Origin of the sequence: Blautia sp. Marseille-P3087 (assembly GCF_900120195.1) — a bacterium.
In the GTDB taxonomy this organism is placed as follows: domain Bacteria; phylum Bacillota; class Clostridia; order Lachnospirales; family Lachnospiraceae; genus Blautia_A.
Genome location: NZ_LT635539.1, coordinates 1,142,590 through 1,200,260 on the forward strand (window position 1 = coordinate 1,142,590; position 57,671 = coordinate 1,200,260).

The 57,671-nt window shown below is 44.2% G+C and carries 42 protein-coding genes and 1 pseudogene (2 of these 43 only partly in view); 7 read left to right on the forward strand and 36 right to left on the reverse strand.

What is annotated here, in order from left to right; translation table 11 throughout:
- From BQ7344_RS05585 to BQ7344_RS05625, 9 genes are all read right to left on the reverse strand, one after another.
- Positions 1-1,080 carry the 5' portion of a sulfatase-like hydrolase/transferase gene (locus BQ7344_RS05585; RefSeq protein WP_072521769.1) on the reverse strand. Its footprint begins 948 nt before the window's first position, so only the first 1,080 of its 2,028 coding nucleotides appear in the window; it begins with the start codon at positions 1,078-1,080; its stop codon lies beyond the left edge, outside the window.
- Positions 1,081-1,095: 15 nt separating this feature from the next.
- Positions 1,096-3,750 carry a valine--tRNA ligase gene (locus BQ7344_RS05590; RefSeq protein WP_072521770.1) on the reverse strand — a complete coding sequence of 885 codons (2,655 nt, stop codon included), beginning with the start codon at positions 3,748-3,750 and terminating at the stop codon, positions 1,096-1,098.
- 118 nt (positions 3,751-3,868) lie between these two features.
- Positions 3,869-7,720 (reverse strand): FtsX-like permease family protein, encoded by a 3,852-nt coding sequence (locus BQ7344_RS05595; protein ID WP_072521771.1) that lies wholly within the window; start codon positions 7,718-7,720, stop codon positions 3,869-3,871.
- Positions 7,714-8,430 carry an ABC transporter ATP-binding protein gene (locus BQ7344_RS05600; protein ID WP_181985337.1) on the reverse strand — a complete coding sequence of 239 codons (717 nt, stop codon included), beginning with the start codon at positions 8,428-8,430 and terminating at the stop codon, positions 7,714-7,716. The genes BQ7344_RS05595 and BQ7344_RS05600 overlap by 7 nt, the downstream gene beginning before the upstream one ends.
- A 163-nt stretch (positions 8,431-8,593) precedes the next feature.
- The gene (locus BQ7344_RS05605; RefSeq protein ID WP_072521772.1) at positions 8,594-8,788 is read right to left on the reverse strand and encodes a small, acid-soluble spore protein, alpha/beta type; all 195 of its coding nucleotides are present in this window, start codon (positions 8,786-8,788) and stop codon (positions 8,594-8,596) included.
- A 67-nt stretch (positions 8,789-8,855) separates the two neighbouring features.
- Entirely contained in the window at positions 8,856-9,041 is a 186-nt protein-coding gene (locus BQ7344_RS05610; RefSeq protein ID WP_072521773.1) for a PspC domain-containing protein, read from the reverse strand.
- A 47-nt stretch (positions 9,042-9,088) separates the two neighbouring features.
- Positions 9,089-9,955: a DUF4097 family beta strand repeat-containing protein gene (locus tag BQ7344_RS05615; protein WP_072521774.1), complete on the reverse strand. Its 867-nt coding sequence runs from the start codon at positions 9,953-9,955 to the stop codon at positions 9,089-9,091.
- Positions 9,952-10,647, reverse strand: a complete 696-nt coding sequence (locus BQ7344_RS05620) for a DUF1700 domain-containing protein (RefSeq protein WP_083585493.1) — start codon at positions 10,645-10,647, stop codon at positions 9,952-9,954. The genes BQ7344_RS05615 and BQ7344_RS05620 overlap by 4 nt, the downstream gene beginning before the upstream one ends.
- Positions 10,644-10,967: a PadR family transcriptional regulator gene (locus BQ7344_RS05625; protein ID WP_072521776.1), complete on the reverse strand. Its 324-nt coding sequence runs from the start codon at positions 10,965-10,967 to the stop codon at positions 10,644-10,646. The genes BQ7344_RS05620 and BQ7344_RS05625 overlap by 4 nt, the downstream gene beginning before the upstream one ends.
- A 192-nt stretch (positions 10,968-11,159) precedes the next feature.
- Between BQ7344_RS05625 and BQ7344_RS05630 the strand changes: the two genes are divergently transcribed.
- Entirely contained in the window at positions 11,160-12,569 is a 1,410-nt protein-coding gene (locus BQ7344_RS05630) for an RsmF rRNA methyltransferase first C-terminal domain-containing protein (RefSeq protein WP_072521777.1), read from the forward strand.
- A 243-nt stretch (positions 12,570-12,812) separates the two neighbouring features.
- Here BQ7344_RS05630 and addA read toward each other — a convergent pair whose 3' ends face one another.
- Complete coding sequence (gene addA / locus BQ7344_RS05635; protein ID WP_072521778.1) at positions 12,813-16,538, reverse strand: helicase-exonuclease AddAB subunit AddA; 3,726 nt, start codon at positions 16,536-16,538, stop codon at positions 12,813-12,815.
- On the reverse strand, positions 16,529-19,867 hold the full coding sequence (locus BQ7344_RS05640) for a PD-(D/E)XK nuclease family protein (RefSeq protein WP_072521779.1): 3,339 nt from the start codon (positions 19,865-19,867) through the stop codon (positions 16,529-16,531). Before BQ7344_RS05640 ends, addA begins: the two co-directional genes overlap by 10 nt.
- Before the next feature lie 136 nt (positions 19,868-20,003).
- Here BQ7344_RS05640 and BQ7344_RS05645 point away from each other — a divergent pair, with 136 nt between their 5' ends.
- Positions 20,004-20,444: a hypothetical protein gene (locus tag BQ7344_RS05645; protein ID WP_072521780.1), complete on the forward strand. Its 441-nt coding sequence runs from the start codon at positions 20,004-20,006 to the stop codon at positions 20,442-20,444.
- Here BQ7344_RS05645 and BQ7344_RS05650 read toward each other — a convergent pair.
- The 12 genes and pseudogenes from BQ7344_RS05650 to BQ7344_RS16460 form a co-directional block, all read right to left on the reverse strand.
- Positions 20,441-22,555, reverse strand: coding sequence for an NAD(+) synthase (locus tag BQ7344_RS05650; protein ID WP_143143539.1), 2,115 nt, complete (start codon positions 22,553-22,555; stop codon positions 20,441-20,443). The genes BQ7344_RS05645 and BQ7344_RS05650 overlap by 4 nt on opposite strands.
- Positions 22,556-22,567: 12 nt before the next feature.
- Complete coding sequence (gene hslO, locus BQ7344_RS05655; RefSeq protein WP_072521781.1) at positions 22,568-23,446, reverse strand: Hsp33 family molecular chaperone HslO; 879 nt, start codon at positions 23,444-23,446, stop codon at positions 22,568-22,570.
- Between the two features lie 18 nt (positions 23,447-23,464).
- On the reverse strand, positions 23,465-24,223 hold the full coding sequence (locus BQ7344_RS05660) for a class I SAM-dependent DNA methyltransferase (RefSeq protein WP_072521782.1): 759 nt from the start codon (positions 24,221-24,223) through the stop codon (positions 23,465-23,467).
- 71 nt (positions 24,224-24,294) lie between these two features.
- The gene (locus tag BQ7344_RS05665) at positions 24,295-25,386 is read right to left on the reverse strand and encodes a hypothetical protein (protein WP_072521783.1); all 1,092 of its coding nucleotides are present in this window, start codon (positions 25,384-25,386) and stop codon (positions 24,295-24,297) included.
- Positions 25,387-25,494: 108 nt separating this feature from the next.
- Entirely contained in the window at positions 25,495-27,558 is a 2,064-nt protein-coding gene (locus BQ7344_RS05670; protein WP_072521784.1) for a HelD family protein, read from the reverse strand.
- Between the two features lie 784 nt (positions 27,559-28,342).
- Positions 28,343-30,193, reverse strand: a complete 1,851-nt coding sequence (locus tag BQ7344_RS05680) for an ABC transporter ATP-binding protein (protein ID WP_072521786.1) — start codon at positions 30,191-30,193, stop codon at positions 28,343-28,345.
- Positions 30,190-32,340 (reverse strand): ABC transporter ATP-binding protein, encoded by a 2,151-nt coding sequence (locus tag BQ7344_RS05685; RefSeq protein WP_330392815.1) that lies wholly within the window; start codon positions 32,338-32,340, stop codon positions 30,190-30,192. Before BQ7344_RS05685 ends, BQ7344_RS05680 begins: the two co-directional genes overlap by 4 nt.
- Positions 32,341-32,376: 36 nt before the next feature.
- On the reverse strand, positions 32,377-32,853 hold the full coding sequence (locus tag BQ7344_RS05690) for a MarR family winged helix-turn-helix transcriptional regulator (protein WP_083585494.1): 477 nt from the start codon (positions 32,851-32,853) through the stop codon (positions 32,377-32,379).
- Positions 32,854-33,484: 631 nt separating this feature from the next.
- Positions 33,485-33,658, reverse strand: coding sequence for a DUF4250 domain-containing protein (locus BQ7344_RS05695; RefSeq protein ID WP_072521788.1), 174 nt, complete (start codon positions 33,656-33,658; stop codon positions 33,485-33,487).
- A 52-nt stretch (positions 33,659-33,710) separates the two neighbouring features.
- On the reverse strand, positions 33,711-36,293 hold the full coding sequence (gene clpB / locus BQ7344_RS05700; RefSeq protein ID WP_072521789.1) for an ATP-dependent chaperone ClpB: 2,583 nt from the start codon (positions 36,291-36,293) through the stop codon (positions 33,711-33,713).
- A gap of 218 nt (positions 36,294-36,511) precedes the next feature.
- Positions 36,512-36,658, reverse strand: a complete 147-nt coding sequence (locus tag BQ7344_RS15960; RefSeq protein ID WP_143143540.1) for a mobility-associated LCxxNW protein — start codon at positions 36,656-36,658, stop codon at positions 36,512-36,514.
- 12 nt (positions 36,659-36,670) lie between these two features.
- Positions 36,671-37,540: pseudogene (locus tag BQ7344_RS16460) on the reverse strand (ISL3 family transposase).
- A gap of 81 nt (positions 37,541-37,621) precedes the next feature.
- Here BQ7344_RS16460 and BQ7344_RS16465 point away from each other — a divergent pair.
- Entirely contained in the window at positions 37,622-37,768 is a 147-nt protein-coding gene (locus BQ7344_RS16465; RefSeq protein ID WP_235816048.1) for a hypothetical protein, read from the forward strand.
- Between the two features lie 42 nt (positions 37,769-37,810).
- Here the strand turns inward: BQ7344_RS16465 and BQ7344_RS05715 are convergent, their stop codons facing one another.
- The 5 genes from BQ7344_RS05715 to BQ7344_RS05735 all read right to left on the reverse strand — a co-directional run bounded on the left by BQ7344_RS05715 (position 37,811) and on the right by BQ7344_RS05735 (position 44,790).
- The gene (locus tag BQ7344_RS05715; RefSeq protein WP_235816049.1) at positions 37,811-38,257 is read right to left on the reverse strand and encodes a hypothetical protein; all 447 of its coding nucleotides are present in this window, start codon (positions 38,255-38,257) and stop codon (positions 37,811-37,813) included.
- 213 nt (positions 38,258-38,470) lie between these two features.
- Positions 38,471-40,444, reverse strand: coding sequence for a bifunctional metallophosphatase/5'-nucleotidase (locus BQ7344_RS05720; protein ID WP_072521792.1), 1,974 nt, complete (start codon positions 40,442-40,444; stop codon positions 38,471-38,473).
- Between the two features lie 37 nt (positions 40,445-40,481).
- Positions 40,482-40,895 (reverse strand): EamA family transporter, encoded by a 414-nt coding sequence (locus tag BQ7344_RS05725; protein ID WP_005427490.1) that lies wholly within the window; start codon positions 40,893-40,895, stop codon positions 40,482-40,484.
- 59 nt (positions 40,896-40,954) lie between these two features.
- Complete coding sequence (locus BQ7344_RS05730) at positions 40,955-42,169, reverse strand: AI-2E family transporter (RefSeq protein ID WP_235816050.1); 1,215 nt, start codon at positions 42,167-42,169, stop codon at positions 40,955-40,957.
- Entirely contained in the window at positions 42,169-44,790 is a 2,622-nt protein-coding gene (locus tag BQ7344_RS05735) for a cation-translocating P-type ATPase (protein WP_072521793.1), read from the reverse strand. Before BQ7344_RS05735 ends, BQ7344_RS05730 begins: the two co-directional genes overlap by 1 nt.
- Positions 44,791-45,123: 333 nt before the next feature.
- Between BQ7344_RS05735 and BQ7344_RS05740 the strand changes: the two genes are divergently transcribed.
- On the forward strand, positions 45,124-45,855 hold the full coding sequence (locus BQ7344_RS05740) for a DUF5714 domain-containing protein (RefSeq protein WP_015542421.1): 732 nt from the start codon (positions 45,124-45,126) through the stop codon (positions 45,853-45,855).
- A gap of 33 nt (positions 45,856-45,888) precedes the next feature.
- Here BQ7344_RS05740 and BQ7344_RS05745 read toward each other — a convergent pair whose 3' ends face one another.
- From BQ7344_RS05745 to BQ7344_RS05780, 8 genes are all read right to left on the reverse strand, one after another.
- On the reverse strand, positions 45,889-47,088 hold the full coding sequence (locus BQ7344_RS05745) for a DVU_1553 family AMP-dependent CoA ligase (protein WP_235816051.1): 1,200 nt from the start codon (positions 47,086-47,088) through the stop codon (positions 45,889-45,891).
- A complete protein-coding gene (trsS, locus tag BQ7344_RS05750) occupies positions 47,085-48,410 on the reverse strand; it encodes a radical SAM (seleno)protein TrsS (protein ID WP_072521795.1) in 1,326 nt (441 codons plus the stop codon). The genes BQ7344_RS05745 and trsS overlap by 4 nt, the downstream gene beginning before the upstream one ends.
- Entirely contained in the window at positions 48,407-48,841 is a 435-nt protein-coding gene (locus BQ7344_RS05755; RefSeq protein ID WP_072521796.1) for a DVU_1555 family C-GCAxxG-C-C protein, read from the reverse strand. Before BQ7344_RS05755 ends, trsS begins: the two co-directional genes overlap by 4 nt.
- A gap of 3 nt (positions 48,842-48,844) precedes the next feature.
- The gene (locus BQ7344_RS05760; protein ID WP_072521797.1) at positions 48,845-49,378 is read right to left on the reverse strand and encodes a class I SAM-dependent methyltransferase; all 534 of its coding nucleotides are present in this window, start codon (positions 49,376-49,378) and stop codon (positions 48,845-48,847) included.
- Entirely contained in the window at positions 49,379-49,600 is a 222-nt protein-coding gene (locus tag BQ7344_RS05765) for a DVU_1557 family redox protein (RefSeq protein ID WP_005427475.1), read from the reverse strand. It abuts the gene before it with no gap.
- A complete protein-coding gene (locus BQ7344_RS05770) occupies positions 49,600-51,894 on the reverse strand; it encodes a pyridine nucleotide-disulfide oxidoreductase/dicluster-binding protein (RefSeq protein ID WP_072521798.1) in 2,295 nt (764 codons plus the stop codon). The genes BQ7344_RS05765 and BQ7344_RS05770 overlap by 1 nt, the downstream gene beginning before the upstream one ends.
- Positions 51,895-51,995: 101 nt before the next feature.
- Complete coding sequence (locus BQ7344_RS05775) at positions 51,996-54,758, reverse strand: molybdopterin-dependent aldehyde oxidoreductase (RefSeq protein ID WP_072521799.1); 2,763 nt, start codon at positions 54,756-54,758, stop codon at positions 51,996-51,998.
- A 36-nt stretch (positions 54,759-54,794) separates the two neighbouring features.
- Positions 54,795-55,055 (reverse strand): hypothetical protein, encoded by a 261-nt coding sequence (locus tag BQ7344_RS05780; RefSeq protein ID WP_015542417.1) that lies wholly within the window; start codon positions 55,053-55,055, stop codon positions 54,795-54,797.
- A 209-nt stretch (positions 55,056-55,264) separates the two neighbouring features.
- Between BQ7344_RS05780 and BQ7344_RS05785 the strand changes: the two genes are divergently transcribed.
- The 3 genes from BQ7344_RS05785 to BQ7344_RS05795 form a co-directional block, all read left to right on the forward strand.
- Positions 55,265-56,194 (forward strand): NTP transferase domain-containing protein, encoded by a 930-nt coding sequence (locus BQ7344_RS05785; protein ID WP_015542416.1) that lies wholly within the window; start codon positions 55,265-55,267, stop codon positions 56,192-56,194.
- Complete coding sequence (locus BQ7344_RS05790) at positions 56,187-57,260, forward strand: histidine phosphatase family protein (RefSeq protein ID WP_072521800.1); 1,074 nt, start codon at positions 56,187-56,189, stop codon at positions 57,258-57,260. Before BQ7344_RS05785 ends, BQ7344_RS05790 begins: the two co-directional genes overlap by 8 nt.
- Positions 57,261-57,325: 65 nt before the next feature.
- On the forward strand, positions 57,326-57,671 hold the beginning of the coding sequence (locus tag BQ7344_RS05795; RefSeq protein ID WP_072521801.1) for an XdhC family protein. 680 nt of this gene lie beyond the right edge of the window; the window shows 346 of its 1,026 coding nt (coding positions 1-346); it begins with the start codon at positions 57,326-57,328; its stop codon lies beyond the right edge, outside the window.

The window sequence follows — 57,671 nt, forward strand, 5'->3', positions numbered from 1 at the left end:
CGAAGTAAAAGTATCAAATCCAAGATTTGGGAAAATACTCCTTCTTCCATAGAAATTGGCTTCATTGTTATGTACCGCATGTGTGGTATAACCCAGGTTTTTCAGTACATAAGGTGCACTTTCGCAAGTCGTTTCTTTCAGAATACTCTTATACGGATACTCACCCGGTCCGAAATAATGCAGACTCATACCGGTGATTGATTCAAACTCAGTATTTGCAGTACCGGCACCTACGGACGGAACTTTATAATAACCGGAGGTATACTCCTTCATGAGTTTCCGGAAATTCGGAATCGGATCTTCCGAAACCTTCAGATAATTGACCAGTGTCGGATCAAAGAAAGATTCCAGCTGCAGGAAAATGATGTTCGGCTTACTGCTCTCGCTTGTCGCCGGAAGATTGTCTTCCGTCTTCTCAATTCTCTGGATTTCCTTTTCGGAATAATCCCTCGGACAGCTGATTCCTGTATCAAAGATCGTAACTGCCAGACAATATGGATATCCGTAATCCTCATAGGCAAATGCAATATTACCAAAGTAATTGGAAAGTACTCTCTTATCCAGAGCAAGCTGTGTAATTCCTGCAAATGCCGCCACAGCGACAACTACCATTAAAAGATCATAGCGAAATTTCACTCTGCGTTTATACTTCGGACCCCTGACAAGAAGCGCCAGAAGAATAATGACAAACAGCCCCAGCACGATCAATGCAATTATCACGCCCCATGCAGGCAGATACTTGTTTAAGATTGCCATACCATCTGTCAGAAGATGCAGATCGGGACCGGTAAACGGTGTAACCCTGTTTGCAAGGATTATGCCGTTTATGATTCCGAGAAGCAGCCAGAATATTGCGATCAGCACTCGCCAGAATGTCCTCCGGCGGAACAGATACGCGATCAGGCTGGTGACAAAGATCAGTCCCGCATTATATGCAAATACCAGCGGTTTTCCTGTCATATAATTCCATGCCTCTATGAAAGAATGGCGGCTGATCGCTTCGATCAGGAAGTAACCGGCGGCACTGCCAAGTACATGAAGCAGCAAAGAAATCTTATTGCACACTTTATACAATCTCATCCAAATGCTCCTTTATTATTTATCCATCTGTTTAAGCTGTGTATTTACTTTTTCCATCATTTCTTCATATTTCTGAAGTTTTTCTTTTTCCGCGTTTACTTTTGCTTCCGGAGCTTTATTGACAAAGTTCGGATTGCTCAGCATTCCCTGGCATCTTGCGATTTCTTTTGCGAGACGATCCTGCTCTTTTTTAAGGCGTTCCATCTCTTTTTCGCGGTCTACCAGATCCTCAAGTGGCATATAAACTACTGCATCGGATACAACAACAGATACTGCATCCTCGCCGATGCCTTCTTTATCTTCCTGTACAAGGATCTCTTTTGCAAATGCAAGGTTTACAAAGGATTTCTTGCATGCTTCATATCTTGCACATGTCTCTGCATCTTTGCCTACAATATGGAGGCTGGTCTTGCGGTTCATCGGTACGTTCATTTCAGTACGTGTATTACGGATACCGCGGACAGCTTCCTTGAAGCTCTCAACTGCTTTTTCTGCTTCCAGGAATACCCATGCTTCCTTATATACCGGCCAGTCGGAAATCATGATGGATTCTTCTTCCGGAAGAAGTGTACAGTAGATTTCTTCTGTGATAAACGGCATATACGGATGAAGAAGTTTCAGACCTTCAGTCAGGGCTGTTCTTAAAGTCCAAAGTGCATCGTTTGCTGCCTTCGGATCTTCGTCTGCTTTCCAGAGACGGACCTTCGCCATCTCAATGTACCAGTCACAAAGCTCATCCCACAGGAAGTCATAAACTTTCTGTACAGCGATTCCGAGCTCGTATTTGTCCATATTGTCTGTAACATCACGAATTACGGTGTTCAACTTGGAAAGGATCCATTTGTCTTCGAAGCAGAGATCATTCAGATCTGCCGGTTCTGTCACGGTCTTGCCTTCCAGATTCATCATAATGAATCGTGATGCATTCCAGATCTTGTTTGCAAAGTTACGGCTGGACTCTACACGCTCCCAGTAGAAACGCATGTCATTTCCAGGTGCATTACCTGTGATCAGAGTCAGACGCAGTGCATCCGCACCGTATTTATCAATAACTTCCAGAGGATCGATACCATTTCCGAGAGATTTACTCATCTTACGTCCCTGTGAGTCACGTACAAGTCCGTGGATCAGTACATGATGGAACGGAACTTCTCCTGTCTGCTCAAGTGCTGAAAATACCATACGGATAACCCAGAAGAAGATGATATCATAACCTGTCACAAGGACATCTGTCGGATAAAAGTACTCCAGTTCCGGTGTCTTCTCCGGCCATCCCAGTGTAGAGAACGGCCACAGCGCGGAACTGAACCATGTATCCAGAGTATCCTCGTCCTGATGCAGATGTGTGCATCCGCATTTCGGGCATTTCTCCGGCATTTCTTTTGCAACTACAACTTCACCGCACTCATCGCAGTAATAAGCCGGGATTCTGTGTCCCCACCAGAGCTGACGGGAAATACACCAGTCACGGATATTTTCAAGCCAGTGCAGATAAGTCTTGCCAAAGCTTGGCGGAACAAATTCCAGTTCGCCCGGTTTCAGCGCATCCATAGCTGCCTGTGCCATCTTGTCCATACGTACAAACCACTGCGGTTTGATCATAGGTTCTACAGTTGTACCACAACGGTCATGTGTACCGACGCTGTGATTATGCGGAACTACTTTCACAAGAAGACCCAGTGCATCCAGATCTGCGACCATGGCTTTACGTGCCTCATAACGGTCCATACCTGCGTATTTACCGCCGAGAGAATTGATAGTAGCATCATCATTCATGATGTTGATTTCTTCAAGATTGTGGCGTTTGCCTACTTCGAAGTCATTCGGGTCATGTGCCGGTGTGATCTTAACGCAGCCCGTTCCGAATTCTTTATCTACATATTCGTCAGCGATCACCGGGATCTCACGGTCAGTAAGAGGCAGTTTCAGCATCTTGCCGATCAGATCTTTATATCTCTCATCTTCCGGGTTTACTGCAACTGCAGTATCTCCGAGAAGTGTCTCCGGACGGGTAGTTGCGATCTCTACGAAACGTCCTTCTTCTCCTGCGATCGGATAATTGATGTGCCAGAAAAATCCATCCTGATCCTCATGCTCAACTTCTGCGTCAGAAATAGAAGTCTGGCATACCGGACACCAGTTGATGATTCTGGAGCCTTTGTAGATATATCCTTTTTCGTATAAACGAATGAATACTTCCTGTACAGCCCTGGAGCAGCCTTCATCCATTGTAAAACGTTCTCTTTCCCAGTCAGCAGATGCGCCGAGCTTCTTGAGCTGATTGATGATTTTTCCGCCGTACTCTTCTTTCCATGCCCATGCATGTTTCAGGAATTCCTCACGTCCGATATCGTGTTTGTCAATTCCTTCTTTTTTGAGTTTGTCAATAACCTTAACCTCTGTTGCGATTGCAGCGTGGTCGGTTCCCGGCTGCCACAGAGCTTCATACCCCTGCATTCTCTTGAAACGGATCAGGATATCCTGCATGGTCTCATCAAGTGCATGTCCCATATGAAGCTGTCCGGTTACGTTCGGCGGCGGCATAACAATGGTAAACGGTTTTTTATCTGGATTTACTTTTGCGTGGAAGTATCCGTTGTCCATCCATTTCTGATAGAGGCGGTCTTCCAGACCCTTCGGGTCATATGTCTTTGCAAGTTCTTTGCTCATAATGTCCTCCTGATTAAAAAAAGCATCTCCCATCTACTGTAATTGCATTTTTTCGCCTTGTCAAGACGGATTGCATATTTTTCACAGATTATGGGGTTCCCTGTAGTTATCTGTATACTTATTCCACAGATTTCAGTGATTCGACCATGTCGATCTTTTTCAGTTTGTTATGCATAAAGATGTTTACGATCACAGAGAAAATACAGGTGATCACGGCACAGTACAAAAAGCTGACCGGGCGGATATTTCGTCCGAACATGACGGCATCCACCTCAATCGTCACAATGATATAACGGTGCAGCAGAATACCAAATCCCGATCCTGCAAGGATTCCTGCAATCGTAAGAAGAATGTTTTCCCGCAGAACGTACTGCGACACTTCCATATCAAAGAAACCCAGGACTTTCAGTGTCGCAAGTTCTCTCTGTCTCTCGGTAATATTAATATTGTTCAGATTATAAAGAACAACAAATGCCAGCATTCCGGCAGACACGATCAGTACTACGATTACGCTCCCCAGCGTACTGAGCATGCGGTCTACCATCTCTACTGTGCTGGATGTGTAACTGATGCTTAAGACAGCCGGTGATTCCATGATCTTCTGTCCGATTTCTTCAAGCTGATCTTTGTATTTGTCCTTTACCTTAAATACAATGTCACTGTAATCCGGTTTCTCGCCAAAGTTTTCTTCATATACCTGTGGAGACATGTATACATAATGTCCGGCATAGTTTTCGGTGATCACGGAAATCTTTACTTTGTATTCTTTGTCGTCTTTTTTCAATGTCAGCTCATCTCCGGCTTTTAAGTCGAGAAGTGTCGCTGTTTTTTCACTGACTGCCGCACCTTCTTCCGGTAACTCATAAGACTGCTTCGTGACACGGTTCTGTAAAGTAACATCTTTTTTGAATTTTTCCAGATCTTCCGGTACATAAACATACACACTTAAATTTGATTTTCCGTTCGGCGCTGTAAGCTTGGTAAGCTGGATATTTGTATAATGATCCAGATCTTCATTCTGCTCCAGAGAACTTTGCAGTTCCTTTTTCTCTGCATCGGTCGCATCATCGTCCGATATGATCATCGCATCATAACGTTGGAGGTCTGTATACTGAAGCTTTACAATATCAGAAATTGAATCCCGGATTCCGTAACCGACCAGCATCAGTGCCATACTTCCTGCAATTCCGAAAACTGTCATAAACATACGTTTCTTGTAGCGGAACAGGTTTCGAAGAGAGGATTTCCATGTAAAATTCAGGTGTTTCCACAGGAACGGCATCCGCTCCAGAAGGATTCTCCTGCCTTCTTTTGGTGCCGGCGGACGCATCAGGGATGCCGGTGTCTCTGCCAGCGCACGATAGCATGAAAATACAGTTGCCCCGACAGTACAGATCAGTGCTGCCACCGAAGCAGTCAGTGCATACTTAAGTTCGTAATGGATCTGCAGTGTTTTATCTACATTGTGGTACATCATTCCATATCCTTTGATAATGATAAACGGCAATATCTTTTCACCGATCAGGATACCGACAATACTGCCTCCTGCCGTCGCCAGAAATGCATAACTTAAATACTTCGAGGCAATATGAATCTTGCTGTAGCCCAGTGCCTTCATCGTTCCGATCTGTGTTCTCTGTTCTTCGACCATTCGCGTCATGGTCGTAAGACTGATCAGCGCAGCGACCAGGAAAAAGATCACAGGAAAAACCTCACCAATATTTTTGATTCGATCTGCATTATCTCCATAATCTGAATACTCCGGAAGTCCGTTACGGTCTGTGATGATCCACTCCGGTTTTTCCAGATCGTTCAGTTCATTCTTTGCATCGTCTATTTTTTGCTGGCCGTCTTTGATTTCATCCTGAGCTTCCTTTTGGCCGTCTTCATAATCTTTCTTGCCGTCTTCCAGCTCTTTACGGGCATCTTTTAATTTCTGCTCGGAATCTTTTAATTTTTCCTCATTTTCCCTGATTTCTTTTTCGCCGTCGGTCAGTTTCTTCTCATTTGCGGCAATCTCTGCCTCGCCTGAATTAAGCTCTGCTTCATTTGCAGCAATCTCTGCATCTGCGGAATCAAGTTTTGTACGATTTGCATCCAGTTCACTTTGTCCGCTCTGAAGCTTCTTAAGACTTGCATCCAGCTGCTTCTTGCTGGCTGCAAGCGTCTTTTCGTTTGTATCAAGTTCTTTTTGTGCCGAAATTAGCTTTGCTTCCTGCGCATTAAGCGTTGTACGGCCGCTGTCGATCTGTGTCTGATTTTCATTCAGTGTCGCGAGTGTTCCTGCAAGTTCGGTTTTTTTCGCCTGAAGAGTCGTAAGTCCACTGTTTGCTGATGCCAGATTATTTTCAAGCTCTGTTTTCTGTGCATCTGCCTGCTGACATGCATTAAGTGTCGCCTGTGCGGTTCCAACTGCTGTATTTGCATCCCCAAGTGCTGCCTGCGCTTCTGAAAGATTCTGCGCAAGCGCATCAAGCTGCGCCTTCGCTTCTTCATCTCCGGCATCTGCTTTTTGCTTTGCTTCATCATAAGCCGCCTGTGCTGCATTTACCTCATCCTGTGCCTGACTGACTGCACTCTGTGCTGCCTCCACTGCCTGCTGTGCCCCCGCAAGTCCGGCCGCAGCCTGCTCCAGCTGACTGATTCCTGCCTCAAGCTGCGGAATCTGCGCATTAAGCTGTGCAATCTGTGTATCTACTGTGGTCTGTCCGGCTTTTACCTGTGCAATACCCGCAGTAAGTTCCTGCTGCTTCTTATCTAAATCAGCTTTTGCATCTGCAATCTTCTGTTTGCCTGCCTCGAACTCCTTTTTGGCTGCATCAAATTTCGCTTTGCCTTCGTCATATTGTTGCTTTCCGGCATTATACTGGCTCCATCCATCATCCAACTGCTTCTGCGCAGCTTCCAACTGTGTTCTTCCGTCCGCCGCCTGTTCTTTCGCAGATGCGATCTGACTTCTGCCGTCACGGATCTGCGTTTTTGCATTCGCGAGCTGTTTCTTACCGTCTTCCAGCTCTTTACGGGCATCTTCAAGCTGCTTTTTGCCGTCATTATATTTCTTCTCGCCGTCTTTTAACTCTTTTTCGCCATCGTCCAGTTTCTTCTTGGCATCGGCAAGCTTTTCGTCGGCTTCTTTCTTACCGTCTTCCAGTTCTTTTTCTGCATCAGATATCTTGTCCTGTGCCTCTGACATAACTTTATCATAGCGTATCTGACAGCGCCCTTCTTCAATTCCCTCGACTTTTTTCTGAACCTTATCAATCAGATTTTCGTATGCATCGGTATAGCTGGTGACCTTTTCCACCTCATTTGTGCGCACATAAATCTGCGTAAAAAACTCAGAATCAAACTCTTCCGGAAGCACATACGCAAAGCCATTTACCTCGCCGGATCCCACCGTGGTATTGCCTCTGTTGAACGAAATATAAAGAGGGCTCTTTCCGATACCTGTAACCGTGTACTCTTCCGTCTTCAGAAGCTTCGAATCTCCCTCCTGCCGGATTACGAGCTTGCTGCCCACTTCATATCCCTGCGATTCTGCAAACGTGGAATCCAGAAAACACTCGCCGCTTTTTTCCGGAAGACTGCCTTCTGTCAAAGTGAGTTGATTGACTTCTTTATTTAAGGATTCCACATGAAGGACTTTCAGTGAATCATTTTCTCCACAGATCACATCTGTAGAATATGCACCTTCCACACTTCCGACTCCCGAAAGTTCCTGCACCGCTTTCACATCATCCTCCGTCAGTCCCATTGTACCGATAATCTTGAGATCCATAAGTTTTGATATGTTATAATAGGCATCACCCGACATTCTCATGTCCGGAGACGCCGCCTGAATTCCGGAGAAAAAAGCAACACCGAGTGCAACAATACAGAAAATTGAAATAAAACGTGCCCGGCTCTTGCGCACTTCCATCCAGAATTCTTTATGCAGTGCTTTTTTTCTATGTTTTCTTTTTCCTACCATTCGATTTCCTCCACCGGTGTAGGATGCTCATTCATTTCCATTGAAGAAACCGTTCCGTTCTTAATATGGATCACACGGTCTGCCATCGGCGTCAGCGCCGAATTGTGTGTGATAACGATCACGGTCATTCCCTTCTGGCGGCACATATCCTGCAAAAGTTTCAGTATTGCCTTACCAGTCTGATAATCAAGTGCACCGGTCGGCTCATCACAGAGCAGAAGCTTCGGATTCTTGGCCAGTGCACGTGCAATGGACACACGCTGCTGCTCTCCACCAGAAAGCTGTGCCGGAAAATTTCCCATACGGTCTTCAAGTCCTACTTCTTTTAATACTTTGCCTGCGTCCAGCGGATTCTTACAGATCTGCATGGCAAGTTCAACATTTTCAAGTGCAGTAAGGTTCGGCACCAGATTATAAAACTGAAATACAAATCCGATGTCATCCCGGCGGTAGGCAGTCAGCTGGCGGCTGTTATAATCTGTGATATTTTTACCGTCCACCAGCACCGTTCCCTTCGTTGCAGTGTCCATGCCTCCAAGGATATTGAGAACCGTCGTTTTGCCCGCGCCACTCGGTCCGACGATAACCACAAATTCTCCTTTTGATATTTCGAAGCCGATCTCATCGACTGCCTTGATCTTGACTTCTCCCATTTTATATATTTTTGATACCTTATCAAGTTTTACATATGCGTTCTGCATATCTGCCATATTTTTCTCCTGTTTTCGTTGTTATGTATAATAAGTTTCTACCTGCGGATGACTCCGAAGTATCTTACTTTTATTATAACAAAAAAACACCACTCGGAACAACATCCGAACAGTGTTTTTTCTGTGTTACTGTTCACTCCGTTCACAGCAACTTTTCTGTGTCCTAATTTTCATTTTCTTTACGTTTGCCTGCCACAAGGCCACCGATCCTCCCGGTTTCTTTTGCCGAAAGACTTTTCCATCCACCTTCCAGTACTTTATCCAGCACTCCAAGCTCCTGCGCAATCTCATATTTCAGCTTTTCTTCTTCCGGAAGTTCATTCTTAAGATAGGCTTCCACTTCTTTTTCTTTATTCATGTCCTGATTACTCCTTTTATTCATTTCTCAGAGTATAGACATTTTTTCAGAAAAATATACACCTTTATCAGCTCTTCGGAATAATGATCGCAGCAATGATGTACGCCCAGATTCCCGCACCGCCGAAGCAGGTCAGGAGCACCCATGCAAGACGCACCAGTGTCGGATCTATATCGAAGTATTCTGCAATACCACCGCAGACACCACAGAGCATGTAATTAACAGATGATTTGTAAAGTCGTTTATTCCTCATAGTAAAATCCTTCTTTCTGAAAAAGTTTGATTTCGTTGTTCTTATCATTACTCAAAATCCACAGTGATATTTCCGACACCACAGTCGAAAGTCATCTTTCCGGATGATCCCGGATTGCTGATTTTTTTCTCATGCCCGAGGCCGCTAAAAGAACTGTCACCGATATCTATCGCGCCTGCCGCACAGGAGATTTCATAATCATAATCCTTCTCTTTTCCATCAATACCCAGATCGATGTTTCCGATTCCGCAATCTGCTTCCAGATTCTGTACTTTCAGATTTTCAAGATCAATATTTCCTGTGCCAACAGTGAGCTCTGCTTTCACTGCTGTAATCGTACTGTCATTTGTAAATTCTCCGGCAGCTACAGATACCTCCAGTTTTTTTGCATAAAAATTATCATCCAGATTTACGGTACCGGCTACCACATCTACAGACGCCTCCTCAAATTCCGTTTTCTTCGGATAACTGACCGTAATTTCTCTGTCCTGCACCCTGCCGATGCTTTCCAGAACCAGCGTATCTCCTTCCTGTCCGACACGTACTTTCTCTCTATGTTTCCCTGAAACTTCAACTTTTATCTCATTTCCATTGTATTCTTTAAGATAAAGTTCTCCTGTTCTGATAGAAAGATCGAGTTTTGATACTCCATCTACCAGATAGATTTCTCCGTTTGTTCCGGCTGCCTCTTTACTGTCCGATTCATCAATCTCATCCCAGTCCTGATTCCAGTCATCTTCATCCCCAAAACTTACATATTTTGCAGTCTGCCGGACAGCACTGCCTAATCCGTCTTTGGATAAGTTCAATCCCGTGATCGTTGCGCCCATTGAAACACCACCTATCGTCAGACCAATTCCCACTACACCGACAGCCGCTGCTATGACCAGTACCACTTTTGAAAATTTTCTCATGCCCGGTCACCTCCCTTTTTGCCCCTGTTTAATATATTGCCGCAAAAATCCGTGAACCTGCGAAGAATTGCCGGAAGTGCACGGCTCGACGCCCATACAAAAAATACAAGTCCAACCAGGCCAAGAGAAAGCAAAATCAGGCCAATGCCGATTCCAAGAGCACCAAATGCCGGTGCCGCTGTCACACATGCTCCAATACCGGCGCCAATTGCAATCACTGCGATTACAAAGAGTGCGATAACAACTGCCCCTGCGCCAAGTACAAGGATAAGCGGAAGTAAGATCAGTGCCACAATAAATCCGATGATCCCACCGGCTACACCCTTGATCAATGGTGAAATAAATACCAGAAGGATCAGTACAAGTATCACACCTGCCTTACCGCCCCTGCGCTCTGCATGATAGCCTTTCTCTGCACGACTCTGTGGCATCTGCCGTTCATCATCTACACGCTCATCCTGATATCCGCTTTCTGTAAATTCTCCGTAATTCTGCGAACTGTTCTTTAAGTCTTCTTTGATAATTGCCGCAACTTTACCCGGGCTTCCAAGCTCCCGGATCACCTCTGCTTCCTGATCTTCTCCGGCATCATCAAAATAACTCTCATAATAATCAAGAGCCTCCTGTCTTTCCTCCTCTGAGATATCAGAAAGCAGTTTCTTTAACTGTTCCATAAACTGCGCTCTGTTCATAATTCTATGCCTCCCTCAAACAGCTTCGAAATCTTTGTCGAATAGGCTTTCCATTCGACTCTGTAGAGATTCAGCTGTGCCATGCCTTTCTCTGTGATCTTATAATATCTGCGGTTCCTGCCTGCATAAGCCTGATCATATGTCTCCAGGCATTCATCCTTCTGCAGTCTCCTCAGCACCGGATACAGCGTTGATTCGGATACATCCAGCACACTCCGTACATCCTGGGTGATCTTGTAACCGTAGGTTCCGTCTTTCTCCTTCGATACTACAGCTAAAACGATCGCATCCAGAAGTGCCGCACCTGTGTTAAATACCATGCTCTCACTTCCTTTTTATATTTCCTGTAATATTGTAAATTAATATAATATTATTTTGTTAGCAATACTATATGTCATATAATATAGTTTTGTCAATAGTATTTTCTATTTTCCTCAACTATTTTATAATTTCATTATATTTAGTTCCTGTGGCCGAATCCTCAGGATATTTTACTGAACGAGGAGAATTACATGTCTGACTATAACATTACCGACCTTCTTTCCCCTGCATTTCTGGAACGTATGCAAAATATGCTGGGTGACGAATACGAAGATTTTATAAAAAGCTATGAAGCGCCACGCACCTACGGGCTGCGTGTCAATACCGCAAAGATAAGCTGCGAAGAATTTGAAAAGATTGTACCGTTTCCGGTCACGCCAATCCCGTGGATCCCGAACGGATATTTTTATCCTGAAGATGTCCGTCCTTCTTTCTGTCCGCTGTATCAGGCAGGACTTTATTATCTGCAGGAGCCAAGTGCCATGACACCGGCCTCCTGCCTGCCGGTCACTCCGGGAGAAAACGTCCTCGACCTCTGCGCGGCGCCGGGCGGCAAGGCAACTGCACTGGGAGCCATGTTAAACGGCAGTGGACTTCTTGTCGCTAACGATATCAGTTCTTCCCGGACGCGTGCACTGCTTCGAAATGTAGAACTCTTTGGTATCACTAATGCGTTCGTGACCAACGAAACACCTGCACATCTGAAAGATCGTTTTCCGGAATTTTTCCATAAAATTCTGCTGGATGCGCCGTGTTCCGGTGAAGGTATGTTCCGCAAGGAAGAAGCCCTTGCCCGTGACTGGACACCGGAAAAATCCGACGAGCTTTCTGTTCTGCAAAAAGAACTGATCCTGCAGGCTGCGGATATGCTGCGTCCCGGCGGACAGCTTCTTTATTCCACCTGTACCTTCGCTCCAAATGAAGATGAAGAAGTCATTTCTTATCTTCTCGAAAACCGCCCGGATATGGAGCTTCTGGAACTTCCGACTTACGAAGGCTTCGCTCCCGGAATTCCGGCATGGGGAAACGGCAATTCTGCACTTTCCCGCTGTGTTCACCTTTTCCCGCACAAAATGCAGGGGGAGGGACATTTTATGGCATTATTCCGCAAAGAAGGCCGTACTGATCTGATTGGACAGTTTTCTTATGTAAAACCTGATCCGGACACCCGTAAATGGCTGGAACTCTTCTTTAAGGAGATCGGGCTTAGAACATTCAGCGGCCAGCCATTCGACTGGAACCGTGTCGAGACACGTAAAGACAAAGTTTATTACCTTCCTCCGGTTACCGGTGATTTCCGTGGTCTTACATTCCTACGAAACGGATTGTACCTCGGGGATCTCAAGAAAAACCGCTTTGAGCCGTCTGAACCATTTGCACTGGCACTTCGAAAGGGTGATGTAGACGGAATCATTTCTCTTTCCGTAAATGATCAGCGGCTCACACGCTACCTGAAAGGTGAAACCCTGAATATAGAACCGGCAGAAGCTGCCCATACAAAAGGGTGGCATCTTCTCTGTGTCGAAGGCTACCCGCTCGGTTTTGGCAAGCTGGTTGGCCAGACCTTCAAAAACAAATATCCCGCAGGCTGGAGAGTGTAATCTCTCTGTCCTGCGGGACTTTTTGTATTGCATATCAAAGAGGCACCGGTGGCACGTCCACTGATTTCCTGTCATATATCTTATGTCATAACTGTTCAGTACCCTCACAGTTACGAGTCAAAATGCATTCCAAATCACCTTCGGTGATGGCATTTTGCCTTATATGTCTCGGGATTTTGGCAAAAAACATGCCAAAACGCCTCGCGGGATACTACCTTCTGAATAGTTACCTTATATCATATTTCAGACCGGGATCATTTTTCCAAGTGTAAATGAATAAATATAAGTTTCTTTTACCTTTTTCTGCAACATGCGTTCCAGTGCCTGCGCATAATCTTCAAGCTGTGTATGATAATGATCGATCAGATACTGTTCCTCACCCTTTCGAACCTTATCCGTCTTGTAATCGACAAGTACGATTTCATCATTTTCTACAAAATACGCATCAATGATTCCCTGTACCAGAACCGTTTCCTCACCATTCCAGTCTTTTTCGATATTTTTCATACTCTGTGCAAGTACAAATGGCTGTTCTCTGTATAACTGATTTTCCTCAAAAGCTTTTTTCATACGCTGCCCGATCTCCGAATGCAAAAATGTCATGATATCCTGTATCCGGATGCACTGCGCTTCTTCGTATGCCATCTTTTTGGCTTCTGTAAGGGCAGTGATCTGTTTGTGGATCTGGTTTTCTGAATCCACTGCTGTGTAATCCAGGCACTCCATCAGACGGTGATATGCCGTTCCCCGTGCGGCTCCCTTATATTCTTCTGCTCCCCCTGATATAAAATCCGGCACCAGCGGCACAATATCCGGCTCTGAAAACAGTGCTTCCTCTCGGTCATCTTCCCCGTGCCAGCTACGCTTCTTAAGTTCGGAAACACTTACTTTCACCGGAAGATCCCTAAGATATGCATATGGATACTGATAACTGAAACGCTTTTTCAGCAGCTTGTGGACCTCTTCATCGTAGATTCTGTTACTGTCCCATTCTTTCAGAAATTTTTCCTGCATCTGCGTATCCGTCTGCCCCAGAATTTCACCCTGAACCAGTTCTGCCACGGTCACTTTGTGTACTGTAAAATGCGCATTTTCCTTCTCGCAGACCACAGCCGGTCTCTCTGTGATTCCATATTCATGAAACAGTTCCTGCATTGCCGGATGCCTTGCAAGCGCCGGCAAAATGTAAGACCAGTAAGTTCTTGCCTTTCCGCGCACGGTCATCGGAAGAAGCGGTTCTTCATGATCCATATAAACACTTAATGCATTACAGACATCTGGCAGTTTACCGATACATCCTGTGATGATCAGCTTTTCTTTTGCTCTTGTCAGCGCTACATAAAGCACACGCAGCTCTTCTCCCAGACTTTCTCTCTGTAACTGTCTGCGGATGATCTGCTTATGAACCGCAGAAAGAATCAGTCTTTTTTCCGGAAGGATCACATCTACCCCAAATCCCATATCCGGATGGATCAGAAAACGACTGTTGATATCCTGAAAATTGAACTGTTTCCCCATTCCGGCTGCAAATACGACCGGAAACTCCAGACCCTTGCTCTTGTGGATCGTCATAATCTGCACCGCACCACTTCCGGCATCTGCAAGATTTACTTCGCCAAAATCCACCTCATACTTCTGGAGCTTTTCGATATAACGGACAAAGTTAAACAGTCCACGGTAACTCGTCTTCTCATAATCCATTGCCTTTTCCACAAGCATATGAATGTTTGCCCCACGCTGCGCACCTCCCGGCACAGCTTTTACATAATCTGCATATCCCGTCTCGGAAAGAATGTGAAGAATCAGTTCATGTACCGGTGTATACGCGGACAAATTCCGCATCTCTTCCAGCTGAGCCTGAAAAGCGCATAATTTTTCCTGCAGGCACTTTTCCTCCTCTGTCAGTTCCGCCTGTTCCAGTTCGCAGTATGCACAAAGGCTCTCATAAAGCATCCCGTCCGGGCAGCGACTCTTAAGGATTGCAAGCTCCTGCACTGTGCATCCCACAATCGGAGAATGCAGTACACCTGTCAGTGGAATATCCTGCAATGGATTATCACAGACTCTCAGATAATTCAAAAGGGTAACGACTTCCTGTGCTGAGAAATATCCTGTCCGCGATGCACTGTAAACCGGAATACCTTTGGATGTCAGCACCTGACTGAATGGTTCCGCCCATCCTGTCGCTGAACGAAGTAAAATCACAATATCTCCGTATTCAACTTTCCGATATCTGCCGTTCTCTTTATCCAGCACCTCCTCATTGCCGACCATCCTTCGGATCCGTTGTGCAATGGCCAGTGCTTCCAGTTCCTGTACCGTCTGATTTCCATTTTCTTCTTCTGACAGTTCTTCCCCGTCCTTTTCGATCAGAAGAACTTCTGTTGTATTTTCGGAGTCATTTGTTTTCTCTCCCGCTGTATGTTCTTTTTCCGGAAAAGAAGCTCCTGTATAAAGTGCATTTTCGTCGTCATAAGTAATGCCCCCGAGATCTTTCCCCATGATTTGGCGAAAAATGTAATTAACCGAAGATAAAACTTCTCTCCTGCTTCGAAAATTTTTGTACAGATCCACACGCTGTTCTTTTGCATCTTCAAGAGAATAGCTGTGGTATTTCTCCATAAAAAGTTCCGGTCTTGCAAGTCGGAATCTGTAAATACTCTGCTTTACATCTCCTACCATAAAAATATTTTTACGTCCATCCGCCCAGCCGGACACCAGATTAGTGATCATTTCCTGTACAAGGTTGCTGTCCTGATATTCGTCCACCATTACTTCCTCATATCTGGCAGATAATTCTTTCGCAGCAGTACTTGGGATGAGATCTTCGTCTTCTTTTTTCATCAGTATTTCCAGGGCAAAGTGTTCCATATCTGAAAAATCCAGAACATTTTTTTCTCGTTTTTTTTCCGCAAATGCCGCTTTAAACTGTAATGTGATCCGCGCCAGTCCCTCCATAGGTTTCCGGCAGTATTTCAATGCCTCCAGAATATGTTCTTCAGACTGGCTGAAATAGTGCTCTTCCAGTTCTTTCCATATATATTTTTCTGTATCACGAAGGTCTTTCACCTGTTTTTTCTTTTCTTCATCTACATTCAGATCTTTTTTGGCAGAAAGACGTGCATATTTATGTGCTGCCAGAAGTGATGCCATACCATTATAGTCCCTCTTTGCTGCACGTTCTTTTGCTTCTTTCAGAAGGAGACTGTCACTTTCCAATGCTGTTTCGTAAAAATACGGACCATCAATTTCCCGGCAGATATGTGTGGCACGTTCCAACAGATCATCGATCTCCGAAATACATTCCTCTGCCGCATCCCAGAGAAGTGTCATCCACTTGGTACTCCGAAGATCTTCTACATTATCCACCTGATAGACTCTCAGGCATTCTTCAATCCACTCCTCCGGAAACGGATGACTCATAGAAGCATCATATAACTTATAGATCATATCCCGGATTTCATCATCGGTTTTGCCGTTTGCATAACACTCTACCAGATTCAGAAATTTCTCATCTTTCTGCGCATATGCCTCTTCCAGCACTTCCTTCATCACATCTTCGCGCAGAAGTTTCAGTTCTCCCTCTTCTGCTGTACGATATCCCGGATCCAGATCGATCATATGAAAATAATTTCGGATGATATATGCACAAAAACCATCGATGGTCGTAATCTGTGCATTATGTATCAGTGAGACCTGGCGCTGAAGATGTTCATTATCCGGATTATCGTACAGTTTCTGATCAATTGCCGCTGAGATACGTTCTTTCATTTCCCCTGCCGCCGCGCGGGTAAACGTCATGATCAGAAGACGGTCTATGTCGACTGGTTTCTTAGGATCGCAGATCTTGCTTAAAATACGTTCTACAAGAACGGCAGTTTTTCCGGATCCTGCTGCTGCACTTACCAGAATATTCCGGTTACGGAGCGAAATCACTTTCTGCTGCTCCTCAGTCCAAATTACTCCCATTCGTCATCCACCTCCTTTTCAAATGCTTTCCATATCTCATCGTCTGCAAACTGCTTCAGTCTGCGAAACTCATATCCCGGTATCTTGCGGTCAAATCCACATGTCCCCTGATACGGACAGTAAGTGCAAGCATTCCTGTTCCCCATCTCATAAGGAGAAACTTCTGCATTACCATCCAGTATTGCCTCCCGGATATCAGTGATCTTCTTTTTGACATAGGCATCCAGAAGTGCAAATTCATTTTCACTGGCTATAGAAGACCCTTTCCGAAACAGCCCTGTTGATGTATAAGACATCGGCAGAGAAACGGTTGTCCTGTCCAGACCGCTGATTACTTCATCTTCTGCCAGAACCAGACCATTCATTTTGAGTTTCTTAAAGATTTCCGGATCCAGTCCGTCCAGATCATCTTCCATCTCTTTTTGCAGCATAGGATCTTTGACATTGTAATAAAAAATTCCTGCCGGTTTCACCTCTGCATCCGGATATTTTCGCTGCTCCGCCTTTACCGCCGCATCCATGTAGACGACAAGCTGCATCTGGAGACCGTAATAAATGCTGACCAGATCAAATGTCGTATTTCCTGTCTTATAATCAATGATCTTTACATAGACTTTATCGTCTGTCTTCATGACATCCAGACGGTCAATCCGTCCGCCTCCGATCGAAACCTCAAATCCCTCCGGCTGAAATTTACCGTTTCGAAGCTGTTCCTGCAGTGCCCAGACTGTCCTTCTAAGAATCCTTCGTGTACGTTCGATCATATACTGGTTTCTTGCACTGCTCTGAAGGATCGTATTACCGTAATCGGCGCTGATCTTGTCCAGACATTCATCTGCGATCGCATCCCGCAGTTCATCCGAAAGTTCGCTCCACTTAAGCTTTCTTCTGTGAATTTCTGCTGCGAAATCTTCCAGTGCCTGATGGATCACATTTCCCATATCCATCGCCTTAAATTCGTATTCTGCACGTTCCTTTACTTCCAGACCATATTTCAGAAAATGAGCAAACGCACATGCAGAAAAACGTTCCAGTCTTATTGCACCGTTCGGTGAGACTTCCCCGTACAGAGCTTTCGCTACACTTTTGCTGATCTGATCGATCGGTTTGCGGATAAATGCAGCTTCTGTCAATTTTTCCGTTACTGTACGATATTCAGGACTATTCAAATACCAGCTGTACAGTTCTTCAAATACCGGATTGTCTTTTCTTTTTTCTTCATCAGTCAGGCAAGACAGGAGATATTCTACTGCTGTATTCGGTGTCTCGATCAGATCCAGTTCATTTCGCGGCTCCTGCGCATGTTCTGTTTTCAGTTTCGGAAAAAGTGTCTGCATGGTCCGGATCAGAAATGCCGGTCCCGTCGCTTCGCCTTTGCCGTTGGACATACTGTACGAAAGGCAGAGTCTCTCGGATGGCTTCGTAAGGTTGAGATACAGATAAAACCGCTGCGTATTCATCAGTTCTTTGGGACCCGGTGCCAGCTCGATTCCCTGTTCTCCAAGAAAATCTCTGTCCATCTCCGTAAGGATGCCCCCTGACTCCGTATTCTTCGGTATACAGCCTTCATTCACTCCTACGAAAAACAACGCACGGATATCTTTCAGTCGCGTTCTCTCCATATCGCCTACCAGTACCTGATCGATTCCCGGCGGTATCAATGCTACTTTTGCCTGTCCCATACCCGTCTCAAGAAGCTGACGGTACTCTTCTGCAGACACCGTTTCTTCCCCGAGAATGCTGACCATTTTATCAAGGAGGTTCATCACGATCCCGTAAATCTGGGTATATTCTTTTTCCATTGCACGGTCGCCGTGCTGCTTAAATAAAAGCTCCTGTACTCCAAGTTTTTCCTGCACGCGGCTCTGTACTATAAATTCATAGAGACACCTGCTGTATTCTGCGACTGTTTTTTTCTTTCCGGCAAAGCCTTCTGCAAGGGATCGAACCTCTGTCACAAAACGCTCCCGGATAACATTCAGTTCCATGATCGATGTCGGATCCATATCGCGACTGAGCCGCACCCATCTCTCATCCCATTTTCGAAATCCATGAATTCCGAGCGCCAACACATAATTTTCCAGACGATCTGTCTCACTTCTGGAAATATCGGACATACCGCAGCGCAGATATCGGAACACGCTTTCATAACTGAATCCCTGACTTACCATCTCCAGTGCTGCACGCACATATTCCACGAATGGATTCATCAATACAGAATGTTTCTCATCTATAAAAAACGGAATTCCGGCTTCTTCAAAGACATGTCTTGCAATACTTCCGTATTCTTCAAGATTCCCTGTAATCACAGCGATCTGCCCGTAGCGGTACTGTGAATCCCGTACCAGCCGGATAATTCTTCTTGCAGTCTCCTGCATCTCTCTCTCCGGTGTTCCCTCCTGAAAAAGCTGTACCTCACTCTGCTCTTTATCATATGTTTTTCTGTGATAACGAAACAGATTCTTCTCCAGAAAGCCAAGGGCAGGCGAATCGGCAAACCGGGAACGGCTGCCGCTCTTTATCCAGACTGGTTCTTCCACATCTTTCGTAAATTCACTTAAAGAACGAATCATTTTATGACTCATATAAAATAATTCATGTGGCTTTCCCTTTGCCAAAAATTCTTCTCTGACATCCATCGTGACCGTCACGGAAACTTTTTTGCAGACTGCCAGAAGTTCCCGGATAACCGTATGCTGTACCGGTGTAAATCCCGTGTAACCATCAAGTATGACTGTACTGCCACGCAGTTTCCGTGAAAACGGAATTTCTTTTGCAAGAACTTCCAGAACTTCTTCTGATGTCATAAAATGATCTGACAGAAATTCCCGAAATGCCTGATAAAGGACAGACACATCTTTTAATTTCATCTGCAGAAGCGGCTTATCCTCTGCGTCATTGATCATCTTATCCATTTCTTCTTCATGGACTTCATACTGCATAAACTCCGAGAGCAGGGATTTCACTTCATCGAGATAGCCCGGCTTTTTCATCTGATTTTTCAGATAGACAAGTTTTTTCTGGTTCATTTGTACCAGTTTCAGAAGAACCATATTCTTTCCGGTCTCTTCCAGAACTTTCCGTGTATCACCGCCGACTTCTTCAAAAATACGGTACGCCAGTCGTTCAAAGCTCAGTACATCAATATTTAAGATTCCTTTTTGCGGATGCATTTCTACAAGTGTTTTCTGTGTCTGCATGGTAAACTGCTCCGGAACGATTACATAATACATATTTGTCGGCTTTCGTGAGGCTTCGCGTATCACATTCTGATATGCTGCGTACGATTTACCCGCGCCGGAATTTCCAATAATAAACTGAAGTGACATAAAAACCTCCCTGCTAAACATTTACTTTTATGATACATATTTCAGTAAAATACGAATAAGATATACAGAATCATATCCCGCAGTAACCCTGTGGCATCACACCGGGAACCGGACCATTGGATCAGGAGGCTTCAACATGAGTTCGAAAACCAAAATCATCGTCTTACATATGAAAGAGGTAATCTATACCGGAATTTTTCTGCTGCTCCTTGTGATCTTCGGGGTAGTAATGCTTCTTATGTTCGGCCCCGGAAAGTCTGAAACGGCATCCTCAGACACCGTTTCAAAATACACCCCCGGGATTTACCGGACCTCTATACGATTAAATAACAACAGCTTTGATGTCGAAGTGACCGTCGATCAGGACAGTATCCGCTCGATTCATCTTGCCAACTTAAGTGAAAGTACTTCCGCCATGTTTCCGCTGGTAGAACCTGTGCTGGACTCACTCGCCAGCCAGATCTATTCTACTCAGTCACTGGAAAATCTGGAGTATTCCAGCGATCAAAAATACACAGCGCTCATGCTTATCCATGCCGTCGATAAAGCTGTCGCAAAAGCTGAAACTGCCGGTTAGATCCTGATCTGATCCAGTTCTTTCATCCATAATGTCGCGCACGCGTCACTCGGCATACGGAGATCTCCTCTCGGAGATACGGCAACGCTTCCGACTTTCGGTCCATCCGGCAGACAGGAACGTTTAAACTGCTGCATGAAAAATCTGCGATAGAATGTCTTAAGCCATTTCAGAATCGTCTCATCATCATATTCTCCTGAAAAGGCATTCTGCGCCAGACGGAAGATTTTTTTCGGCGGAAATGTCCAGCGGAGCATATAATATAAGAAAAAGTCGTGCAGTTCATACGGTCCTACAAGGTCTTCTGTCTTCTGTGAGATCACACCATCCTTCGGTGGCAGAAGTTCCGGACTTACCGGGGTATCCAGAATATCCAGAAGGATCTCTGCAAGTTTCTGATCTTCGCAGGTATCTGCATAATATCTTACCAGATGACGTACCAGCGTCTTCGGCACAGAACTGTTGACTGCATACATGGACATATGATCACCATTATAAGTTGCCCACCCAAGTGCCAGTTCGGAAAGGTCTCCTGTGCCAATGACAATACCGCCGGACTGGTTTGCAATATCCATCAGGATCTGCGTACGTTCCCTTGCCTGTCCGTTCTCATAAGTGACATCATGCACTTCCGGATCGTGTCCGATATCACGGAAATGCAGGTTGACCGCTTCACGGATATTGACTTCTTTCAGAGTTGCCCCCAGACATTCGCTTAACTGGCAGGCATTGTTATAGGTACGGTCAGTCGTTCCGAAGCATGGCATTGTAACAGCCGTGATCTTGCTTCTGTCCATACCAAGCATATCAAATGCACGTACGGTCACAAGAAGTGCCAGCGTGGAGTCCAGTCCACCGGACAGACCAATCACCGCATTCTGGCAGTGAATATGTGCAAGACGTTTCTTAAGTCCCATTGCCTGAATATTCAGGATTTCGTCGCAGCGGCGCTCTCTTTCTTCTTTGATTCCCGGCACGAATGGTCTGGAATCAAATTTACGTGTAAGAACTGTCTCTGTATTTTCCAGTGTAAACGGTGCTTCGTTGTAACTGATGTCCTGTCCTTCCGGTGCCAGATCCGGTGCAAACTGACAGGTTGTCATTCTTCTTCGTTCATTGTCCAGGCGGTGAATATCAAGATCTGCATAAATCACACCATTGGCAAATCTTTTACTCTCTGCCAGAACAGAGCCGTTTTCTGCAATCAGATTATGTCCGCCATAAACGACGTCCTGTGTGGATTCACCTTCTCCTGCTGTTGCATAAATATAGCCGCAGAGAAGTCTTGCAGACTGTGCGCTCACCAGACTCTTACGGTAAGAATCCTTGCCTACAACTTCATCACTTGCAGACAGATTGACGATCAGATTCGCACCGTGAAATGCATGTGCAACGCTCGGCGGATTCGGTACCCAGAGATCTTCACAGATTTCTGCTGCAATCTGCAGTTTCGGCATGTCTTCGCATGTAAAGATCGTATTCGGAGAAATCCAGATATCCTCCTCATAAAGTTCATCATCCATCTCGTCATCATCAAAAAGGTCTTCATCATCGAAGTTCTCGCCGCCGAAATCTTCATCATCAATTTCTTCGAGTTCTTCAAACTCATCAAAAGATGTCATCTCAATATCAAATTCCACGTCATCAAAATCGCTGTCATACCGTTCTTTGTACGCTTCGCGGTCAATGTGAACCGTGCCGTCTACATGCTCTCCGGAAGTAAAATATCTTGCCTCATAAAATTCATTATAGTTTGGCAGCCAGGTCTTCGGTACAAATCCAAGGATTTCACCGTGATTAAGTCCTGCTGCCACATTATAAAGCTTACCATTGTATTCTAACGGCAGTCCGACAAAAATCAGTGCGTCCACCTCTTTGGTTTCTTCTGCAATACGGACAAGCTGCACTTTCGCCTCTTCCAGAAGATTCTCCTGCCAGAAAAGATCTCCACAGGTATATGCAGTGATACAGAGTTCAGGAAATACCATAATCTTTGCGCCCTGCGCTTCCATCTCATGGATCATACGGATGATTTCTGTTGCATTATATTCGCAGTCAGCCACACGGACATCCGGTGTAGCGGCAGCTACCTTGATAAAACCGTCTTTCACAGCTTTTTCCTCCTATTTGCACTTTCTGAGAATTTCTTTTAACTCCTCTACACTGAAGATATAATTTTTATTACAGAAATGACAGTTCAGTTCTACTTCTTTGCCTTCCTGGATCAGTTCATTTAGTTCTTTACGTCCGATGCTGATCAGCGCACGCTCTACACGGCTCTTGCTGCAGTTACAGTAAAATTCTGTCGGGATCGTATCGTTGATTTCAATATCAAAGCCGTCAAGTACCTGTTCCAGAAGACTCTCCGGTGTATGGCCCTGCTCCAGAAGTGTCGTTACGGACTGGATCTTCTGTACATTTTCTTCAAGTTTTGCGATCGTTTCTTCTTCTGCAAACGGCATCACCTGTACAATAAAACCACCAGCCTGACGTACGGTATTATCTTTGTTCATCAGAACACCGAGCCCCACTGCTGACGGCACCTGCTCACTCGCTGCAAAATAATAAGTAAGATCCTCTGCGATCTCTCCTGTCTGTAATGCGACCTGACCGACATACGGCTCTTTCAGTCCCATATCCTTAATGACCTGAAGAAAACCATTGCCGACAGCACCGGATACATCCAGTTTGCCTTTCGCATTTGCCGGAATAATTACTTCCGGATTTCCCACATACCCCTTGACACGTCCTTTAGAATCTGCAGTAACGGTAATTCCCTGAATCAGTCCGTCACCTTTTACCTGCAGTGTCAGGATGTCTTTGTCTCCCTTCATCATCACACCCATCATAGAACCGGCTGTGAGAAGACGTCCCAGCGCGGCAGTTGCCACCGGACTTGTGTTGTGATCCTGTCTTGCAGTCTCCACGGTTTCTGTTGTAACTGCTGCAAACGCACGGATCTGGCTGTCCGCAGCAATCGCTCTTACTATATAATCTTTCATATTATTTCTGTACCTCTTTTATTTATTTTTTCCTTTTTCCCTTGCAACAAAAAACATTCTCTCGCTGTCCTTCGTAGCAGGTTCCATCGTATACGCATCATAAACCGCCAGAAGATCCATACCTGCTTCTTTTATCAGTGATTCGATTTCTTCCTGCGGATAGGCTTTCTGGCAGTGGACTTCCTCGCATTTTTCATATAGGCCATCCTCTCTCGGAAGAAAAACAGCAAGCTCATAATAATTCAGGCCTTCTTCTTCATCAAAACTGTTGTCCCAGATGAAGCTGCCCTCCTCACGGTTCTCGGCAATTGTCGTATCGCCCATAAGGTCTCTGTACTTATGTACGGTATTCATATCAAAAAGAAAAATACCTTCCGGATCCAGATAGTTATTTACCAGACGAAATACCTGAAGAAGTTCTTCTCTCTCCGTGATATAATTCAGGCTGTCACACACACTGACCACCGCACGTACCGTACCATATAATTCAAATTCCTGCATATCCTGTAAAAGATAGAGAATATCCTGCCCGGATTCTACTCTCTTTTCCATTGCCTCTGCAAGCATTTCCTCGGAATTGTCCACACCAATCATATCATAACCCCGATCTGCAAGCAATCCCGTCATCGTACCTGTACCACATCCAAGTTCCAGGACGAGTCCGTCTGTAATTCCGTATTCTTTCAGGCGGTCTGTAACATAGTCTGCCCATCCTTCGTAATCAATATTGTCCATGAACAGATCATAGACCTGCGCAAATTTACTGTATGCTTCCATTTTCTTCCTCTCCTGCTGGTAAAAAAGGCAGATGATCTCTCACCTGCCTCTTTTGTGTCTCTGTTATCCTTTTACTGAACAGGCATATAATATACGTCTGCTGCTTCTCCGTGCCAGTAATAGCTGTTGCCATTTGCATCGTATGCATCCTGCTCATCAGCGAAGCTATAGGTATTTCCGTCAAAATCCACCCAGTTTCCGTTACCGTCCGGCTGAATAACGAGTGGATGTCCGTCAGAATTGCGGTAGATGGTTCTTGTCTCATCGGTGTTGGAAAGCTGCTCATCTGTAAATCCACCGGAATTCGTGGATGTGTCTGTAGAAGCAGTTCCATTATCTGCAGCCTGTGAAGCATCGTTCGAACTTCCATCGGCAGTTGTTCCGTCAGTGGAAGCGGATGCATCTGTATTTCCTGCGTTATCAGAAGCTGCTGCACCGGAATTGTCTGCTGCTGCGTTGTCTGCGGAGCTGTTATCTGCTGCCGGAGCCGCCTGCTTCGGTGCTGCTTCTTTCAGTGAAGAATCTCCCAGAATCTGGAAGGAAGCGACTGCTGCCTTGATAGAATCCAGTGCATCTTCGCTCTTTACAGAAGCTTCGATATTATAATATTCGGTATCGTTGGCAAATACTTTGTGAACCACATAAAGGTCTCCGCCACTCTTATCTGTATTCAGCATTTTGGTTGTGTAGCTGTATACACCAATTCCGTTGACATCATTGGATGTATAATCCTGAATTTCAAAATCAGTGCCATTTACTTTGTCACCATCTGCCTGATCAAGTGAAACTGCCATGTCCTGTGTGCTCGGGATCACAGTAGAAGCCATGGTATCCTCACCCTGTCCGTGCAGGATCAGAATGTTTCCGACATTCGGAGACTCAAAGCTTACCATATCTGTCTCGTCTGACTTATTGGACCATGTTGCATCCGGAAGGTTGATCGCGATTGACTTATCTGCGGATGTATAAGTTGTACTCTGTACATTCGGTGCGATCGTCGGTTCTATAGTCGGAGCCGGTGTTGCAGACGGTTCTGCTGTCGGTGTCACGGCTACAGCCGGAGTGTCTTCTTTTTTATCATTACCGCCAAAGCTACATGCAGACATCAGTACAGATGCCGTTATCACCATTGCTGTCATTGCAAGTAATTTTTTATTCTTCATAATAACATTCTCCTTATAAAATGATAATGTTTATACTCTTTCCCTCGTGCTATATTTTACAGTTATATCCCATCAGTGTCAATGAAAAACCGTATAGTTTGGCAAAGCTTACTTTGAATTTTCCGTCATATACATATGAAGTTCATGCAGTGCTCGCGTCGCTGTAATATACTTTGCCTGGCACTGAAGACCGCTTTCTCTGTCCTCTTCAAATATGCCAAATACCTGATCGAATTCCAGACCTTTTGCAAGATAAAAAGTCGTCACAGTCAGTCCTTTCTTAAAGCTCTGGCTGTCGCGGTTCATGTAGCAAAGCTGGTTTTCTGCCTCCGGGGCAATTTCTTTCAGTCTCTTTTCTATATAAAGGAAAGCGTGTTCTGCTTCCCTTTCTGTAAGAAAGATCAGAGCTTCTGTCTCAAACTCTTCCCGACGGTTCAGCCATTTTTCAAGAACAGTCTCAAGTGCTTCCTCTGTCGACGAAAATGTCCGCTCATCTACCGGCTCACCATGACGCTCGAACAGCTCCATATCCTCAATTCCGGTAAGATGATTCGCATACTGTGCAACCTCCATCGTATTACGATAACTTCTGTTCATCACAATCTTGCGAATATCTTTCCCGAATATCTTCGGAAGAAATTTCAGCACATCCTGTGTCTCGTCTTCCATTGTCTGGGCCTTATCTCCCAGAATGGTCATCCTGCATGGAAACATTTTATGAATTAGCAGATACTGAATCCATGAATAATCCTGCATCTCATCCACCACAACATGCTTGATCCCGTGATGGTTTCGGCACTGGTACAGTGTGTACTTAAGATAAAGCACCGGATATACATCTTCATATCGGAGGCGGCGCTTCTCAATCTGGCAGTGTGGAAGCGGCCGGTATCCTTCTTTCTCAAGAAAACGGCTGTACAGCACATAACAGTCTCTTGTCTCGTACATGCTTCTGAAGCATTCCATTACTTCTTCACGTTCTTCATCAGAAAGATCTCTGTCTCTCAGTGTCTCCACTTGGTCAATAAAATATTCTGCGACAGAATGCATTCTGGAAAGAAGCGGTACATCCAGAAATTTAAAATAAAACAGATCAATAATCTCTTTTTCGCTCAGTGTACAGCCTCTGTATTCCACATCACGGAAATTCATCAGCTCGTCTTCCAGTCTGAGGACAAAACCATCCAGCTTCGAAACAAATTCCGGTGACTGTTTCTCTCTGCATATCTCCTGTATCTTCGGATTGAGCACCGTGCGTTCGATCTGGTCGTAGCGATCCTCACAGTCACCGACAATTTCCTTAAGTTCTCTGTATGCAAACAGGTCAAAACTCATCTCTCGGATGTTTTCCTCGCCCAGTTCCGGAAGGATATGTGAAATGTAATCTGCAAAGACTCCGTTCGGTGACAGGATCAGTACATTTGATGATTTCAGGTTTTCTCTGTCATGATACAGAAGATAGGCAATTCTGTGCAGGGCTACAGATGTCTTACCGCTTCCTGCCGCTCCCTGAATCACCATGATCTTGTCTTTAGTATTTCGGATGATCTCATTTTGCTCTTTCTGAATCGTCCGGACGATATTTTTGAGCTGTACTTCTCCGTTGCTTCCAAGCTCTGCTCCGAGAATTTCGTCGTCTATCTTGACATCGCTTTCAAATTCATAGAGCATCTTGCCTTTACGGATCTTGTACTGCCATTTTGAAGTCACTTCACCTTCAAAAATTCCTGACGGTGCCTCATAAGACGCCGGCCCTTTATCGTAATCATAAAAAAGTCCGCTCACCGGTGCTCTCCAGTCATACACAAGCGGAAGGCTTCCTGCACTCTCGGAGAGATTGCCGATTCCGATATAAAAGGTCTCTGCCTCCTCATCTCCGTCATACCGGAAATCCACTCTGCCGAAGAATGGCGAGTCCTGCATCTTTTTGAAGCGTTTGCGAAGGCGGAACTGCTCTTCGTTGGCATTCATCTGGCGGAAAAGTGCCTGCTGATTATCATAATCCTCATATCCGTACTGATCCATCTCGGTATAGTTTTCCCAGTAGTATTCATGCATGTCCTCGATTTCTTTCTCGCCTTCGAGAATTGCCGCATCTGCCTGGGCAAGACGGTCATTCAGACATTTCAATACATATTGCAGATATTCCCTGCCGTTTTTTATATTTTCCATGAAATTGATCACTGCTCCTCGTTGTCTTATGCAGGAAAATCATGTCGTATTGTCACATGATTGCTCCTATTTTATCATATAAAGTCTGCTCCTCTGTAAGCAGCTTGTTTCCTGTTTGTAACTGTGGCTTAATATTATACCGAAAAAAAGAGGTTATGACAAGGATAATAAATAAACTGATAAGAGTCTGTGCAGATAAAAAAATGTCGTGTGCGGCAACGGCTTCAGAGTCCGGAAATACTACGGATCTACTCTGCCTGTTAAAACCATGAATGCAAAAGCACACAACTCGCTAACGCTCAGACAATGTGCTTTTGATTCATAACACAGACAGACTACATCCAAGTATTTCTACGAACTCTTGCAGATGTTTCCGTACACGACATTTTTCTTCTACACAGTTCCTCTTCTTCCCTCATTTATTATGCCGCGGGAGGCGGTCTCCGTCCAAGCCGCTCCTCCGCCTCCTCGAATAAAATACGGAGATGGATAGGTAAAAGAAAAACTCCCGTCAGGAATGCCCGTAATTATCATCTGTGTCTGTCTCGCCTGAAAAACTTCGTAGAGATTCTTGGTGTACAGGTTTTTGCGTTGATGCAGAAAATGCTGCTGTCTGAGCATCTTTGATGCGAGTTCAGCATTTTCTGTATCGTTCTTAGCAAAGTTCTGTATACATAGAATCACAGAAGTTTTGAATTGAGACATGCACAGATGATAATTCACGGGCTATCCTAACTGGAGTCCTTTTCTTTACATTCCCATCATCACCGGGAATTCTTTATCGTCATGAACAAAGCTCCGACGAACTGTTATCAAACTGACTGTTATAAAGATCTGCATAGAATCCTTTCGCTGCCAGCAGTTCTTCATGGTTACCCTGCTCAATAATATCTCCGTCTTTCATAACAAGGATCAGATCTGCGTCTTTGATCGTAGAAAGTCGATGTGCAATGACGAAGCTTGTTCTTCCCTTCATTAGATTATCCATCGCTTTCTGGATCTGCATTTCTGTTCTTGTATCAACAGAGGATGTTGCCTCATCAAGGATCAGGATCTTGTTGTCCGCAAGAATTGCTCTTGCGATCGTAAGAAGCTGTTTCTGTCCCTGTGAAATGTTGCTTGTTTCTTCATCCAGCACCATCTGATAGCCGCCCGGCTGCTGCATGATAAAGTTATGGATATGCGCTGCCTTTGCTGCTGCAATGACTTCTTCATCCGTTGCATCCAGTCGTCCGTAGCGGACATTTTCCATGATTGTTCCGGAGAACAGCCATGTATCCTGAAGCACCATACCGAACATCTCATGAAGCTCGCTTCTGTTGAAATTTTTGACATCATGGCCATCTACTTTGATGACACCCTTATTTACATCGTAGAAACGCATCAGCAGTTTAACCATCGTCGTTTTACCGGCACCGGTCGGTCCTACAATTGCAATCTTCTGTCCGTCATGTATATCTGCCGAGAAATCATGAATGATGATTTTATCCGGATTGTAACCGAACTCAACATGTTCAAACTGTACATTTCCTTCCAGACCTTCAATAGAATCCGGATTTTCCGGCTGCTGTACTTCCTCTTCCTCATCAAGAAATTCAAAGACTCTCTCAGAAGCTGCTGCGGAAGACTGCAGAAGGTTTGTTACCTGCGCGATCTGCTGGATCGGCTGTGTAAAGTTACGGATGTACTGGAAAAATGACTGGATATCCCCGACTTCAATCGAACCTTTGATAACAAAGATTCCACCGAGAAGTGCTACCATTACATAGCCAAGGTTCCCGACAAACTGCATGATCGGCATCATCATTCCTGAGAAGAACTGTGATTTCCATGCAGATTCATAAAGTTTCTTGTTGTCTTTTTCAAATTCATCAAGCACATCATTTTCTTTATTAAATACTCTTACCACATCATGACCGCCGAAGTTTTCTTCGATCTGACCGTTGACTGCGCCAAGGTAATTCTGCTGTGCCTGGAAGTATTTCTGTGAATGCTTCATCACCATCTGAATAATAAACATGGATACCGGCAGGATCAGAAGTGCAGCCAGCGTCATCCATACATTGATGGAAAGCATCATAATAAATACACCGATCAGTGTAGTTACTGATGTGATAAGCTGTGTCAGGCTCTGATTAAGACTCATCTGAAGAGTATCAATATCGTTTGTTACCCTCGAAAGAATCTCACCGTTTGTTCTGCTTTCGAAATAATTCAATGGCAGATGATTGATCTTCTTTGAAATATCTTTACGGAGATTATATGTCACATCATTGGAAATTCCTGTCATGATCCATCCCTGAATGAAAGAGAAGCATGCACTTGCCACATACAGTCCCAGTGTCCACAGAAGGATGATTCCGATTTTTGCAAAATCAATGCCGCCTGTTCCATTTACTTTTGCAACAAGACCTGTATAAAGTTCAGTTGTTGCTTTACCAAGGATCTTCGGTCCAACAATATTAAATACAGTTCCTGCAATTGCAAAAATAAATACCAGCACAAAACGCATTTTATAGCGGCTCATGTAACGGAACAGTTTGCCCATCGCACCTTTGAAATCTTTTGCTTTTTCCGTCGGGCGCATACCTCTTCCGTGGCCGCCCATTGGTCCACGTCGTCTCTGTTCACTCATGCCAATTCCTCCTCTGACAGCTGACTCATTGCAATCTGACGGTAAACTTCACAGTTTTTCATCAATTCTTTATGTGTACCGATACCTGCCATATGTCCGTCATCCAGAACAATAATCTTGTCAGCGTTCAAAATTGTACTGATACGCTGTGCCACAATGATTGTTGTTGCATCTTTTGTATGTGCTTTGAGTGCTTTACGCAAAGTACTGTCGGTCTTGAAATCCAGTGCAGAAAAGCTGTCGTCAAAAATAAATATCTCAGGTTTCTTGGCGATTGCCCTTGCTATGGAAAGACGCTGTTTCTGACCACCGGATACGTTGGTTCCTCCCTGTGAAATTGGAGAATCGTATGTTTCCGGTTTTGCATCAATAAATTCTGTTGCCTGAGCTACTTCTGCTGCTTCTTTTACTTCTTCGACGGAAATGTCCGTCTTACCGTAACGAATATTGGAATCGATCGTACCTGAGAAAAGAATTCCCTTCTGCGGTACATATCCAAGCCTTGATCTGACATCTTTCTGTGTCATATCACGGACATCAACTCCATCTACAAGGATACGTCCCTTCGTCACATCGTAGAATCGCGGAATCAGATTAACAAGTGTACTCTTGCCACTTCCGGTACTTCCGATCACGGCGATCGTCTCACCTTTTTCTGCTTTGAAGGAAATATCTGTCAGTACATTTTCTCCTGCTTCCGGATATGCAAAACTTACATGATCAAATTCCACAATTCCCTTTACGTCTTCTGCCGGCAAAACCGGATTTTCCGGATCTGTAACACTTACTTTTGTTTTCAGCACGTCGTTAATACGGAGTGCTGCGACATTTGCTCTCGGAAGCATAATAGACATCGCTGTGATCATCAGGAAGGACATGATAATCTGCATTGCATACTGGATAAATGCCATAACATTGCCAACCTGCATAGTTCCGTTATCTACCGCATAAGCACCACTGTAAATAATCAGAACGGAAACGCCATTCATAATAAGCATCATCGTCGGCATCATAAATGTCATACAGCGGTTGACAAACAAGTTTGTCTTTGTCAGTCTTTCGTTGGCTTCCTCGAAACGTTCTTCCTCATGTTTCTCCCTGCTGAATGCACGGATAACCGGAATACCGGTAAGAATTTCTCTTGTCACAAGGTTCAGCTTATCGACCAGTGTCTGTAATACTGTAAATTTCGGCATTGCCACCTGGAACAGAACAATGATCACCACAAGAATAAGTCCAACTGCCAGACCAAGGATCCAGGTCATGGAGGAATCTGTATTTAATACGCGGATCACTCCACCGATACCAAGAATCGGTGCATACAGGACAATACGGAAAAGCATTGTCATAACCTGCTGTACCTGCTGAATATCATTTGTGCATCGTGTGATAAGTGATGCGGTTGAAAACTTATGATACTCTTTGCTTGAAAAAGTGATAACCTTTCGGTATACCGCATTTCTCAGATCGTGACCGAGTGCTGCTGCAACTCTGGAAGAAAGAAATACCACACAGATTGCGCAGAGCATTGTGATCAGTGCCATGCCAAGCATTCTCACACCCGCAATCTTGATGTAATGCATCTGGATCGCATCGACGTCTTCGCCAATTGCTTCATACTCGCTTTTTACGTAGGAAACACCAGCCTGTGTGATAATGGAAGCCTGCATGCTGTCAACTTTTTCGCTGATTTTTTCTGTCATGGCATCCAGTGCTTCTTTCGGCATAATCGCAAGTGCCTGCATCGGATCTGTGCCTTCCGGAATGCCCATCTGTGTAAGCATGGCATTTACTTCATCACCACCGGAAGAAAAGCTTGCCACGATGATCATCGGCTTTCCGAAGATGCTGTTTAATTCATCTCTTTCTTCGGAAGTCACATCGTCTTTCAACACAAGAAGATCACCGTCTTCTTCATAAAAGGAATCTACAGTATCTTTGTCATTATCGTCCATAAACAACTGAAGACTGTCCATGGATGTCTTTCGGATCTTTTCCGGTACGCTGTCTTCAATACCACTCTGCTGGATTCCCACATTGACGATTTTGGATGTGTAATCCGGCAGAGAAAGATCGCAATATGCCTGAAGAAACAGAAGCGCTATGATCAGTACCACATAGCCTGCTGATTTTTTCAGATATTTCATCAGTTTGATCACTTTTGCTGCCTCACTTTCTTTGTGTCATTTTCCGGATGTTCCGGGTATTTTATCAATGTTCTCTGTAATCTGCTCCAACATTCTTCTCAAAAGGCAAAGTTCTGTTTCGCTGAGACCATCGAGAAGAATCTTTTCATTTTCCTGGACTTTCTTCATGCCATTCTCTTTTGCCTGTTTGCCTTTTTCTGTCAGATAGATTCTGGAGATGCGCTGATCTTTTTCATCGGCTTCCCTGTAAAGAAATCCTGCTTTTTCCAGTCGCTGGACAGTCACATTGACGGTCGGCGGTTTGATTCTTAAATGTTCTGCGATCTCACGCTGGCTCAGTCCGTCTTTGTATGCCAGTAAGCCAAGTACCGGAATCTGTCCCGGATAAATTCCCAGTTCCTGCATCTGTCCAAAGCACTTTCCCATAAATCGGCGGTCAATTCTCATAAACATGGATAAAAAGCTGTCCTTATGCTCCGGTGGGCAAAACTCTGGTTCTCCTTCTGTAAACACCTCTTCACCTCCATAAGTAATGTTTATAGTTTGTTAGTCGATTATTGATTAGTCGGCTAATTGATTATTATATGCATTTGCACAAAAAAAGCAATGGTTTTTTATGAATTTCACAGATTTTTTATATTTTCATTATAAAAAATATTTTGCTTAGCTAATTAATAAAAATATATATTTCACGCTGATGCAGTACCGGACTCCCAACATGGAAACGGCTTCGGAATTTGGAAATACTATGTCTCTCTTCATTCTGCTAAATACATGGCGAAAAAGTGCATAACTCGCTAACGCTCAAACAATGCACTTTTTCGCCATAACGCAGTCTGCCGAGAGACTAAGTATTACCATAAATTCCTGCAGATGTTTCCTGTTTGGAAGTCCGGTACTGTCTCAGCTGATATTTTATTTTTTCATATTATCTGGCCTGACGCTCAATATTTTTTATCTCTAAAATATAAGAGTTCCTTTGTTCATTCATAAAGCACGGTGAGGTGCCACACTATCCTGTATAAAGTACGGGGATGGATGGGAAGAGAAAAAGAGGACTCAAAGAATGGATGCTTTTCGTATTTTCAACGAAAATCTCCAACCCGAGTCCCCTTAGTTTCTTCCCATCATCGCCGGGAATTCTTTATACGAACTGATTACTTTCTCCATCGTATTCGTACTCAATCGATGCGAGCTTCTCCACCAGTTCTTCTCTGTCCAGTCCTTTGTCTTCGCAAAGAGCCTCCAGAGTACCATAAAAATCTCTCAACTGTGTGTTGACATAGCTCAACAGCATTACCGGATCCTTTGGTATCATTGCGTACCTCCTGTGGTATTCTACTGCCGGTCAGATTATACACAGCAGCATATTATTTCGTGTTGATCACAAACTCTCCGTCTTTTACATCCAGCACAAGCGTGTCACCCTGATGAACATCACCGGAAAGAATCTTCTTCGCAGCAAGTGTTTCCACATAATTCTGCAGATAACGTTTCAGAGGTCTTGCGCCATATACCGGATCATAGCCATTTTCAATTACCTGTGTTCTGGCTGCATCTGTCAGTTCCAGAGAAAGTTCCTGATCTGCCAGACGGTCACTGAGCTCTTTGACCATCAGGTCTACTATGCCGCCAATATTCTCTTTTGTCAATGGCTTGAACATGATAATTTCATCCAGACGATTCAGGAATTCCGGACGGAAGTGTCCACGCAGGTCATTCATAACCTGTTCCTGAGCTTCTGGTTTTATTTCACCTTTTTCATCAATACCATCAAGAAGATACGGTGAACCAATGTTTGAAGTCATGATCAGAATCGTGTTCTTAAAGTCTACCGTTCTGCCCTGTGAATCTGTGATACGTCCATCATCCAGCACCTGCAGAAGTACATTAAATACATCCGGATGAGCTTTCTCAATCTCATCAAACAGTACAACACTGTATGGTTTACGACGAACAGCTTCTGTAAGCTGACCGCCTTCTTCATATCCTACATATCCCGGAGGAGCTCCGATCAAACGGGATACAGAATATTTCTCCATGTACTCACTCATATCGATTCGTACCATATTCTGCTCGTCATCAAACAGAGTTGCGGCAAGTGTTTTGGCAAGTTCTGTCTTGCCGACACCGGTAGGTCCGAGGAACAGGAATGAACCAATCGGCTTGGATGGATCTTTGATTCCTGCTTTTGAACGAAGAATGGCATCTGTTACAAGACGTACACCTTCATCCTGACCGATGACACGTTTGTGCAGTTCATCTTCGAGACCGAGTAGTTTCGTTCTCTCACCCTCGGTCAGTTTCGTTACCGGGATACCCGTCCAGCGTGAAATGATCCTTGCAATCTCATCATCTGTAACTGCCTCATGGACAAGGCTGCGGTCGCTTTCTTTGACCTGTTTTTCTTCTATTTCAAGCTGCTGCTGAACTTTCGGAAGCTCTCCGTACTGAAGTTCGGCGGCTTTTTCCAGATCGTAATTCTGTTTTGCTTTCTGGATCTGTTTATTAATGTCTTCGATCTGCTCACGTAATTTCCGGAGTTTCTCTACGGAATGTTTCTCATTATCCCACTGTGCTTTCTGAGTATTGAATGTGTCACGCATCTCTGCAAGCTCTTTCTGCAGTTCTGCAAGACGCTCTTTACTCAGATTGTCTGTTTCTTTCTTAAGCGCAGACTCCTCAATCTCAAGCTGCATGATCTTACGTCTCTGTTCATCCAGCTCAGTCGGCATGGAATCCAGCTCGGTCTTGATCAGGGCACATGCTTCATCGACCAGATCGATGGCTTTGTCCGGCAGGAATCTGTCTGTGATATATCTATGTGAAAGCGTAGCGGCTGCTACCAGCGCACTGTCTGTAATTTTCACACCATGGAATACTTCATATCTCTCTTTCAGTCCACGAAGGATTGAAATTGTATCTTCTACGGTTGGCTCATCTACCATAACCGGCTGGAAACGACGTGCCAGTGCGGCATCCTTTTCAATGTACTGGCGGTACTCGTCAAGCGTGGTTGCACCTATACAGTGCAGCTCACCTCTGGCAAGCATTGGTTTCAGCATGTTGCCCGCATCCATCGCACCGTCTGTCTTACCGGCACCGACGATCAGATGCAGCTCATCAATGAAAAGAATGATCTCGCCTTCGCTCTTTCTTACCTCTTCAAGAACTGCTTTCAGACGTTCCTCAAACTCACCACGATATTTCGCACCTGCAACCAGTGCTCCCATGTCCAGTGCAAAAATCTTCTTATCTTTCAGGCCTTCCGGGACATCACCTGCGACGATTCGCTGTGCCAGACCTTCGATGGCTGCTGTCTTACCAACGCCAGGTTCACCGATCAGAACCGGATTATTCTTGGTCTTACGTGAAAGAATACGAACAATGTTTCGAATCTCTGCATCACGCCCGATGACCGGATCAAGTTTCTGATTTCTTGCTTTCTCCACAAGATCCTCGCCGTATTTATTCAGTGTGTCATAGGTTGCCTCCGGGTTGTCACTGACAACTCTCTGGTTACCTCTGACAGTAGACAGCGCCTGCAAAAATCTTTCTCTGGTAATGCCAAATTCATCGAATATCTTCTTCATACCCGGGCTTGGCTGTGTCAGCAGTGACAGAAACAGATGCTCAACAGAAACATATTCGTCTCCCATTGCTTTTGCTTCGTTTTCTGCATTTACCAGTGATTTATTCAGATACTGCCCAAATCTCAGATCACCGCCGGATACTTTGACCTTCGCATCCAGTGCTTTCTTCACTACATTGATAAAATATTCTTTATTAATATCCATCTTCTCAATCAGTTTGAGAATCAGGCTGTCTTCCTGTGTCAGCAGGGCATATAAAAGATGTTCCTGCTCCACTTCCTGATTGCCGTATTCATAGGCAACCTTTTCAAGATCCTGAACAGCCTGCACGGATTTCTGTGTAAACTTACTGATGTTCATAGGCTCTCCTCCTTATATCGTAGGAAAAGGATACTGAAATCTCTTCCCGTACCCTTAATGTTATCTTTGTTATACTGGTAATATAACATGTGTTGTTAGCACTGTCAAGAGGTGAGTGCTAATTATTTTGTGAAGAATTTGTGAAGCCTTGATTTTATGGACTTCACAGGGGATTCTCACTTACTTTCGCACTCGATTTTCTTGTTTTTACACCATTTTTACACCATTTCATTTGATTTTGGTGTAACACTCATTTTCTTTGCCTGGCATAAAGAGCCGGCTTCTTCTAGTTCATATCTTGTGAGTTCATAATCAGTCCAGTTGAGGCATTTATGATTTTTACTGAATGCGCAATAGTTTTCCATGAAATTTTCCTCCTAAAATTCGTCGTTTTCAAGATAAGATACAGGGTTATAATCAGAAACGCCGTTTAAGACAGGCAGAGCCCTTGTTGCATAAAGAAATCTGTTCCTAAAGTGCTTAAAATTGCGGAAACCACGCCCTAAGCGTTTTAAATCTTTGATTTTTCTGTTTAATGATTCAATGGGACCATTTGATAAACGGGTGTCATATATTTTTCCGTTTCCGATTTTTTCTACCATGATAAAAGAATTAATGATAGGATCCTGGTATTTTTCCAAAAGAGAAGCAAATTCCCGAAAGATTTCATGACCGGATTTCATGTAGACCTGGATTAATTCTGTGAGTTCTTTGCGTGCAGAAACAGGGTTTCCAGCATTTCGGGCGTTGAATTGGATATAGAGTTACTTAAGATTGCGATAGTCCTTTAGATTTGGAGCAATCCGAAACAGCCAGCTTTCATAATCGTATGTATTCATCAGCACATGAAAATGAGGATCCATACGAAGATCAGAATGATAGAGAATATTTGATTGATTTGACAGGATCAGCCAGCGGTATTTTTGCAGAATGTACACTTCATCAGAAACAGGAAATGACACGGTTTTTTTCTGCTGTTGAGAGAGTTTTTCTTGGAGTTCTCTATCTCGTTGGCGGTACTTTTTAAGAAGCAGCCGGATGTAATTATCAACTTTTCGGATGATCCACTGAATGACGTGGAAAGAATCTACAACAGGGACTGCGTTGGGAAAATACTTATCCACGTACGTAATATATTGGTTGTACATGTCGGAAATGAGATATTTTACAGCAGCTCGCTCTTCCATTGGAAGGGCGGCAAAGTAGGGTTCTGTGACATTCGTACGTCGACTACGGAGCAGATCAATTGGATAGCGTTATTATTACATTCATCACCTAAAACAATCCAGAAATATCTTTCCATTTCAGAAGAGCAAATTCCTGAAACCATGGAAATTGCCCGAGAACGGCAACATCAGCTGGCAGTAAAACAAAAAGAACAGGAAATAGAAGAAGCAAGAAAAATGGCCTTGGCAGGATATCCTATCCCCAAATACATAAAATTATTTGTAAAAAGGGATATACTGGCAGCGTAAAATGAAACTGGAAGAGGTACCTCAAGATGATACCTCTTCATTTTATAGAGTGTTTTCTTTTTCTGACAGAGGAGGTTGCATTTCTGGAGCATCGAGCAGTACATTAAAATTTTGCTGAATGGTATTTAACAGCTTTTGCTTTTCCTGTAACCCCTGCTTTTCCCGGACAGAAGCAGTCTGTTCAGATTCAAGATTTTCAATTCGTTTTTTGATTTTATCAGAGCTTGGGATTTTGGTAACACCGAGATTCTGAAGCTCTTTTTTTAGTGAATCGTGGAGATGGTATTCTGCCTGATGCTTGGTGCGGTAAGCTTTTGGATCTTTAGCAGATTTGCAATCTTCAATCACTTTACGGCAGAGACGGTAAGAATCACAGTGCTTTTGAATGATTTTCTGTGTGCTCAGCTCACTGTTGAGTTGTGCTATTTTCTGATCAGCCGCTTTAACAGAAACTGGATTGAAATTGAACGAAAAAATGAATACATTCAATTACTACAGGCATTACTTAACGATCACGGTATCCCATATCCCGTCGAATAATAACGTTCTTACATTAAAGGGGTCTGGCTTCCGCCAGACCCTCATTTTCGCCCCTCAAGTTTGCCCCTCATAAAAGACCCTCAACAAGTTTGGCAAACCCTCAAGAACTTTGATTATCCTCTATTAACCGCTAAAGCGACAGCTTTCTTCTCAGCCGTATATTTATTTTGAATTTCTCTTTTCTTTTCTGACTTTGATCCTGCGGATCATCCTTCGGATCAGAAATACCACAAGCACAATGATCACTATAAAGATCAGACAAATACCTGCGATCATTGCCGAAAACTTATTCGGCTGCTTCACCAGATCAATGATATTTCTGCTGTCCTCCACAACCTTACGTCCATGTGTCGTCTCATAATATTCCGGCACATTGGCAATTCCGTCGCCGTCTGTATCCTCAAAGGACTGCATATATCTTGCGATCGCATCCCAGGCCTTTAATTCCCTGTCACCCTCCATGATCGCCTGATCTTCCAGATTTTCAATGGGATTCCCATCCCTGTCCTTCGGTTCAAGAGACAGCAGTCCATAGGACATTTTCATCACAGAACCAAGCATCTGGCCGGTATACAGATCTGTCACAACATGATACAGCTTGTCATCCTGGATCTCGATCCGCTCTCCGTCTGCCCTGGTGAGATAACAATCTGTCACCTTATTCAGAATCATCCGATGTGGATTGTATGCAAAATTCAATCCACTGCAATATAACCTTGCCGTTGTCATAAAATCCGATACAGAAGCGTCCACCTCCGCTGCCAGCTTCAGCTCCTTTCCGGTCAGGTATGCACTGATCAGCGGATATCCGGCAACACCGTCCTTTCCGATCCCCAATGAAAAGGAATTAAAAACATCCTCTACTGTGATATCGCCCTTTGTGTATGTATCCCGCACGGTTCCGCTTGGAACAACGGCTACATCAACCGGATCACCATCATAATACTCGGAATTCTCCACTGCATATATGTATGCATCGGATATGATATCACCAAGATTCAACTCTTCGTGCATCGTACCCATTTCTTCCAGACTGTTGAATTCAACATCATTTTCAGCAAGAACCTCTTCTCTTGTATAGCCAAAATCGGCAAGATAATTCTTATCCACCGTATCCATCAGGGCATCGATCTGTTCCTGTGTCGCCCGGTCCGGTTTTACCTCCTCAGAAACAGGGATCAGCTCATAGGATGTCAGCTCCCACCGTCCGTCCTGTTTCTGTGTCATGGAAAGTGATCCCAGATTTCTTCCGTATTCACCGCAGGATACGATATATGTGTTCCCATGCTGAATTGCCTCTTTCAGCTCTGAGTGTGTATGTCCGCTGATGATCAGATCGATATCCGGCACCTCTTTTGCAAGGATCTCATCCTCCGATTTGTTCTCATCCTCCCAGGTTCCTCCATGGGACACACAGACGATCATATCCACTTTTTCATTTTTTCTGATCTCTTCTACCGTCTGTTTTACGGCCTCAACCGGATCCTTGAACTTTAATTCACAGGTCGGTGCACATTCCAGGGCATCCTTACCGAACACACCGACTACTGCAGTCTTTACATCTCCCTTTTGAATTACCACATAGTCCTTCACGCCGTAGGCTTCAAATGCCGACCGGATCTGCTTCTGACCATCGTTTAGTCCATCCTGCTCCATGCTGTCCCAGTCCACATTGCACACCACCAGTGCCGGCACTGTCTCACCGGAATCCTTCGCAGCCTCCAGCATATTTGCCAGTCCCTTTGAACGATAATCATATTCATGATTCCCCAAAGTCGTCACATCATACCCCAGATATCCCAGCATTCGAAGCTCTGCCGCCTCCGTATCGTATACGGTCTGGATCAGGGTTCCCATGGAAAAATCACCGCCATCCAGCACCAGGGTGTCCGGATCTTCCTGCTTCTTTTCATCAATCAGGGTTTTGATCCTTGCAAATCCACCAACCTCTTTTTGTTCTCCATCTACGATGGTTGAAAAGCTGTTCAAATGCGAATGTGTATCATGGCTGAACAAAACATCGATCTGTTTTGTCTCGGCTGCCTCCACCGGAACATTCCATGTAAAGGGAAGCAGTAATGTGGCAACAAGCATGATTACCAGAAGCCTTGCTGAAATTTTCTTTCGTGTTTTCATAGCCCTCTCCTTTTGTGTATAGTTTTCTTATGCCTTTTTACAAAACCATCAATAATGTTCCCATACCAATCAAAATACATCCGATCAGCGATTTTGCTGTAAATTTCTCGTGTAAAAAAATAAATGCCAGTACCAGCGTGATCACAACGCTCAGCTTGTCTATCGGCACAACCCTAGATGCATCTCCTATCTGCAGAGCACGATAATAACATAACCATGAGGCACCTGTTGCCAAACCTGAAAGTATCAGAAACAGCCAGCTTTTTTTACTGATCGCAGTGATTCCACCTTGTGTATTTGTGAGGAAAACCATTCCCCATGCCATGACAAGCACCACCATCGTTCGAATCGCTGTTGCAAGATTCGAATTAACACCGGTAATACCTACCTTGGCCAGTATGGAGGTCAGCGCCGCAAATACAGCAGACAGCAAGGCAAACACAAACCACATAGTAACTCCCCCCTTAAATATAAGTTTTTTCTTAACTATCCCAATACAAGTCCATCATATCATTTCCCTTCTGGTATGTCACTATTTACAATTTCCTCCGCCGTATATTCCTCTATTTCTGTCTTTGTCACCTGTTTGATATGCTTTTTTTTCAGGCACAGATATACAAATTCCCGAAAAATAGTATAGAACACGGAAAGCAGCGGAATAAAAACAAGCATACCCACAATTCCCATAAGGTTTCCGCCGATCGTAACTGCTGCAAGAACCCAGATCGACGGAAGCCCTACAGATTCACCCACAACATGAGGATAGATCAGATTTCCCTCGATCTGCTGCAGCACCAGAAATACTATAATAAATAAAATTGCCTGTTTCGGATTTACCATAAAGATCAAAAAGCTTCCCACTGCACACCCGATAAAGGCCCCGAAAATCGGAATCAATGCAGTAAACGCAATCAAAACTCCGATCAAAAGTGCATATGGCATCCCCAAAATACTCAGTATCACCACAAACATGCATCCGAGGATCACAGCTTCCAGACACTGACCTGCAAGAAAATTCGCAAATGTCCGATAAGTCAGAGAACAAATTTTAAGAAAAGCATCTGCCTTTTTCTTTGGAAGAAAGGCAAAAACTACTTTTCGGATCTGCACATGCAGTTTTTCTTTCTGAAAAAGAACATAGCAGGCAAACGAAAAAGCAATAAAAAAGGTCGCTAATCCACTGACTATGGAACCAACTGCCGACATTGTGGTATTCATCATATTTCCTGCACCATTTCCAAGAAGACTTATCCCCCACTTGATCGCCTGGTCCGGATTAAACTGTACCTGATCTACCAGCTTCATGATTTCCTGGTTATTATGAGAGAATTCCCGGATCCAGCTTTGCATCTGCGGAATAAAATCTGCAATACTCATCATCAGGGTTCCCATTGTCCGCGTAAGCTGCGGAATCACCCCGAACATCACCAGTACGATTACACCAACCGCCAATATGATTGTAAGGAGCAGACTTATCGGTCTTGCCAGTTTTACGACTATCTTATTTTCTTTTTTTACTCTTCCGAAAATTTTCTTTTCCAAAAAGCTCATTGGCACGTTGGTCACAAATGCGATTGCTCCGCCAAGTACAAAGGGAAACAGGATCCCCCATATTGCTTTCAGCACATCGAGCACCACATCAAATTTCCACAGGACAACCACAAGAAATGCTGTAAACACAATAAGCTCCCTGATTTTTTTTATAGCAATTTTGCTTAAATCCACTATCTTTCTCCTCTTTTTCTTAATTTCATACGTATCCATTTAAGCAGCTGAATGATTGGAAGACTTGCAAACGCATACAGATATACACAGCCAAGCTGCATCAGATCCAGCGTCTCTACTTTAAACAGGAGATGAAATCCCGGAACCGTCAGTACAACGGTAATGAGTACTGCCCCAAGTGCAAATGCTCCCTGAAGCCATTTATTATTAAAGAAACGTTTTGTAAAGATAACCGGATGATCCGATTTGCAGTTGAATCCATGGAACAAACGTGCCAGACAAAGTGTTCCGAAGGCATAAGTACTGCCAAGCAGTGCACCATTCTGGTTATATCCTGTCAAAAATCCTATCATCGTCATCATACCGATCACCAGGCCTTCCAGACCGATTTTACCAAGAAAATCCTTTGTCAGTATTGACTCGTCTGCTGATCTTGGTTTCTCATTCATCACCTCACTGCTGTGCGGCTCCACGCCTAATGCGATCGCCGGAAGGCTGTCTGTCAAAAGATTGATAAACAGCAGATGTACCGGTGCAAAGGGAACCGGAAGTCCTGCCAGGGATGCACAAAGAACTGCCAGGATCGCACCAAAGTTTCCTGACAGAAGAAACTGGATCGCATACTTGATATTCTGATATAAATTTCGTCCATTTTCCACTGCTTTTACAATTGTTGCAAAATTATCATCTGTAAGCACCATTGCTGCAGCATCCTTTGCGACCTCTGTTCCGGTCACTCCCATTGCAACACCAATATCTGCCTGCTTCAATGCCGGAGCATCATTCACACCGTCTCCGGTCATTGCCACGATCATCCCCTTCTCCTGCCATGCACGGACAATACGGATCTTGTGCTCCGGTGACACTCTTGCATACACAGAAATATTCGGGACAAACTCCTTCAGCTGCTCATCACTCATATTTTCAATATCAGCGCCCTCGCAGGCCTCCGACAGATCGTGTAAAATTCCGATCCTCTTTGCAATTGCAGCTGCTGTGATCTTATGATCTCCAGTGATCATGACCGGCCGGATCCCCGCTTTTATACATTCTGCAACTGCAGCCTTTGATTCTTCCCTCGGCGGATCCATCATAGCGATCAGACCAAGAAATACCAGATGGTTCTCATCTTCTGTCGTCAATACATGCTTCTCCGGAATTTCACGATAGGTAAATGCCAGTACCCGTAACCCTTCCATTGAAAATTCCTGATTCTGGCGCTGGATCTTTTCTTTATCTGCTTCTGTGATTTCCCGAACTCCGTCCTTTGTCCAGATTCTGTCTGTCAGCTCCAGAAGCCGGTCAACCGCACCTTTTACGATCATCCGGTTCTCACCATCAATTCTGTGAAGTGTTGACATCATCTTACGGTCACTGTCAAAGGGAAGCTCTCCTTCTCTTTGATAAAGCTTTCTTACACCTGCAGCCTCGATTCCGTACCGGCTGCCCAGATTGATCAATGCCGTTTCCGTCGGATCTCCGATCTCCACTCCATTTTCATTTGTTGAATCATTACATAAAATGCTGTAGTCCAAAAGACATCTCTGCGCCGGATCTGCTACATCAATTGCATCTGCTGTGATTCTTTTTCCATCAATATAATAATCTTCTACTGTCATTTTGTTCTGTGTGAGTGTTCCGGTCTTATCCGAGCAGATAACAGAAACGCTTCCAAGACCTTCCACAGCCTGGAGCTTACGAATGATCGCGTGCTCCTTTGCCATCTTCTGTGTTCCGAAAGAAAGGACGATCGTCACGATGGAGCTTAAAGCTTCCGGAATCGCTGCGACTGCAAGTGCTACTGCAAACATAAATGCACTGCTGATCTTCTCACCGCGGAATACACTGATTGCAAACAGAATTCCGCAAAATATCAGGATTAGAATGGAAAGCTTCTTTCCAAAATCATCCAGATTCGCCTGAAGTGGCGTCTGTTTTTCCGAAGTCGATTTCAGAAGTCCCGCAATCTTTCCAACCTCTGTCTGCATTCCTACATTCGTTACAACCGCTCTGCCACGCCCATATGTGACAAAGCTTCCGGAAAACAGCATATTTGTCCGATCACCAAGCGGTGCTTCCTCCAAAATAATATCCATACTCTTTTCAACCGCAAGACTTTCTCCGGTAAGAGCACTTTCATCGACCTTAAGACTTGCATTTTCAATCAATCTTCCATCCGCAGGGATCATATCACCTGCTTCAAGAAGGATCACATCTCCTACAACCAGTTCTCTTGCCGGAAGCTGTACCGCCACACCATCACGTAATACCTTTGCCTCCGGGCCAGAAAGATTCTTTAAACTCTGCAGAGACTGCTCAGCCTTTACGGTCTGCACGGTTCCCAAAATCGCATTGATCGTAATAACGATCACGATAACTGCTGCACTTTCCACATCTCCAAGCATACCGGATATGATTGCTGATGCAATTAGAATCAATACAAGAAAATCCTTATACTGTTCAAAGAAAATCTGCAGGATGCCTTTCTTCTTTCCTTCTGTAAGTTCATTCCACCCACATTTTTCTCTGGATCTTTTCACCTGTTCACTCGTAAGCCCAGATTTCTTCCCATTCACCCTTTCAAGGACCTCTTCTACCGTCTGCTGATAAATTTCCTTCATCACTTTCGCCTCCTTGTTTCTAAGTATTTACTACCTGTATTTCTTATTCAATGAAAGACCTCTTTGATAAAAAAATATAAAAAAAGGAGACCTTCATTGCATAATAAAAATGCAATAAAAGTCTCACCATTTCCTTATGATACCGGATGCTTCCACCGTACTGACGACATCACAAACGCAAATTGTTAAGCGCAGGTTACTCCCCTTTATTGGATCAAATCATATACCCAAAGTAACATGATTGTCAAGATGCTATATCATTACTTTTTCATTCTATGTTATACTTATTACATCGTTAACACTATTAAAATAAATTCTTCGGAGGTGAATCAAATGGATCATACGAATAATTCCTGTTGTTGTGGTGAAGCAGAATATTTTTCCGGATGTCTGATTTGTGGTGCCCCTATTACGTATCGTGCTGAAAGCTCTATTCAGACGTGCAGCATCTGCCATAAAGAACAATTAACCAATGCGGTCTGTGAAAATGGTCACTTTATCTGTGATGCCTGTCATAGCTATGGCACATATGCTCCGGTAATCACGACACTCAGGGACAGTACAGAAAAAGATGCTTTGCTTCTTCTGGAAAAAATTATGGATCTTCCATCTGTACATATGCATGGACCGGAGCATCATGCAATTGTCCCATGCGTTCTTCTGACAGCGTTTCGCAATAATGGAGAACATATGGATTACGATGCTGCATTATCTGAGATCTGTAAAAGAGCAAAGCAGGTTCCGGGCGGTACCTGTGGTTACTGGGGTGTCTGCGGAGCTGCTGCCGGAGCCGGTATTTTCATGTCCGTTATGACTGGATCCAGTCCACTTCACAAAGATGCATGGCCGTTTCCTCAAAAACTTGTTTCCATTATTTTATCTAGACTGGCAGATGTTGGTGGACCTCGCTGCTGCAAACGAACCAGCAGAATTGCCATTGAAGAAGCTGTTCATTTTTACAGTCAGTTTTGTTCTGTAAACATTCCGTTGTCTTCTATAACGTGTAAATACTGCAAAGATAATCGCGAATGCATCCAGGAAGATTGTCCATACTATTCTGAATAACAGACAAGGCAGTGATTCCATGATACCACGAAATCACTGCCTTGTAACTCGTTTGCCAGGATACAGTGCCAGATCTTCCCACTTTACTTTTCTGCAGTTCCATGAACGAATATCCTTCTCTTCCAAAACACTCCTGATTCGTTCTTCTCCATTGTCCGATGTAAAAAGCGCTGTAATTTCCTTTTTTCCATCTACAATTTTCACACAATAATCTACCAGTTCCGGAATCTCAAACAGCAATTCATCCATCTCTCTGATACTTCCCAATGGATCCATCCGCTTTACAAAGTCCAGGCGTTTTATTTCACTTCCACAGAGGCATCTTCCCGGAATGATCCTTGTCCAGTCACCGGTTCGATATCGAATCAACGGCTGTGCTTCCATTCCAATGGTTGTGATTACCAGTTCTCCCCACTCACCGTCCGGCAGCACATTTCCGTTCTCATCTATAATCTCTGTAATACAATGGTTTTCTCGCATATGCATGCCATCATGCGCCGTGCAGCAAATGGCACCTCCAAGCCCCATCTCTCTGGAACCATAGTGTGGCCAAAGTCGTGTTTGCAGAATTTCTTCGATTGCTTTCATGACAGCTTGCGGACAGGCATCTCCGGATACCAGTGCTCTTTTTATACTGCCTTTTCCGCACATTCTAAGCATGGAAAGCAATGCAGTCGGCATTCCCACATACGTATCCGGCTGCTCCTCTTCCAGAATCCTGTTTAGTTCGCCATAAGTTCTTCCTGTTCCGGTTGAAAGAGGTTTTGCTCCCAGACGTCTGATTGCCTCCGCGATCAGTTCTCCCAATCCAAAAGGACCTGAAAATGGCATAGCCACCATCGTTATACTACCAGGATAAATAAATTCACCCAGACCTGCCATAAAAAGTTCTATGGTGTGTTCACAGTCTCCCTCTGTATAGAATACACGTTTACCGGCACCGGTAGTTCCGCTTGTCTGTTCTGATATCACTTTCTGTACTTCCCCCTGGGAGCAAATCAGCATCCTGCCTCCATCTCGTGCCAGATCTGTTTCTGTTGTAAAAGGAAGGCTTCTCAGATCTGTCAGGCTCTCCAGTCTTTCCGGCAAATCTCGATAAAAACCCTCTCGTTCTTTTTCTTTCTTCAGTACAATATTTAATTTCTCCAGCTGCATTCTGTGTATTTCATCTCTTGTAATCTCTGTAATGCCTTCCTGCTTACAGATCATTGCATCTATATTTGATCGTTTCACTTTCTGTATAAATATATTCCTTTCGAATTCGTCAAATTATATGCACAAAACGGCACCATTCCATAATCAGAATCCACCTCGCAGATATAACATCTTTTCAGACGTTCAAGATCCAGATTCCATGCATCCTGAAAAATCATCCCTGATACCGCAAAGGTTTCATTATGAACCCGGATCAGGAATTCATCCAGCGCATCTGTCTGTGTCATTTCTCCATCATCAAATTTTTTTGTGCTATAGCTCCACTGATTTTCCACATACTGCCTGGAATCATCGCTGGTAGTACAACAACATCCTCTGCCTGATTTCTTTTCCAGAAGTTTCAGTTCCCTCTCACCTTTTTTCAGATAACTTGCATGAAAAGAACAGTATGGATTCTCTGCTCCACCACCGGCGAAATCCTCGCTTTTCATAAGCCCGTCAGTCTGTTCCTCGATCAGCTTCAACATCTTTGGTATGGTAATCGGAGCTTGTGGACGCTGCTGAGAACATCTGCCAAAATAGCTGATCGGCTGGAAATGTACTCCTCTTACAAATGGCATATGATCCATCGCAAACTTCAGGATATCTCCAACCTGCATATCATTTACTCCTGGAGCAATGACAGGTACCAGGGCAATTCCCAGTTCCGCTTCCGAACAGTTTAACACAGCCTTTTCTTTCAGTTCCATCATAGAGCGTCCGCGCAATGTCTGATACACGTCATCTGTGACACCGTCGAATTGAAGAAATACCGTATTCAGTCCTGCTTTTTTTAGTTTTCTGGCATATCCTGCTTCCTGCGCAAGACGGATTCCATTGGTATTCAATTGAAAAAATGTGAACCCCTTTTCTCTTCCCATATGTATGATCTCCGGAAGATCCTCCCGCATGGTTGGTTCTCCTCCTGAGAGCTGTATATTGAATGGTCCCCCATGATCCATCAGAAAATCATATTGCTTTTCTATTTCGTCAATTGAAAGATCACCGTTTTCCAGACATTCCCCTGCCGAAGCAAAGCAGACCGGGCAGTGCATATTGCAGCGCTTTGTCACTTCCAGTATCATACAACAGCCTTTTCGTTCGTGCTCCTCACAGAGTCCACAATTATCCGGGCAAGATTTCTCTTTGATTTTGGGATTTACAGGAGTTTCCGCAGACAGGTTTTCTCTTCCCCAGGAAAGATACTCTGCTGCCGTTCCTTCCCAGATCAGTGTCTGAAACTTTCCGTGGATATCACATTCTTTCACCAGATAAATGCCATCTTCACCGATACATTTTTTAGCCGTAAGTACTTTCATACATATCGGACATACACTTTTTGTTTTACCCAGCGTAATCATAGTTCCAATATTCCCCGTTCTGTCAGTATTTCTATCACTTTCGTATAAGTCTCTCCAATCAGCGCAGGACAGCGCTCCATGACAATTCCCCAATCCAGATTGGAAGTAATATCCTTACAATAAAAAGCACCAAACTCTTCTTCGGTCTTCTTATGGAACCACTGATATAATTCCTGCACAGCCGGTTTCATCTGTATATCTTCTTTCTCCTGCGGAGCCAGATTGCCAAGGAACAAACCTATCGCACAGGCTCCTCCTGTCAGGCAGCCACAGGTATCTCCACAGTAACCGATGCCGCCGCCAAGACCTCCCAAAGCCTTTACAAGCTGTGGATTCTCTTCCCCTATCGTTTCCAGTGTCAAAATCATAATCATCTGAGAACAATGATACCCCATACTGCTAAGTTCTATGATTCTTTCATAGAGATCCATATGTTACTCCTTTCTGCCAACCAACATGGTATAGCGCAGCTTCTTTCCTTTATATTCTTTCTGCAGAAGCTTATACTCTTCGCAGCGGAACGAATCATTCCAGATTGCTTCCAGATAATATTCCAGCCAAAGTAACGTCTGATCCTCCTGTCGGAGAATGGTAAACCCTGTCTGTTCTGCCATTTCCAAAAGATTTCCGGTATCCAGATCTGATAATAAAAGAAAACCTCCCTTTTTTAAAACGCGCCAACATTCAGATAGTGCATTTTTCTGATCTCTGCTGACAAAAAATGCACACTGGCTGATGCAAAGATCTATACTGTCTGATGGATACTGCAAATGCAGAAAATCTCCTGTTTCCACATCACTGCCCCGTGGGAAAAGATCCACACCATGTGCATCCATCCCAAATGATTTCAGGATTCGTACCGTGTCTCCTTCTCCTGCTCCAAGATCCAGTGCTTTCATTTCTTTTTTCCATTCTATGTTCTCCAGAAGATGAAGCGTCTGCGCTTCCCCTCCCGGATGCCTGTTCATCTATTTATCCTCCAGTGCACGCTCCACCGCGAGCACTTTTCCAAGTGCGAGTTCTTCCGGAACATACACAAACCCACACTTTGGACAGACAGGCATTTCCACAGGAAACCCATTTTCCAGATACATAAATTTTGCTTTTCCTTTTACAAGAGGAACCTTACATTTCATGCAGGTCAGCTTTCCTTCCGGATCAATCGTATAATATGTTCTTTCTACTGCCATTACTGTCCCACCCTTTTCATAATATTCATTCGATGACTGTATGCTCTGTGTACCAGATATCCGTCTTCTGTTTCCACAAACCGCACCCAGAATGTGACATTTCCCAGTCTGCTTCTTGTCACCAGTTCTTTTGTTTCTTCATCCAGGATTGCTTCCTGATTTTCTCTGTAATCTGATAACACACGTTCCACATCACTTTTCAGTATCATGCGCTCATCCATCATATGGATTGCCTCCTCTGTATAGGCAACAGTATAGTCTTTTTTCTCCATGATCGGTTCCTCATTCCAGATGTTTTTTAAAAGTGTCTGTTTCAATATGAGCCTGTTGTAGCGTTTCTCACTGATATCAGGCATGTTGCTGGCATTTGCCCCATACAGAAGTTCAAGTATATGTCGGGATTCTCTTCCCTCTCTGGCAAATCGGTCTCTGCATGCCATGCAGTATGTAATATATGGTGCATCGGAACGTTCCAGACACTTTTCTGTCATTTTCGCTGCCATATCTTTATTGGCATATGCCGTCAGACCTCCATATCCACAACATGGAGACAAATCTCTGGAATATTCTGTATCTTCAACGATACATCCCATATCCGACAAAAGTTGTCGTATCATATCCTGTGTCTGTGCATCCCCTCTGGCACCACAGGCATCATGTATGGCAACCGGTATCTCCAGTCCTTTCGCCTGCTGTGGAAGTCCGATTTCTCTCAAAATTTCCCAGATTCCTATAACATGTGCTCCAATACTTTCTTTTAGCTGCTTCATGCAGCTTGGACAGCCTGCAATGATGATCGGATCACCAAGCCTGGCCAGTTCCTGTTTCAGCTGCTCATTTACTTTTTCTGTCATTTCATAGCGACCCGCCCATTCGCTGATTGCACCACAGCATCCCAGCATCAGAGCAACGCCTCCAGCTACCCGATTACTTAAATCTTCGTATGCCTGCATAACCACATCCGGCGCTATTGCACCTGCCTGACAGCCCGGGAAAAATACATATCTGCAAGTTTCATATCCCGGCTGGGGTCTGCTTAAAAAAGCCTCCGAATTTGAAAATAACATGTCCATCAGTGCAAATTCATGTGGCGCCAGCGGCATCTTATCTGTGGATACCATATTTTCTCTTGCTGACTTGCACACCTGACTCATATCAAATCCATTCGGACAGATCACCGTACACTGTCCACAGAGGGCACAGGCATTCATCGGTTTGTTCATCGGATGATCTCCCATGATAATCTGCGTATTATTATAAATCTCACGGGCTAATAGACCAGGATGTTTTTGATATTCACTTAAATACACACAGCCTTTCATGCATTCGTCACAATGACACTGAATACATCGTTTTGCTTCTTCTACAGCTTCTTCTTTTGAATATCCATCCTGACCACAGAAAATCTTATTCGATACATGGATTCCTTCCATGTTCGTGTAAAGCTTTGTCGTCACTGCTCCTTCACTGCCTCTGTTGCTGTGCGGCGATAAATTCTGTACCAGAAGATCTACTGTCAGAGCTGCCCGCTTTGCGGCAAAAGCCGCATCCATCACAGATTCCGCAGGTCCGCTGACAATCTTTGCCTGTTCTCTTAACATAATCCCGACATCTGCTGCTTCTTCCGGAGCTAACATTTTTGCCACTTCTTCTGATGCGCAGACCACATCTGCCAGTTCCATTTTTTCTCTGATAAACGGAAGATTCAGACTGCATCCAAATTCAAAAGAAAGATCCATAGATTTCAGACGTTTCGCTTCATTGCTGCGGTCTGATTCCAAAAGATGTCCGGCTGCCGCTGCAATATAGCTTTCATAATCTTCTTCCTTACAATAAATTGTCGTAGGATACATTTTCTTTTCCAGTTCCCCTGCAAGAAACAGTGGAAATAATCCAGAACCAAAGATTGCTGCCTTTTTCTTCTTTCTCATGCGAAATACACTGCTTTTTCTTCCCGGTTCTCCATACCGGACAATCGCACGTTCTACTTCTCGTATGGAGACCCCATCACCAATTTCACAAAGTTTACAATTATTTTCGCAAGGTGCCGTACATCCATCACAGAGAATCATTGGAAATGGTGTAATTTTCTCATAAATTGCCAACGCTTTCTTAAAATTTCCTTTTGCAGCATAATACAGCATCTCTTTTGTATCTACTTTGAAAGGACAGGCTGCAGCACAGTAGGCAGGCTGTTCATGGACGCAGAGACTGATCATATGATCCATCTCTTCTTTTGACATTCGATTTACATGATAAACGTGAGTAGAACCTCTCTCCTGTATGTATGTCATAACCTGATACTCCTTTCGTCTGTAAAGGGGAGACAGTTTCCCGTCTCCCCTGATTATATCACGGTTGGCAGCTTTTACTCCAACCACATTATGAATTAAGCTTATTTCTCAAGTTCTTTTAATGCTGCAAGAACCCTTTCCGGACGGGCAGGGATACGTGTAATACGTGCACCTGTCGCATTAAAGATTGCATTCAGGATTGCAGGATGTGGAGCATCCAGTGGAGCCTCACCACAACCGGCTGCACCGTAAGGACCACTTGGGCGATATGTTTCATTGAAATGAAGTTCAATATCATCCGGAGCATCCTTTGGATATGGAATACCACAATTCTTCAAAGTGGTGTCATGGTTCAAATCTTCAAAATCTTCCGAAAGAGCAAGACCGATACCCTGTACAAGACCACCATAGAAATTACCTTCTACAAGAAGTCTGTTCATGATCGTACCTACGTCAGCTACGCAAGTAAATTTCTCAACGGTAACTTTACCTGTTTCTGTATTAACAGCAACTTCCGGCAGGAAGATAGTATACATATAAGTTGCAAATGGATCGCCCTGTGCGGTATCCTGATCGATCGGATGATCTGCACAGAATGTAGTTACCCAGTTACCTTCATATTTTGTTGCAAGCCCTTCTGCTACCATCTCATCATAAGTACGGAATGTTCCGTCTTCTTTCTTCATTGCTGCTACAAGATTTTCTGCAGCCAGACGACATGCATTACCTGACATAACCTGTGAACGTGATCCTCCTGCAGGTCCTGCATTCGGACATGTCTTCGTATCATTCATAACCAGTTTAATCTGTTCCGGTCTGATTCCTGCCTGACGCAGTGTTTCATGAGATGATACAAGAACACCCATATCAGCACCCTGTCCGTGATCTTCCCACGCAGAATACATCGTAACGGTTCCATCCGGATTTAATTCTGCAAATGCATTTGATGTATCAACACCATCAAGACCACAGCCGTATACACCAAGGGATACACCGATACCATATTTCATCTTTCCGTCAGAAGCTGCATTCTTTTCGGCAACACGTTTCTTCGCCGCTTCATACAATGGACGTGCTTTCTTAAACAGATCTTCCTCACAATATACCTCCGGTGGATAACCTGTCGGGATGGTAGTGCCCTCTGATTCTTTATAGCAGTTCATTTCACGGATATCAAACGGATCGATTCCCATCTTAGCTGCCAGCACGTCAATTGCAATCTCAGATCCCATATAGGACTGTGGTGAACCATAAGCGCGGAATGCAGAGCCCCATGCATGGTTTGTAAATACGGTTGTTGATTTATTACGAATAGAATTAATTCCATAACCTGCGCCTGTAAACTGGGAAAGTCTCATTGTAAGCAGGTCACCGAATTCTGAGTATGGACCATGATCCACATAGTTATTGCCCCAGAGTGCAAGAAGCTTACCGTTTTCATCTGCTGCAAGCTTGATATTCATAAATGCAGGAGATCTCTTTCCTGTATAAGTAATGTTCTGGAACTGATTAAATACCAGCGATACCGGACGTTCCAGAATCTTAACAGCTGCACCGATCAAAGCCTCATTTGTCGGTGAGAACTTGTAACCAAATGTTCCGCCTGCATGGTTCTGAACAAGTCTTAAGTTTTCCATTGGTACACCGATACCATCTGCGATCATAGGCATATGAAGATGTATACCGATAGATTTGGAATGCACTGTTATCATACCGTCTTCATCAATATATCCATAGCCACAGTCCGGTTCAAGGTGAAGATGTGGCTGACGTGAGCAGTAAGATTCAATCTCAACCTGCTGGGAATCTGGTATACTATCCCAGTCAAAATCAGGACCTTTGATACAATTTGTTTCAAAGAATGCATTTGGAATACCAGGATGAATATCTGCTGCATCAGGTGCAATTGCATCCATTGCGTTCATGTATGCAGGAAGCTCTTCAATCTCAACCTTTACTGCATCAGCAGCTGCACGGGCATGTTCTTCTGTATCCGCAGCTACAATCGCAATTGCATCGCCAAACTGGAAGATCTTTTCATCACAAAGTACCGGACGTTCAAAACCGTCTGTCTTATTGTGTTTTGGAAGCATTACGAGTCCATTGATCTTGTTGGTTCCACCTGCTGCCTTTATGTCTTTTGCAGTAATCACACGTACAACACCCGGCATACTTTCTGCTTCTGTTGTATCAATGCTAAGAATATTTGCATGAGAAACCTTTGCCTGTGTAAGAGCAAGACGAAGTGTTCCTGAAGGCATCTTTAACGCATCATCTGCACCAAAGTCCCAGGTACCTGTTACCTTCTGTGCTGCTGACGGACGGATATAGTTTGTTCCAACAATAGAATCCCCTGTCTGTTTGAACACAAGGTCTTCCTTTGTCATCTCACCGCGCATAACTGCTGCTGCAGCCATAGTAGCATCGATCAGCGGCTTATAGCCTGTACAACGGCAGAGATTACGCTGTTTGTTAAACCAGTCTCTTACCTCTTCACGGGTAGGGCTTGGATTATTATCCAGAAGCACTTTTGCGGAAATAATAAAGCCCGGTGAACAGAAACCGCACTGTGCACATCCATATGCCATCCATGCAACCTGGATCGGATGCATATCAGAAAGTGTTCCCACACCCTCAATGGTTGTGATCTCTGCATGGTCGGGAACACGGCTCATCTTATAGATACAGGATCTTGTAACTTTTCCGTTCATAATAACATTACAGGCTCCGCAATGGCCTTCCCCACAGCCGATCTTACATCCTGTAAGAAGAAGATGATTACGGAGAACCTGTGCCAGTGTCTCGTCCTTATCAAGAATAAGGATCCTCTCGACACCATTGATCTTCAATGTCTTTTTAATCATGCTGCATCCCTCCTATAGAAAATATAAGCTTCAATGTTATTGATCTTCGGGCTTATGTGTTCCGCATGGATCATGATCCGCACCCTTGCCTGTCAGATCTTTGAGTCTTTCCATTCCTCGGGCAGAATAGAAAACAATGGAAGAACTGCTCCCGTCCAGATTCTCACCGCTAAGCTTCAGAACATTCGCATTCTCGTAATAATCGATTGGAAGCGTCCGGCTGTATTCCACTCCCGTGCGTTCATCTCTTACCTGTATGGTAACTTCCTTTGCGGTAATTTCAAAAACCTCATCCATAGAAAAGTTCTCCTGTTTACGTCATTTTGTATATATTCATACTATCATATTCTTGCACAATTATGCAAATTGCAAATAATTAAAACTTGGCTATTTTCGCACTATTTTAAGTTTTTTCTTATGTTTTATTTAAAATTTTCACTATTTTTCTGTTTTATATGGTATAATATTATTAATTTTACACAATATTTCTCAAGGAGGTGGCAGTCATGCAGACAGGTGCGCTCATCGTTGCCGCAGGGAAATCCTCGCGAATGGGAGACTTTAAACCCATGCTTCAGCTTGGATCTATTTCCATTGCACAGCGCGTGATCAACAATTTCCGGCAGGCCGGAATCTCTAAAATAGTTGTAGTGACAGGATACAGGGCAGATGTTTTGGAACGTCACCTTGCTTCCAATAATGTAATCTTTCTTCGAAATGAAGATTATGCATCAACTCATATGTTTGATTCTGTCCGGATCGGACTGGAATATCTGAAAGATAAAGTTGACACGGTACTCTTTACGCCTGTGGATGTTCCACTGTTTACGGCCCGGACAGTCACGCAGATGCTCTCTCTGGGTTATCCCCTTGTAACTCCGGTCTGTGACGGTAATCCCGGCCATCCGCTTCTGATCCGTTCCACACTTATTGATTCCATCTTAAGTGATGACGGCAGCTCAGGTCTTGAAGGTGCTGTAGGAAACTGCGGCACACCCATGTACTTTCTGAATGTAGATGATCCAGGTATCATTCACGATGCTGATACACCGGAGGATTATGCTGAACTTCTTCGCGCCCATAACCAGAGTCTCATCCGTTCAGAAATACATATTCTGCTGGCAAAGGAAAAAGTATTCTTTGATGAGCAGCTTTATTCGCTTCTCACACTGATCCAGGAAACAGGATCTGTCCGCGATGCCTGTGAGCACATGCACATTTCCTACTCCACCAGCTGGAACCTGATCCGTACCTTGGAATCACAGCTCCATGAACCACTGGTCAGCAGAAGTCAGGGCGGTGTAAACGGAAGTCACAGCGAACTGACTCCGTACGGTGAAGAATTTCTGAAACGATATGCTCGTTTTTCAGAAGAAACTCGTAACTGTTCAGAAAAAATATTTGAAAACTGTTTCAGAGGATTTTTTAATGCGTGACCTTTATCTGGTCCGGCATGGAAAACCACAGTATCCGGATGAACATTCTTACTGTGTGGGACAGACAGATTTCTCTCTATCCATGCTTGGACACTTGCAGGCAGTCCTTCTTGATGAAGAATTGTCCGATAAAATATCAAGGATATACTGCAGTCCTTTGTTAAGAGCTGTTGAGACAGCAGGCCATATGGCACCTGAGCTTCCACATATAATTGTTTCTGATCTGTCAGAACGAAATCTGGGAGAATGGGATGGCCTTTCTTTTGATAAAATACGCCAGAGATGGCCGGACATTTATAAAGCCCGTGAAAATAACCCTGATCATCCGATCCCGGGAGCAGAAACTCCTGCTGCATCTGGTTTTCGTTTTTCGCAGGCAGTTCATAAGATTCTTTGCGCTTCTGAAGGTGATATTGCAGTGGTAGCTCATACAGATGTAATCTCTTCTTATATATATGCATTACATTCCGGTATGTACAGCAGGCAGCGGTTTCGTCTTCCCTGTGGCTCTTACTATCATCTGGAAGTGAATGAAAGAAATAATATTTCTTTCTCTGATCCCAATTATATACTGCCTCATCCTGAATTAAATGACGGGCTATGCTTCAGGCTTCGCAATGCGGTTTCTCTGCCCCGTCATGTACAGGCTCACAGTGATGCTGTTACTGAACTTGCCTGTTGTTTATGCAATATGTTGGAATCCAATGGTTATATCTTTGATCAGAAGCTTGTTCGCTCCGGTGCACTTCTGCATGATATTGCCAGACTTCAGAGGCATCACACCAAAACAGGCGGTGAACTTTTCTTACAGTTAGGTTATCCTGAGATCAGCCAGATTATTTCACAGCACCATGGTCTGCTGGAAACCAAGCTGGATGAAGCAGCTATTGTATTTCTGGCTGATAAACTGATTCAGGAAACACAACGTGTAACCATAGAAAAAAGATTTGCCGACAGCATGAGTAAATGCAAAAGTCCGGAAGCTTGCAAAGCTCATGAGCAGCAGTTAGAACAAGCCCGCAAACTGCAGGACATGATACAGTCGCTCTGCCATATCACGCTTTAGTCCAGGCAGACATACACAACTGGAGCAGAAAAATCACTTAATTTAGTTAGGAGGTATTTTATTATATGAGAACATTATTTCAGACAATAAAACAACAATTCCTAGAGGAAAACGATCTTGTACTTGTTTCCGTTACAGCATCCTCAGGGTCTACACCAAGAGGTGCCGGTTCCCGCATGCTGGTCGGAAAAAGCGGCAGAATTTCCGGAACCATCGGAGGTGGAGCTGTAGAATATCGTGCTGAATGTATGGCATTGGATATTCTTGAAAAAAAGGAATCCTGCCAGCATGAATTCCGGCTGAACCGTAAGGATGTCGAAAATATCGGTATGATCTGTGGTGGTGATGTTACCGTCTTTTTCCAGTATCTTGATCATAATGATCCGATTGTTATGGAAATCACGGAAACTG

Excerpts from the sequence above, each read along its gene's own strand:
- BQ7344_RS05610 (WP_072521773.1), bottom strand. The coding sequence starts at position 9,041 with ATGAGGAATAAACGACTTTACAAATCATCTGTTAATTACATGCTCTGT.
- BQ7344_RS15960 (WP_143143540.1), bottom strand. The coding sequence starts at position 36,658 with ATGGAAAACTATTGCGCATTCAGTAAAAATCATAAATGCCTCAACTGG.
- BQ7344_RS05595 (WP_072521771.1), bottom strand. The coding sequence starts at position 7,720 with ATGGTAGGAAAAAGAAAACATAGAAAAAAAGCACTGCATAAAGAATTC.
- BQ7344_RS05735 (WP_072521793.1), bottom strand. The coding sequence starts at position 44,790 with ATGAAGGAAATTTATCAGCAGACGGTAGAAGAGGTCCTTGAAAGGGTG.
- BQ7344_RS05790 (WP_072521800.1), top strand. The coding sequence starts at position 56,187 with ATGCGTGACCTTTATCTGGTCCGGCATGGAAAACCACAGTATCCGGAT.
- BQ7344_RS05625 (WP_072521776.1), bottom strand. The coding sequence starts at position 10,967 with ATGGTATTTAACACAGGTGCGGCACTTCTGGATGCGATCGTTTTAGCT.
- BQ7344_RS05760 (WP_072521797.1), bottom strand. The coding sequence starts at position 49,378 with ATGAACAGGCATCCGGGAGGGGAAGCGCAGACGCTTCATCTTCTGGAG.
- BQ7344_RS05785 (WP_015542416.1), top strand. The coding sequence starts at position 55,265 with ATGCAGACAGGTGCGCTCATCGTTGCCGCAGGGAAATCCTCGCGAATG.
- BQ7344_RS05660 (WP_072521782.1), bottom strand. The coding sequence starts at position 24,223 with ATGGAAGCATACAGTAAATTTGCGCAGGTCTATGATCTGTTCATGGAC.
- trsS (WP_072521795.1), bottom strand. The coding sequence starts at position 48,410 with ATGATTACGCTGGGTAAAACAAAAAGTGTATGTCCGATATGTATGAAA.
- clpB (WP_072521789.1), bottom strand. The coding sequence starts at position 36,293 with ATGAACATCAGTAAGTTTACACAGAAATCCGTGCAGGCTGTTCAGGAT.
- BQ7344_RS05605 (WP_072521772.1), bottom strand. The coding sequence starts at position 8,788 with ATGAATAAAGAAAAAGAAGTGGAAGCCTATCTTAAGAATGAACTTCCG.
- BQ7344_RS05685 (WP_330392815.1), bottom strand. The coding sequence starts at position 32,340 with ATGAAATATCTGAAAAAATCAGCAGGCTATGTGGTACTGATCATAGCG.
- BQ7344_RS05620 (WP_083585493.1), bottom strand. The coding sequence starts at position 10,647 with ATGAACAGAGCGCAGTTTATGGAACAGTTAAAGAAACTGCTTTCTGAT.
- BQ7344_RS05615 (WP_072521774.1), bottom strand. The coding sequence starts at position 9,955 with ATGAGAAAATTTTCAAAAGTGGTACTGGTCATAGCAGCGGCTGTCGGT.
- BQ7344_RS05755 (WP_072521796.1), bottom strand. The coding sequence starts at position 48,841 with ATGGATCTCTATGAAAGAATCATAGAACTTAGCAGTATGGGGTATCAT.
- BQ7344_RS05780 (WP_015542417.1), bottom strand. The coding sequence starts at position 55,055 with ATGGATGAGGTTTTTGAAATTACCGCAAAGGAAGTTACCATACAGGTA.
- BQ7344_RS05645 (WP_072521780.1), top strand. The coding sequence starts at position 20,004 with ATGAGTTCGAAAACCAAAATCATCGTCTTACATATGAAAGAGGTAATC.
- BQ7344_RS05740 (WP_015542421.1), top strand. The coding sequence starts at position 45,124 with ATGGATCATACGAATAATTCCTGTTGTTGTGGTGAAGCAGAATATTTT.
- BQ7344_RS05770 (WP_072521798.1), bottom strand. The coding sequence starts at position 51,894 with ATGACATACATACAGGAGAGAGGTTCTACTCACGTTTATCATGTAAAT.
- addA (WP_072521778.1), bottom strand. The coding sequence starts at position 16,538 with ATGGGAGTAATTTGGACTGAGGAGCAGCAGAAAGTGATTTCGCTCCGT.
- BQ7344_RS05775 (WP_072521799.1), bottom strand. The coding sequence starts at position 54,758 with ATGATTAAAAAGACATTGAAGATCAATGGTGTCGAGAGGATCCTTATT.
- BQ7344_RS05590 (WP_072521770.1), bottom strand. The coding sequence starts at position 3,750 with ATGAGCAAAGAACTTGCAAAGACATATGACCCGAAGGGTCTGGAAGAC.
- BQ7344_RS05765 (WP_005427475.1), bottom strand. The coding sequence starts at position 49,600 with ATGGCAGTAGAAAGAACATATTATACGATTGATCCGGAAGGAAAGCTG.
- BQ7344_RS05680 (WP_072521786.1), bottom strand. The coding sequence starts at position 30,193 with ATGAGTGAACAGAGACGACGTGGACCAATGGGCGGCCACGGAAGAGGT.
- hslO (WP_072521781.1), bottom strand. The coding sequence starts at position 23,446 with ATGAAAGATTATATAGTAAGAGCGATTGCTGCGGACAGCCAGATCCGT.
- BQ7344_RS05670 (WP_072521784.1), bottom strand. The coding sequence starts at position 27,558 with ATGGAAAATATAAAAAACGGCAGGGAATATCTGCAATATGTATTGAAA.
- BQ7344_RS16465 (WP_235816048.1), top strand. The coding sequence starts at position 37,622 with ATGGAAATTGCCCGAGAACGGCAACATCAGCTGGCAGTAAAACAAAAA.
- BQ7344_RS05640 (WP_072521779.1), bottom strand. The coding sequence starts at position 19,867 with ATGTCACTTCAGTTTATTATTGGAAATTCCGGCGCGGGTAAATCGTAC.
- BQ7344_RS05695 (WP_072521788.1), bottom strand. The coding sequence starts at position 33,658 with ATGATACCAAAGGATCCGGTAATGCTGTTGAGCTATGTCAACACACAG.
- BQ7344_RS05600 (WP_181985337.1), bottom strand. The coding sequence starts at position 8,430 with ATGGCAGATATGCAGAACGCATATGTAAAACTTGATAAGGTATCAAAA.
- BQ7344_RS05720 (WP_072521792.1), bottom strand. The coding sequence starts at position 40,444 with ATGAAAACACGAAAGAAAATTTCAGCAAGGCTTCTGGTAATCATGCTT.
- BQ7344_RS05725 (WP_005427490.1), bottom strand. The coding sequence starts at position 40,895 with ATGTGGTTTGTGTTTGCCTTGCTGTCTGCTGTATTTGCGGCGCTGACC.
- BQ7344_RS05630 (WP_072521777.1), top strand. The coding sequence starts at position 11,160 with ATGTCTGACTATAACATTACCGACCTTCTTTCCCCTGCATTTCTGGAA.
- BQ7344_RS05665 (WP_072521783.1), bottom strand. The coding sequence starts at position 25,386 with ATGAAGAATAAAAAATTACTTGCAATGACAGCAATGGTGATAACGGCA.